The sequence below is a fragment of the Pseudomonas juntendi genome (assembly GCF_009932375.1).
Lineage (GTDB): Bacteria > Pseudomonadota > Gammaproteobacteria > Pseudomonadales > Pseudomonadaceae > Aquipseudomonas > Aquipseudomonas juntendi.
Genome location: NZ_BLJG01000063.1, coordinates 1 through 57,671, shown reverse-complemented (window position 1 = coordinate 57,671; position 57,671 = coordinate 1). Strand labels below are relative to the sequence as shown.

At 63.8% G+C, this 57,671-nt stretch carries 46 protein-coding genes and 1 pseudogene (1 of these 47 running past the window's edge); 12 read left to right on the top strand and 35 right to left on the bottom strand.

The window, feature by feature from the left end:
* Together GYA94_RS09375 and GYA94_RS09370 are read left to right on the top strand one after the other, a co-directional pair.
* Positions 1–449: the end of a S41 family peptidase gene (locus tag GYA94_RS09375; protein ID WP_009684994.1), read on the top strand. Its footprint begins 868 nt before the window's first position; only the last 449 of its 1,317 coding nucleotides appear in the window; its start codon lies off the left edge, out of view; its stop codon occupies positions 447–449.
* Between the two features lie 8 nt (positions 450–457).
* Positions 458–1,225, top strand: coding sequence for a divergent polysaccharide deacetylase family protein (locus GYA94_RS09370; protein ID WP_161892185.1), 768 nt, complete (start codon positions 458–460; stop codon positions 1,223–1,225).
* A 34-nt stretch (positions 1,226–1,259) separates the two neighbouring features.
* Here the strand turns inward: GYA94_RS09370 and GYA94_RS09365 are convergent, their stop codons facing one another.
* The 3 genes and pseudogenes from GYA94_RS09365 to GYA94_RS09360 form a co-directional block, all read right to left on the bottom strand.
* Entirely contained in the window at positions 1,260–5,810 is a 4,551-nt protein-coding gene (locus GYA94_RS09365; protein ID WP_255326914.1) for a dermonecrotic toxin domain-containing protein, read from the bottom strand.
* 226 nt (positions 5,811–6,036) lie between these two features.
* Positions 6,037–6,393, bottom strand: a complete 357-nt coding sequence (locus GYA94_RS28645) for a hypothetical protein (RefSeq protein ID WP_370593771.1) — start codon at positions 6,391–6,393, stop codon at positions 6,037–6,039.
* Positions 6,394–6,445: 52 nt separating this feature from the next.
* Positions 6,446–7,983, bottom strand: a pseudogene (locus tag GYA94_RS09360) (BCCT family transporter).
* A 533-nt stretch (positions 7,984–8,516) separates the two neighbouring features.
* On the opposite strand from GYA94_RS09360, the gene betI reads away from it, so the two are divergent.
* From betI to trxC, 7 genes are all read left to right on the top strand, one after another.
* A complete protein-coding gene (gene betI / locus GYA94_RS09355) occupies positions 8,517–9,173 on the top strand; it encodes a transcriptional regulator BetI (RefSeq protein WP_009684989.1) in 657 nt (218 codons plus the stop codon).
* 38 nt (positions 9,174–9,211) lie between these two features.
* On the top strand, positions 9,212–10,684 hold the full coding sequence (betB, locus tag GYA94_RS09350) for a betaine-aldehyde dehydrogenase (protein WP_009684988.1): 1,473 nt from the start codon (positions 9,212–9,214) through the stop codon (positions 10,682–10,684).
* A 157-nt stretch (positions 10,685–10,841) separates the two neighbouring features.
* The gene (gene betA / locus GYA94_RS09345) at positions 10,842–12,533 is read left to right on the top strand and encodes a choline dehydrogenase (protein WP_054912240.1); all 1,692 of its coding nucleotides are present in this window, start codon (positions 10,842–10,844) and stop codon (positions 12,531–12,533) included.
* 196 nt (positions 12,534–12,729) lie between these two features.
* Positions 12,730–14,472 (top strand): potassium/proton antiporter, encoded by a 1,743-nt coding sequence (locus GYA94_RS09340; RefSeq protein ID WP_054912241.1) that lies wholly within the window; start codon positions 12,730–12,732, stop codon positions 14,470–14,472.
* A gap of 35 nt (positions 14,473–14,507) precedes the next feature.
* Complete coding sequence (gene mscK, locus GYA94_RS09335; protein ID WP_110677603.1) at positions 14,508–17,816, top strand: mechanosensitive channel MscK; 3,309 nt, start codon at positions 14,508–14,510, stop codon at positions 17,814–17,816.
* 127 nt (positions 17,817–17,943) lie between these two features.
* Complete coding sequence (gene selO / locus GYA94_RS09330) at positions 17,944–19,404, top strand: protein adenylyltransferase SelO (protein WP_161892189.1); 1,461 nt, start codon at positions 17,944–17,946, stop codon at positions 19,402–19,404.
* A gap of 77 nt (positions 19,405–19,481) precedes the next feature.
* A complete protein-coding gene (trxC, locus tag GYA94_RS09325; protein ID WP_054904607.1) occupies positions 19,482–19,916 on the top strand; it encodes a thioredoxin TrxC in 435 nt (144 codons plus the stop codon).
* A 3-nt stretch (positions 19,917–19,919) separates the two neighbouring features.
* Here trxC and GYA94_RS09320 read toward each other — a convergent pair whose 3' ends face one another.
* Genes GYA94_RS09320 through GYA94_RS09305 form a run of 4 tightly spaced genes read right to left on the bottom strand, consistent with a single transcriptional unit; the run spans position 19,920 to position 22,129 of the window.
* Positions 19,920–20,276: a helix-turn-helix domain-containing protein gene (locus tag GYA94_RS09320; RefSeq protein WP_009684982.1), complete on the bottom strand. Its 357-nt coding sequence runs from the start codon at positions 20,274–20,276 to the stop codon at positions 19,920–19,922.
* Positions 20,266–20,358: a type II toxin-antitoxin system HigB family toxin gene (locus GYA94_RS09315; protein WP_232108561.1), complete on the bottom strand. Its 93-nt coding sequence runs from the start codon at positions 20,356–20,358 to the stop codon at positions 20,266–20,268. The genes GYA94_RS09320 and GYA94_RS09315 overlap by 11 nt, the downstream gene beginning before the upstream one ends.
* A 51-nt stretch (positions 20,359–20,409) precedes the next feature.
* The gene (locus GYA94_RS09310; protein ID WP_110677605.1) at positions 20,410–21,183 is read right to left on the bottom strand and encodes a ParA family protein; all 774 of its coding nucleotides are present in this window, start codon (positions 21,181–21,183) and stop codon (positions 20,410–20,412) included.
* Between the two features lie 16 nt (positions 21,184–21,199).
* Positions 21,200–22,129 carry a LysR family transcriptional regulator gene (locus GYA94_RS09305; protein ID WP_054912246.1) on the bottom strand — a complete coding sequence of 310 codons (930 nt, stop codon included), beginning with the start codon at positions 22,127–22,129 and terminating at the stop codon, positions 21,200–21,202.
* A gap of 107 nt (positions 22,130–22,236) precedes the next feature.
* Here GYA94_RS09305 and GYA94_RS09300 point away from each other — a divergent pair, with 107 nt between their 5' ends.
* A complete protein-coding gene (locus tag GYA94_RS09300) occupies positions 22,237–23,481 on the top strand; it encodes an MFS transporter (protein ID WP_029885849.1) in 1,245 nt (414 codons plus the stop codon).
* Positions 23,482–23,517: 36 nt separating this feature from the next.
* On the opposite strand, the gene GYA94_RS09295 is transcribed toward GYA94_RS09300, so the two are convergent.
* The 25 genes from GYA94_RS09295 to pilM form a co-directional block, all read right to left on the bottom strand.
* Positions 23,518–23,865, bottom strand: a complete 348-nt coding sequence (locus GYA94_RS09295) for a YgiW/YdeI family stress tolerance OB fold protein (RefSeq protein ID WP_047149598.1) — start codon at positions 23,863–23,865, stop codon at positions 23,518–23,520.
* A gap of 61 nt (positions 23,866–23,926) precedes the next feature.
* A complete protein-coding gene (locus tag GYA94_RS09290; RefSeq protein WP_161892183.1) occupies positions 23,927–24,406 on the bottom strand; it encodes a type II secretion system protein M in 480 nt (159 codons plus the stop codon).
* Positions 24,403–25,512 carry a type II secretion system protein GspL gene (gene gspL / locus GYA94_RS09285; protein WP_161892182.1) on the bottom strand — a complete coding sequence of 370 codons (1,110 nt, stop codon included), beginning with the start codon at positions 25,510–25,512 and terminating at the stop codon, positions 24,403–24,405. The genes GYA94_RS09290 and gspL overlap by 4 nt, the downstream gene beginning before the upstream one ends.
* Positions 25,505–26,362, bottom strand: a complete 858-nt coding sequence (locus tag GYA94_RS09280) for a type II secretion system minor pseudopilin (protein ID WP_110677616.1) — start codon at positions 26,360–26,362, stop codon at positions 25,505–25,507. Before GYA94_RS09280 ends, gspL begins: the two co-directional genes overlap by 8 nt.
* A complete protein-coding gene (gspJ, locus tag GYA94_RS09275; protein WP_161892181.1) occupies positions 26,359–26,937 on the bottom strand; it encodes a type II secretion system minor pseudopilin GspJ in 579 nt (192 codons plus the stop codon). Before gspJ ends, GYA94_RS09280 begins: the two co-directional genes overlap by 4 nt.
* A complete protein-coding gene (gene gspI / locus GYA94_RS09270) occupies positions 26,924–27,307 on the bottom strand; it encodes a type II secretion system minor pseudopilin GspI (protein ID WP_110677620.1) in 384 nt (127 codons plus the stop codon). The genes gspJ and gspI overlap by 14 nt, the downstream gene beginning before the upstream one ends.
* Entirely contained in the window at positions 27,285–27,749 is a 465-nt protein-coding gene (gspH, locus tag GYA94_RS09265) for a type II secretion system minor pseudopilin GspH (protein WP_054904614.1), read from the bottom strand. Before gspH ends, gspI begins: the two co-directional genes overlap by 23 nt.
* On the bottom strand, positions 27,746–28,192 hold the full coding sequence (gene gspG, locus GYA94_RS09260) for a type II secretion system major pseudopilin GspG (protein ID WP_161892180.1): 447 nt from the start codon (positions 28,190–28,192) through the stop codon (positions 27,746–27,748). Before gspG ends, gspH begins: the two co-directional genes overlap by 4 nt.
* Position 28,193: 1 nt before the next feature.
* Entirely contained in the window at positions 28,194–29,399 is a 1,206-nt protein-coding gene (gene gspF / locus GYA94_RS09255) for a type II secretion system inner membrane protein GspF (protein ID WP_110677622.1), read from the bottom strand.
* 1 nt (position 29,400) lies between these two features.
* Positions 29,401–30,864, bottom strand: a complete 1,464-nt coding sequence (gspE, locus tag GYA94_RS09250; RefSeq protein ID WP_161892179.1) for a type II secretion system ATPase GspE — start codon at positions 30,862–30,864, stop codon at positions 29,401–29,403.
* Entirely contained in the window at positions 30,861–32,702 is a 1,842-nt protein-coding gene (gspD, locus tag GYA94_RS09245; protein ID WP_110677627.1) for a type II secretion system secretin GspD, read from the bottom strand. Before gspD ends, gspE begins: the two co-directional genes overlap by 4 nt.
* Positions 32,699–33,193, bottom strand: a complete 495-nt coding sequence (locus GYA94_RS09240) for a type II secretion system protein N (protein ID WP_110677629.1) — start codon at positions 33,191–33,193, stop codon at positions 32,699–32,701. The genes gspD and GYA94_RS09240 overlap by 4 nt, the downstream gene beginning before the upstream one ends.
* Before the next feature lie 5 nt (positions 33,194–33,198).
* Positions 33,199–33,711, bottom strand: coding sequence for a cytochrome b (locus GYA94_RS09235; protein WP_029886142.1), 513 nt, complete (start codon positions 33,709–33,711; stop codon positions 33,199–33,201).
* Between the two features lie 51 nt (positions 33,712–33,762).
* Positions 33,763–35,226 carry an N-acetylglucosamine-binding protein GbpA gene (gene gbpA / locus GYA94_RS09230; RefSeq protein ID WP_255326913.1) on the bottom strand — a complete coding sequence of 488 codons (1,464 nt, stop codon included), beginning with the start codon at positions 35,224–35,226 and terminating at the stop codon, positions 33,763–33,765.
* Between the two features lie 197 nt (positions 35,227–35,423).
* Complete coding sequence (gene hemE, locus GYA94_RS09225; RefSeq protein WP_054904621.1) at positions 35,424–36,488, bottom strand: uroporphyrinogen decarboxylase; 1,065 nt, start codon at positions 36,486–36,488, stop codon at positions 35,424–35,426.
* Between the two features lie 194 nt (positions 36,489–36,682).
* Positions 36,683–38,101 (bottom strand): FAD-dependent oxidoreductase, encoded by a 1,419-nt coding sequence (locus GYA94_RS09220; RefSeq protein ID WP_009684959.1) that lies wholly within the window; start codon positions 38,099–38,101, stop codon positions 36,683–36,685.
* A 123-nt stretch (positions 38,102–38,224) separates the two neighbouring features.
* Positions 38,225–42,670 (bottom strand): glutamate synthase large subunit, encoded by a 4,446-nt coding sequence (gltB, locus tag GYA94_RS09215; protein WP_029886145.1) that lies wholly within the window; start codon positions 42,668–42,670, stop codon positions 38,225–38,227.
* A 26-nt stretch (positions 42,671–42,696) separates the two neighbouring features.
* Positions 42,697–42,915, bottom strand: coding sequence for a hypothetical protein (locus GYA94_RS09210; RefSeq protein WP_161892178.1), 219 nt, complete (start codon positions 42,913–42,915; stop codon positions 42,697–42,699).
* A gap of 129 nt (positions 42,916–43,044) precedes the next feature.
* Entirely contained in the window at positions 43,045–44,634 is a 1,590-nt protein-coding gene (locus GYA94_RS09205) for an SPOR domain-containing protein (RefSeq protein ID WP_054881140.1), read from the bottom strand.
* 15 nt (positions 44,635–44,649) lie between these two features.
* Positions 44,650–45,747, bottom strand: coding sequence for a 3-dehydroquinate synthase (aroB, locus tag GYA94_RS09200; protein WP_161892177.1), 1,098 nt, complete (start codon positions 45,745–45,747; stop codon positions 44,650–44,652).
* Positions 45,748–45,844: 97 nt separating this feature from the next.
* Positions 45,845–46,363, bottom strand: a complete 519-nt coding sequence (gene aroK / locus GYA94_RS09195) for a shikimate kinase AroK (protein WP_009684951.1) — start codon at positions 46,361–46,363, stop codon at positions 45,845–45,847.
* A 4-nt stretch (positions 46,364–46,367) separates the two neighbouring features.
* Positions 46,368–47,636: a type IV pilus secretin PilQ gene (locus GYA94_RS09190; protein ID WP_161892176.1), complete on the bottom strand. Its 1,269-nt coding sequence runs from the start codon at positions 47,634–47,636 to the stop codon at positions 46,368–46,370.
* Complete coding sequence (locus GYA94_RS09185; protein ID WP_161892187.1) at positions 47,560–48,558, bottom strand: pilus assembly protein PilP; 999 nt, start codon at positions 48,556–48,558, stop codon at positions 47,560–47,562. The genes GYA94_RS09190 and GYA94_RS09185 overlap by 77 nt, the downstream gene beginning before the upstream one ends.
* Positions 48,559–48,569: 11 nt before the next feature.
* Positions 48,570–49,106 (bottom strand): PilN domain-containing protein, encoded by a 537-nt coding sequence (locus GYA94_RS09180; RefSeq protein ID WP_054904626.1) that lies wholly within the window; start codon positions 49,104–49,106, stop codon positions 48,570–48,572.
* Positions 49,103–49,984, bottom strand: a complete 882-nt coding sequence (gene pilM / locus GYA94_RS09175; protein ID WP_110677639.1) for a type IV pilus biogenesis protein PilM — start codon at positions 49,982–49,984, stop codon at positions 49,103–49,105. The genes GYA94_RS09180 and pilM overlap by 4 nt, the downstream gene beginning before the upstream one ends.
* Before the next feature lie 178 nt (positions 49,985–50,162).
* Here pilM and GYA94_RS09170 point away from each other — a divergent pair, with 178 nt between their 5' ends.
* On the top strand, positions 50,163–52,616 hold the full coding sequence (locus GYA94_RS09170; protein WP_161892175.1) for a penicillin-binding protein 1A: 2,454 nt from the start codon (positions 50,163–50,165) through the stop codon (positions 52,614–52,616).
* Positions 52,617–52,780: 164 nt separating this feature from the next.
* On the opposite strand, the gene GYA94_RS09165 is transcribed toward GYA94_RS09170, so the two are convergent.
* The 3 genes from GYA94_RS09165 to rpmE all read right to left on the bottom strand — a co-directional run bounded on the left by GYA94_RS09165 (position 52,781) and on the right by rpmE (position 55,267).
* Positions 52,781–54,049 (bottom strand): malic enzyme-like NAD(P)-binding protein, encoded by a 1,269-nt coding sequence (locus GYA94_RS09165; RefSeq protein ID WP_009684943.1) that lies wholly within the window; start codon positions 54,047–54,049, stop codon positions 52,781–52,783.
* Between the two features lie 178 nt (positions 54,050–54,227).
* Positions 54,228–55,049, bottom strand: a complete 822-nt coding sequence (locus GYA94_RS09160; RefSeq protein ID WP_161892174.1) for a thermonuclease family protein — start codon at positions 55,047–55,049, stop codon at positions 54,228–54,230.
* A 2-nt stretch (positions 55,050–55,051) separates the two neighbouring features.
* A complete protein-coding gene (gene rpmE / locus GYA94_RS09155; RefSeq protein ID WP_009684941.1) occupies positions 55,052–55,267 on the bottom strand; it encodes a 50S ribosomal protein L31 in 216 nt (71 codons plus the stop codon).
* 167 nt (positions 55,268–55,434) lie between these two features.
* Here rpmE and GYA94_RS09150 point away from each other — a divergent pair, with 167 nt between their 5' ends.
* Entirely contained in the window at positions 55,435–57,654 is a 2,220-nt protein-coding gene (locus GYA94_RS09150) for a primosomal protein N' (protein WP_161892173.1), read from the top strand.
* The last annotated feature ends 17 nt before the right edge of the window (positions 57,655–57,671 follow it).

The window sequence follows — 57,671 nt, the reverse complement described above, 5'->3', positions numbered from 1 at the left end:
CCAGCGAAGGGGTGCCACTGGTGGTGCTGATCAACGGCGGCAGCGCCTCGGCTTCGGAAATTGTAGCGGGCGCACTGCAAGACCAGAAGCGCGCCGTGCTGATGGGCACCGACAGCTTCGGCAAAGGCTCGGTACAAACCGTGCTGCCATTGGCCAATGACCGCGCCCTGAAGCTGACCACCGCACTGTACTTCACCCCCAATGGCCGTTCGATCCAGGCCCAGGGTATCGTCCCCGACATCGAAGTACGTCAGGCCAAGCTCACTGCCGAGGTCGACACCGACAACTTCAAGGAAGCCGACCTGCAGGGCCACCTGGGCAACGGTAACGGCGGCGCCGACCGCCCGACCGGCAGCAGCAAGCGTAAGGAGCGTCCACAGGACGACGACTTCCAACTGAGCCAGGCACTGAGCCTGCTCAAAGGCCTCAACATCACCTCGGGCAAATGATCCAGCCCGTGCGGTACCTGCTATGCCTGGTGTTCTGCCTGTTGGCCGGGGTCGCGCAAGCGGCGCCGGCCGGCAAGGCCTACATGAGCATCATCATCGACGACCTTGGCCAGAGCCCCGAGCGGGACAGCCGCACCCTGGCCCTACCCGGCCCGGTGACCATGGCCATCATGCCCGACACCCCGCATGCAACCGACTTCGCCCGCCAAGCGCACAAGGCTGGCAAAACGGTGATCCTGCACATGCCAATGGACCCGGCCACCGGGCCCTATGCCTGGCACCCCGGCATCGCCGGCCAAGAGCTGGCCCGGCGCCTGGACAGCGCCTTGCTCAAGGTGCCTTACGCGGCCGGCATCAACAACCATATGGGCAGCCGCATGACGGCCCAGCGCGAACCCATGGCCTGGCTGATGGGCGAATTGCAGCGCCGTCACCTGTTCTTCGTCGACAGCCGCACCAGTGCCGCCACCGTCGCGGCTGCAGAAGCACAGGCGCAAGGCCTGGCGCATGTCTCGCGGGATGTGTTTCTCGATGACGTGCGCACCACCGAAGCCATTGCCGGGCAGTTGCAACAAGGCGTGGCCCTGGCGCACAAGCAAGGCTCGGCAGTGCTGATCGGCCACCCTTACCCGCAAACGCTGGAGGTGCTGGCCCGCGAACTGCCCCGCCTGAAAAGCCAGGGCATCACGCTGCTGGGTCTGCCACAGATGATTGCCGAGCGGAGCAACCAGGCCATGCCGGCACATGGCCGGCAGGGCCGCTACAGCAACCGATGAACCTGGGTTCGGCCAGAAGCAAGCCGCCCCGAACCTACTGTGCTGTTGGACGATCGAAAGGAATGATCCCCGTGGCTTGCTGTAGTGTCAGCTTGCCGCGGTAAAGCTGCTGCCCTGTATCCCTGGCAACCTGGCTGCTCAGGTAACGCTGGGCCCACACCTTCAGGTGCCCCGAAGTAAAATCCCGGGCGTAGGCAGCCTGCGACCGCAAATGGAAATGCACAGCCCAGAGTTTACGGTTGTTTGACAAGAGCTGGACCAGGTACTCATCGAAAGCGCTACCGTCCGCCATGACATGCCGCTTGAGGTATACGACCTTGATCGCCTTCAAATCGTGAAGAAAGCGCAGGGCTTCGGCAGTGGGGCGGCTGGTGTGGGTGTACAGGGTGGTAAGTTGCACCTCCTTCTCTGCACGCAGCGTATCCACTTCCTGTTCCAAGGTCCTGATCAGCGCATCGTCGCCACCGGCATCGCGCACTACGCTCACTGCCTCGGTCAGTTTGTTCAGCTGAAGATCGTATATCCTGGCCACCAGCGACCCGCTGATATCGATCTTGACATAGGCCTTGGCTGAGGCTCGATGGTCATTGCTCTTATTCAGTAGGGACTGCACCCAACTAGCGAGATCGGCTAGGGGGGCTTCGTCGGGTAACGATGGCTGCTGGACCTCGCGCCACTCGCCATCTACTTGTTCAAAGGTGGCCAATACCTTATCGCTGATCTTCTCACGCACCTCGAGCAAGGATTGCCCTTCGATAAGGTTGCCGATCATCAGTTGGCCCTGGGCATTACGCACCAACCGCTGCGGCACGAGGGACGCCGGATAAGGCCTACGCCCGGTCGGTAGAAGGGGGTGATCCTGCTCATCATACGCTATGCCCAGACGTACGTTCACATCGAGCTTGAGTTTGCTGATGTGCTCCCGATAGCGCTTGATCATGGCCGGTTCGATCAACGCCCCACCCTCTCGGCAAACGCGATCGCTGTTGACCAGTGCAGCACTGTATTCGTCCCAGGCTTCGTGGAGGATGACAACCCTGTCCTGCGCCGGCAGGTTGGAGAAGGCCAACTCGCCGTGGGCTTCGGCCGCGTTGCGCAGGCTTGAGCTGGCCAGGGCAGCTTTGTAGCCTGCAAGTACGTCTGGCCGGTCGCTTTCCAGGTGCAGCGCCAGCTCGGCCAGATTCACCACCTGGTGTAAACGCAGTTGGACTGTACTGACGCGGCGCTTGGCAATTATGTCTGCGACGGTGCGTTTGGCGTTGCCCCCCCAATCCTGTACCTCGAAATCTTCCGGCGTTTCGGTCAACAATTGATCCAGCTGCTCACTCCCGACCAACATGCGATCCTGCACGTCGATCACGACTTGCTGTTTGACGCGCAACTTCTCATACAAATCCGCGAATTCACGAACTGGCCGCCCATCCAGCGCGTTTTGCATCTCCACAAGTTCGGGGTAATTCGCAAGGCTCCAGAGCTCGGTGAAAATAATCTCGGCATCGTTGATAGCGCTGTTGCGAACAACTTTATCGTGCTCGGCAAGCACCCCGTCCCAGCCCCCCTTTTCCCGCTCACGGGCAAATTTGTCTTCTCGCATGGTCGCGTGCAGCGCCAGTATTTCAATATCGGCGCCGACCGCAGCTTCCAGCTCCTTCAGCATCAGGTTCATCTGTGTGAAGTGGTCCTGCTCGAACGTAATCTTGCGCTCATCGTAAAGCGCGAGCGTTGTGCGCAACTGCGACTTCCCCGCCTCGTCTTCGGCGGGCAACGCGGCCAGCCTTTCGGATGCGTTGGCCCGAAGTTCCCTGAGTTTCAGCAGTTTTTCGCGCAATTCCTGCGCAGCCCTGGCAAAAGGCCCGGCTTGCTCTCTGGCCTCCCGGGCGCGGTTGTCAAGGTGACTTATCTTTTGGTGCAAGTCGCGAAACCGAGCACCCAGCCTCTCTTGAGTAAATCTTGGCCCCATGCCACCCCGCAGACCAAGCGCCGTGTCCACACGCCACGCGCCGTCGACGAAACGCAGCCAGGGCCCCGCGGCTCCGCCACCATCGACCACCCGTACACCCTCTGGCAACCGCTCCACGCGGTAGGTATCACTGGCCAGGGCTACATAATGATCGCCGTCGATCAGGTACAAGCCCGTCGCCGTACCTTGGTTCAAGGGCTGCACGCCCGCAAGCGAGACCGGTGCACGCATGGCCCTGAGTGCTTCGCGCTGTTCGCGCGGCAACCAGTTGAAGCCACTCTGACCTCGCCATGAAAAATCGAGCCAGCGACTCGGCAGCGCTTGGACAGGCGCAGGCATTTCCTCGATAGGCGCGATTGCAATTTCGGCAAATGCGCCGCGCTGCGCCTCAGGCCCCTCGACCTCCGCCGCACCGGGCAATGCATAGGCGGGAAAGGCTTTGGCGGGTTGCCTGGCATGCAGCAACACCATGCCCAGGTTCAATATCAGGTCAACCGTTGCCGCCGACCGATCAAACTCATTGCCACGCTCCAAGGCCTCAATGTCTCGCTGCAACGCGTTGAGCAATTGCACCAACCAGGCCACCGAGGCCACAGGCCCCCGAAGCGCCAAGGTCACGACATCGAACAACAGCCATGCCCCCTCGCACAAGGTCTGCCAGCGGCTCTCGGCGTTGGACACAGACTGTTCATCAGCTAGCGTCAGCAGCAGGTCCCGATTGGCTGTATAAAGTTTCTCGTCAATGTTGCTACGCCAGAATTCGATCGCCAGCCTGGCAGGTTCCGGACGCTCAGGCAGCGCATAGGGGTCGATGCCGATGACACTGATGTGCGGTTCGCGGAAACCACCATGGTCGTAGACAGGCCTGGCGCTGGGCTGCATCCAGTCGAGAATACTCTCCTGCAAAATCTCCGATTCACGCACGTGTTCGAGCAAAGTCGAGAGGCTGGCATATTCACGCAGCGTGTCTTTGGCGAACAAGGGCCGGTACAGCAACACCAGCGAGGGCTCCGCGCAAAACAGAATGTACATGCAGCGTACCGGGTCCGTGACCCTGGACGCTGCGCTACGCCTGAACGCCAGCGGAAACAGGATCATGCGCGGCGCGTCGGGGTCGACGTGCCCCGCACAATAGTCGACCACGCATTGCAGGCCTGACTCTTTGATCTTGCCGTCCATCTTGGCAGTGAGTGCAGCGGCCAGCAGTGCTGCACGCCATTCCCGCCCCAGGCGCGTGACCCGGTCCGCGCGCTTGGCCGGATCGTCCAGTTGCGCCGCGACATAGGCAGGATAATGGCTACCGATATCCACTTTGGTCACGAGGGCTCTGGCGGCGTCGGCATCGAGCCATACCGGTGCCTCACCCCCGCCACGCAGGTAAATGCGCTCGATTGCCGCCCCCTTGAGCGACGCGAGGTTGCCAATGGCAAATTCGGTGAGCGTCTTGCTCCCGGCGAAGGCCAATGGCTCGCCGCCGCCGGTGCCTGTGCCCGCCCCACCAGGGATCCCACGGGCCAGGTAAAGGTCGAATACAAGATCGTCCGGCGAGTTGTCTGCCCCGTGATCCTCGCGGATCTGCCTGGTCAGCCGTTGACGGGCGTAATCGGTCAGCGATTGAACGCCATCCAGTGCTGAGACCCCACCCGAGTCGAGCTGGTAAAGCGCGAGCTGCAGCAAGGCAGCGCTGCAGGCAAAACTGTCCTGCGCACTGGCCATCAACCCAGGGGGAGGTTGCACTGCCGGGGTTTCATCCGGGTACCCCACGAACCACGAAGAAGGGTCGCCAAGCTGGTCAAAACGCTGCTCAAGGGCCGGAACATCCTGGATATCGGCATAACGCGCAAGCTCGACCCTGGCGAGCACCGTATCGAGCAGCAGCGAGACCTGCTGGGCAAACACATTGCCGGTGGCGGGATAGCGTTGCCAACTCATCCGTTCGAAGGCGTAGCGTTGCGCCAGTTCGTCACGCAAGGCCAGGCCAAACGCGTGCAACGACTCGAAACTGCGTACTATCCCCGAAGGTGCGCACCACAGGATGACCTCACGCTCATCCCACTCGGCGGCTATCAGCATCTGGCATTGCAGTTGATCGTATTCCATGGAGGCACTGGTCAGCCGGGCCTGCACGAAGTACACCGCGGGCTGCTCATCACCGCCGTGCAGCAGGCCGCGGATACAGGCCTGCTCCTGCGGGTCCAGTCCCTGCCAGGGCAAGCTGCGCAGTAGCGCGAGCTTGAGCAGCAACTGCAACCATTCGTCGCGACTCACCCCGGCGCTGCCCTTGCCTCGCCAGAACTCGAGCTGGGCCTCGCAGAAGTGTCGTGGCAAGTCCTCAACCAGCTGGTTCAGGGCAGCTGACAAGTCAGGCAATTGCCGGGTGTCGAACTCGCTCGACGAGCCGGCAAAACGATGGCTGCCGGTGAGCCCGAGGTTGTAATGGCGCCCATCCGCCAGTGGCGCCAGGCTCAACGCCTGGGGGTCGAGCAAGGCTTCCAGAACCCGGTCCACAAAGGGTGTGGTGGTCCAATACGCGGTAGCGGGGTCTGGGCTGTCCAGCATCAGTGGGTCAGCATTTGTCAGGGCTGGCGTGGTGTTGGCCAACCATGGCAGGTGCGGCAGCAGCACGCGCAGTAGCTGCGCACTGGCGACCTGGCGCAGGGTCGGCCGGCCGTCGAACTGCCCGGCCACGGCCTGGCGGAAATCGAAGGGGGGTATCTTGTAACTCGTCATGCTGGGTGCCTCCGCTGAAAAAAACGCAGGCTGCGGTATTCAGGTGCGATACCCGCGCTACATATTGCTCAAAAAAAAGGCCTTGCACGGTGGGCAAGGCCTTTTCTTCATCGCAGCAGCGTCAGCTGTACACTCGCCCCAGCAACTGGCGATGGCTTTCGAACTGGTCCAGCACGTCACGCACGATCTGCTCGGGCGCAAAGCCCATCAGGTCGTACTCCTGGCTGCCGTCGTGCAGGTACACCTCGGCACGGTAGAAGCGTTGACGGACTTCCGGCTCGCCTTCCACCGGCGCCTCGCTCGGTGCCGCCAGGTAGCCGTCCAGGCTCACTTCGTAGACGAACGGGTTACCCTCTTCCATCATCACCCGCAGGCCCATCATGTCGCGCGCCTGGCCAACACGGGACTCCACGTCGAAGCCCAGGGTCTGCAACTGGGCAGCAGCCTCTTTCAGGGCCGGGCTGACCTGCTTGTCCATGAAGCGCTGCACCACGGCCTGGGTCGGCTGCAGCTCCAGCTGGGTCAGCCGCTCACTGAACCCGCGTCGGCCACGGGCAGCCAGTTCGGCGCGCTCCTGCTCTACCGCCACGTCCTGTTTCATGGCCTTGTACAGGCCGAACATGAACAGCACCAGCACCACCGAGAACGGCAAGCCCGCCAGCACGACCATGGTTTGCATGGCCTCGAAATTACCGGCGAACAGCAAACCGATGGTCACCAGGGTGATCACCACCGACCAGAACACCACCATCCAGTGCGGGGCATCCTCGTCGACCTTGCCGCCTTTGCAGGACAGGTTGGCCATCATCACCGCACCGGAATCGGCCGGGGTCAGGAACAGCACGAAGCCGACGAACACCGCCACCCCGATCACGAGCTTGGCTGCCGGGAAGTATTCCAGCAGTTGGTAGATCGACATCGAGGGTTGTTCCAGCGCAGTCTTGCCCAACTCGACCGCGCCCTGGTTGATCACCAGGTCCAGCGCCGTGTTACCGAAGATCGACAACCAGGCCAAGGTGAAGCCCAGCGGGATCAGCAGCACACCCATGACCAGCTGGCGCACCGTGCGGCCTTTGGAAATACGGGCGATGAACATGCCTACGAACGGGCCCCAGGAGATCCACCAGGCCCAGTAGAACACGGTCCACAGGCCCAACCAGCGCTCGGACTTGCCAGCCTCGCCCTCATACACGTACAGGTCGAAGGTTTTCAGCACGATACCATTGAGGTAATCGCCTACGTTCTGCACGAAGCCGTTCAGCAGGTGCAGGGTTTCGCCGCCCAGCAGGACGAAGATCAGCAAGCCGCTGAACAGCATGATGTTCAGGTTGGACAGGCGGCGAATGCCGTTTTCCACACCCGAAACCGCCGCCACGGTAGCCACGCCAGCCATCACCAGGATCACCACCAGCAGGTTGGTCTTGCTGTGGTCCATGCCGAACAGGTACTCCAGCCCGGACGACACCTGCATGGCACCGATGCCCAGGTTGGTGACCAGGCCCAACAGGGTGACGAACATGCCGAAGATGTCCACGGCATTGCCGGCGGCACCCTTGACCCAACGTTCGCCGACCAGGGGGTACAACGCCGAGCGCAGCGCCAGCGGCTGGTTATGCCGGTAGGCGAAGTAGCCCACGGCCAGGCCGACCAGCGCATAGATCGCCCAGCCATGCAGGCCCCAGTGCAGGAAGGTCAGCTGCAGGCCCTGGCGCGCGGCTTCGAGGCTTGCCGGGGTGCCCTCCGGTGGGTTGAAGTAGTGGTCCAGGGGCTCGGAGGCGCCAAAGTACAGCAGCGAAATACCGATGCCCGAGGAGAACAGCATGCCGGCCCAGGCGCCATAGCTGAAGTCGGGCTGGTCGTCCTTGCCGCCGAGCTTGAGGCTGCCGTAATCGGAGAAGGCCAGGTAGACGACGAACAGCAAGTAACCGCAGATCACCAGCATGTAGTACCAGCCAAAGGTGCGCGTCAGCCACTTCTGGGCCACGCCCAGCACCTGGCCGGCAGTTTCGGGTACAGCGATCAGCAAGGCAGTCAGAACTAGGATCATCAGCGCCGAGGTGAAGAACACCACGCGGTTGACCCGTACCCTCTCGGCGGGGGGCTTGGTAAGTGAGGCAGAACTCATTGCACGAATGCTCCGGGCAGTGCGGCTGTGGAGGCTAATCATTCTTTCCCGAGCAATTGGTGGAATATCCCCACTGCATCAGGTGTTATAAAAGCACCCTGGAAACCGTGATCCCGAATCGATACGTTGCAAAAAACAGACAGGTGGTCTGCTGCAAATGCCACGCTTTACCCGCTGGGTGCGCGCATTCGTCACAGATCACCCCGCCCGCTCCAAGGGCCCGCCGCAGGGCCGGGGCCACGTGGCAGAATCTGCATTTCGCATCGCTGATGCCCGTCAACGCCTTGTATTACGGGGGTTACGCGATTTCCTGGGGTGTCAATTCGTGCCTGCTCGACGACCTGAAAGACTGTCAATGGCACAAATTGTCGCAGAGCTTATTCTTTATTGATTGAACGTTCAATCAAAACAAAATAGACTGGTCTTCGCCGAGTCAGCCGCCTGTCGCCTGCTCGCAGGCCTGAGGAGATAGCAAGATGCCCAAGGTCGGTATGCAACCCATCCGCCGCCAGCAGTTGATCGAAGCCACGTTGCAGGCTGTCGACCAGGTCGGCCTGGGGGACGCCAGCATTGCGCTGATTGCCCGTTTGGCCGGGGTGTCGAACGGCATCATCAGTCACTACTTTCGGGACAAGAACGGCCTGATAGCAGCGACGATGGGTTACATCATGAATATGCTCAACGAAGGCGTTCGAGCACGTCGCCAGGCCCTGACGGACGACAGCCCGCGCGCTCACCTGAAAGTGATCATCGAGGGCAACTTCGATGCCAGCCAGGTGAACGGCCCGGCGATGAAAACCTGGTTGGCCTTTTGGGCTTCCAGCATGCACCAGCCCGATTTGCACAGGTTGCAACGGATCAACGACCACCGTTTGTACTCCAACCTGTGTTGCCAGTTTCGCCGTGCCTTGCCGCTTTACCATGCGCGCAAGGCCGCCCGTGGCCTGGCAGCCCTGATCGACGGTCTGTGGCTGCGCGGTGCCTTGTCGGGTGATGCATTCGACACTGGCCAGGCAGTACGGATTGCTTACGAATACATGGATCTACAACTGGCTAAGCAGCACACCCTGGGCACCAACGACCCGGCTGCTGAACAAGCGCGCACGGCCCTTGCCCACCCGGCAGGAGCGTGACGCAAAGCCAAACCACACACTGCACTTGCGAGGACACTATGGCCCGTTTCGGAACGCAAAAACTCTACATTGATGGCGCTTACGTCGACGCTGGCAGCGATGCCACTTTCGAAGCCATCAACCCGGCTACCGGCGAAGTCCTTGCCCACGTGCAGCGTGCGACCGAGGCTGACGTCGAGAAAGCCGTCGAAAGCGCCGAGCGTGGCCAGAAAGTCTGGGCTGCGATGACCGCCATGCAGCGCTCGCGCATCCTGCGCCGCGCCGTCGACATCCTGCGTGAGCGCAACGACGAGCTGGCCATGCTGGAAACCCTGGACACCGGCAAGTCGTACTCGGAAACCCGCTACGTCGACATCGTCACCGGCGCCGATGTGCTGGAGTACTACGCAGGCCTGGTACCGGCCATCGAGGGCGAGCAGATCCCGCTGCGTGAGTCGTCCTTCGTCTACACCCGCCGCGAGCCGCTGGGCGTGACCGTAGGTATCGGTGCCTGGAACTACCCGATCCAGATCGCCCTGTGGAAATCCGCCCCGGCCCTGGCCGCTGGCAACGCGATGATCTTCAAGCCATCGGAAGTCACGTCGCTGACCACCCTCAAACTGGCCGAGATCTACACCGAAGCCGGCCTGCCCAATGGCGTGTTCAACGTGCTGACCGGCAGCGGCCGTGAAGTCGGTACCTGGCTGACCGAGCACCCCCGCATCGAAAAGGTCTCCTTCACCGGCGGCACCACCACCGGCAAGAAGGTCATGGCCAGCGCCTCGAGCTCGTCGCTCAAGGAGGTCACCATGGAACTGGGCGGCAAGTCGCCGCTGATCATCTGCGCCGATGCCGACCTGGACAAGGCCGCCGACATCGCCATGATGGCCAACTTCTACAGCTCGGGCCAGGTATGCACCAACGGTACCCGCGTGTTCATCCCGGCTGAAATGAAGGCTGCCTTCGAAGCCAAGATCGCCGAGCGCGTTGCGCGCATCCGCGTTGGCAACCCGGAAGACGAAAACACCAACTTCGGCCCGCTGGTCAGCTTCCAGCACATGGAAAGCGTGCTGGGCTACATCGCCAAGGGCAAAGAGGAAGGTGCCCGCCTGCTGTGCGGCGGCGAGCGTCTGACCACCGGTGAGTTCGCCAAAGGCGCCTTCGTGGCCCCGACCGTGTTCACCGACTGCAGCGACGACATGACCATCGTCAAGGAAGAGATCTTCGGCCCGGTGATGAGCATCCTCACCTATGAAACCGAGGAAGAAGTGATCCGCCGCGCCAACGACACCGACTACGGCCTGGCCGCCGGTGTCTGCACCAACGACATCACCCGCGCCCACCGCATCATCCACAAGCTCGAAGCCGGTATCTGCTGGATCAACGCCTGGGGTGAATCGCCGGCCGAGATGCCGGTCGGTGGCTACAAGCAGTCGGGCGTAGGCCGTGAAAACGGCGTCAGCTCGCTGGCCCAATACACCCGTATCAAGTCGGTTCAGGTCGAACTGGGCGGCTACAACTCGGTCTTCTGACCGACAGTTGCAAGCCGCAAGCTTCAAGCTGCAAGAAAGAGCCGGTCGGCGTCAGACCGCCGGCCCTTGCAGATACCATCCATTCGCAAGCTTCGCCCAGCTGCTTTTTCTTGCAGCTTGTAGCTAGAAGCTTGCCGCTGCATTTCGGAGAAATGCCATGGAATACGATTACATCATCGTCGGTGCCGGCTCCGCCGGTAACACACTGGCCACCCGCCTGACCGAAGATGCCGGCGTCACCGTACTGCTGCTGGAAGCCGGCGGCCCCGACTACCGCTTCGACTTCCGCACCCAGATGCCAGCAGCCCTGGCCTTCCCGCTGCAAGGCCGCCGCTACAACTGGGCCTACGAGACCGACCCGGAGCCGTTCATGGACGGCCGCCGCATGGAGTGTGGCCGCGGCAAGGGCCTGGGTGGTTCGTCGCTGATCAACGGCATGTGCTACATCCGCGGCAACGCCATGGACTTCGACGGCTGGGCAGAACTGCCAGGCCTGGAAGACTGGACCTACCTCGACTGCCTGCCGTACTTCCGCAAGGCCGAAACCCGCGACATCGGCCCTAACGACTACCACGGCGGTGACGGCCCGCTCAGCGTCGCCACGCCCAAAGCAGGCAACAACCCGCTGTTCAACGCAATGGTCGAAGCCGGTGTACAGGCCGGTTACCCGCGTACCGAAGACCTCAACGGCTACCAGCAGGAAGGCTTTGGCCCGATGGACCGTTCGGTGACCAAGAACGGCCGCCGCTCCAGCACCGCCCGTGGCTACCTGGACCAGGCCAAGAAACGCCCGAACCTGACCATCGTGACCCACGCCCTCAGCGACCGCGTGCTGTTCGAAGGCAAGCGCGCGGTTGGCGTCACCTACCTGGTGGGCGACAGCGAAGAGCGCGTAGAAGCCCGTGCCCGCAAGGAAGTGATCGTCAGCTCCGGCGCCATCGCTTCGCCGCAGCTGCTGCAGCGCTCCGGCGTTGGCCCGCGTGCCCTGCTGGAAAGCCTCGACATTCCGGTGGTGCACGACCTGCCGGGCGTGGGTGAAAACCTGCAGGACCACCTGGAGCTTTACCTGCAGTACGCCTGCACCCAGCCGGTGTCGCTGTACCCGTCGCTGCTGTGGTGGAACCAGCCGGCCATTGGTGCCGAGTGGCTGTTCAACGGCACCGGCATCGGCGCCAGCAACCAGTTCGAGGCTGGCGGTTTCATTCGCAGCCGCCCGGAATTCAAGTGGCCGAACATCCAGTACCACTTCCTGCCGGTGGCGATCAATTACAACGGTTCCAATGGCGTGAAGGAGCATGGCTTCCAGGCGCACATGGGTTCGATGCGCTCCCCGTCCCGCGGCCGCATCCAGGCCAAGTCGAAAGACCCGCGCCAGCACCCGAGCATCCTGTTCAACTACATGTCCTCCGAGCAGGACTGGCAGGAATTCCGTGACGGCATCCGCCTGACCCGCGAAATCATGGCCCAGCCGGCACTGGACCCGTACCGTGGCCGCGAAATCAGCCCCGGCGCGCATGTGCAAACCGATGAAGAGCTGGACAAGTTCATCCGCGAGCACGCCGAAACCGCCTTCCACCCGTCCTGCTCGTGCAAGATGGGCACCGACGACATGGCGGTGGTCGATGGCGAAGGCCGTGTGCACGGCATGCAGGGCCTGCGCGTAGTGGATGCGTCGATCATGCCGTTGATCATCACCGGCAACCTCAACGCCACCACGATCATGATCGCCGAGAAAATCTCGGACAAGATCCGTGGTCGCAAGCCGTTGCCACGCAGCACCGCCGAGTACTACGTGGCTGGTGATGCCCCGGTCAAAGGCAAGCCGATGCGTGAAGTGAAGCAGGCGTAAGCCTGCACCGGCCGCATCGCCGGCAAGCCGCCTGCCACAGGTTGAGCACCGGCAACATGACAAAAGGCACCCACCGCGGTGCCTTTTGCACATCTGCAGAAACGCTTTACATGCTGCCAATTCATCAGGTTAGAATCGATTGGCACGCGACTTGCCAGTCATTCCCCTTTCCAGCGTTATCCCGGAGTACCTGCCTTTGGATGCCAGCACCATCAACAGCCTGTTCCTGATCGGCGCATTACTGGTGGGCGCGAGTATTCTGGTCAGTTCGCTGTCGTCGCGCCTGGGCATCCCTATTCTGGTCATCATTCTCGCCGTGGGCATGGTCGCCGGTGTCGATGGTGGGGGCATAATCTTCAACAACTACCCGACCGCCTACCTGGTGGGCAACCTCGCCCTGGCGGTGATCCTGCTCGACGGCGGCCTGCGCACACGGGTGGCGAGCTTTCGCGTAGCGCTATGGCCGGCACTGTCGCTGGCCACGGTCGGGGTCATGATCACCACAGCCCTGACCGGCCTGGTTGCTGCCTGGCTGTTCAACCTGAGCCTGATCCAGGGCTTGCTGATCGGCGCCATCGTCGGCTCCACCGACGCCGCAGCGGTGTTTTCGCTGCTGGGCGGCAAGGGCCTGAACGAACGGGTCACCGCCACCCTGGAGATCGAGTCGGGCAGCAACGACCCGATGGCGGTCTTCCTGACAGTTACGCTGATCGACATGATTGCCAGCGGCCAGACCGGCCTGCACTGGAGCCTGCTCACCCACCTGCTGCGCGAGTTCGGCATCGGCGGGTTGCTGGGCCTGGGCGGCGGCTGGCTGATGCTGCAACTGGTCAACCGGATCAACCTGGCCGGTGGCCTCTACCCCATTCTGGTGGTGGCCGGTGGCCTGGTGGTGTTCTCGCTGACCAACGCCCTGCACGGCAGCGGCTTCCTGGCTGTGTACCTGTGTGGCCTGGTGCTGGGCAACAAGCCGATCCGCAGCCGCCATGGCATCCTGCACATGCTCGACGGCATGGCCTGGCTGGCGCAGATCGGCATGTTCCTGGTACTGGGGCTGCTGGTGACACCGCACGACCTGCTGCCCATTGCCCTGCCGGCACTGGGCCTGGCGTTGTGGATGATCCTGGTGGCGCGGCCTCTGTCGGTGGTGGCGGCATTGCTGCCGTTCAAGGCCTTCCACGGCCGCGAAAAAGGCTTCATCTCGTGGGTTGGCCTGCGCGGCGCGGTGCCGATCATTCTCGCGGTGTTCCCGCTGATGGCCGGCCTGCCGGACGCCCAGCTGTTCTTCAACCTGGCTTTCTTCATCGTGCTGGTGTCGCTGCTGGTGCAAGGCACCAGCCTGCCGTGGATGGCCAAGCTGCTGAAAGTGACGGTACCACCGGATCCGGCGCCCATCTCCCGCTCTGCGCTGGAGGTGCACATCACCAGCGAGTGGGAAATGTTCGTCTACCGCCTGGGCAAGGAGAAGTGGTGCATCGGCGCCGCCCTGCGCGAGCTGAAGATGCCGGAAGGCACACGCATCGCCGCCCTGTTCCGCGGCGAGCAGTTGCTGCACCCCTCTGGCAGCACCGTGCTGGAGGTCGACGACATGCTCTGCGTGATCGGCCACGAACACAACCTGCCGGCGCTGGGCAAACTGTTCAGCCAGGCGCCGCAGCGTGGCCTGGACCTGCGCTTCTTCGGCGACTTCGTTCTCGAGGGCGATGCCGAACTGGGTGCGGTGGCCGCACTGTATGGCCTGAAACTCGATGGCCTGGACGCGAAAATGCCGCTGGCGCAGTTCATCCGACAGAAGGTCGGAGGCGCTCCAGTAGTAGGTGACCAGGTGGAATGGCACGGCACGATCTGGACCGTGGCGACCATGGTCGGGAACAAGATCCAGAAAGTGGGCGTCAGATTCCCCGAAGGAACGCGACCCGGACCAGGATTGTTCCTCTAAACTTCGTTTCTGCCGGATCCACAAGTAGTCTGCCTATGTCCCTGCGCGCATACCTTCGCACAGCCCTGCTCGGGCTGTGCCTGTCCCTTTCCTTCGCGGCCACCGCGGCAGAGCCGCCAACGGCTGCCAGCATTCAGAACAGCCTCGACAAGATTGCCGAGCGCAAGCTGCCCGAGGCCGACCAGAAGGCCTTGCAGCAGGTTCTGGAACAGACCCTGAGCCTGCTGGCCAGCAAGGACGACAACGAGAAGAAGCTGGCCGCCCTCAAGCAGCAACTCAGTGCCGCACCCAAGGAAACCGACGACAGCCAGAAAGAGCTGGCCCGGCTCAAGCAAACCAAGGTTCAGCCGGTTGCCCAGCGCTATGCCAACCTCAACGTGCAGCAGCTCGAACAAATGCTCAGCGAGCGCAACACCCAGCAGGGCGAGCTGCAGAAGTCGCTGTCCGACGCCAACAGCCTGATCATCAACTCGCAGACCCGCCCCGAACGTGCCCAGGCCGAAATCAGCAGCAACCAGACCCGCGCCCAGCAGATCAACACCATCCTCAAGACCGGCAAGGACGGTGGCAAGTCGATCAACGCCGACCAGCGCAACCAGCTGAACGCAGAACTGGCTTCGCTCAACGCGCTGACCCTGCTGCGCCGCCAGGAACTGGCCGGCAACAGCGTGCTGCAGGACCTTGGCAACGCCCGCCATGACCTGCTGATCGAGCGTGCCGCGCGCCTTGAGCAGGAAATCCAGGACCTGCAGACGCTGATCAACGACAAGCGCCTGGCCCAGTCCCAGGAAACGGTCACCCAGCAATCGATCGAGGCGCAGAAGGCGGGCGGCAGCAGCCTGCTGGCCACCGAAAGCGCAGCTAACCTGAAGCTGTCCGACTACCTGCTCAAAAGCACCGACCGCCTCAATGAGCTGACCCAGCAGAACCTGCGCACCAAGCAGCAACTGGACAGCCTGACCCAAGCCGACCAGGCGCTGGACGAGCAGATCAACGTGCTCAAGGGCAGCCTGCTGCTGTCCAAGATCCTCTACAAACAGAAACAGACCCTGCCACACCTGAAACTCGACCGTGACCTGGCCGACCAGATCGCCGACACCCGCCTGTACCAGTTCGAGGTCAGCCAGCAGCGCGAGGTGATGAGCAGCCCGGTGACCTATGTCGACAAGCTGCTGGCAGCCCAACCGCAGGAACAGGTAACCCCGCAGTTGCGCAAGGCCCTGCTGGAGCTGGCGATCACCCGCAGCGACCTGCTGGAGCGGCTGAACCGCGAGCTTTCGGCGCTGCTCAACGAATCGATCACCCTGCAGCTCAACCAGAAACAATTGCTGGGCACTGCCCAGAGCCTGCGCACCACCCTCGACGAACAGATGTTCTGGATCCCCAGCAACAAGCCCCTGGACTGGGACTGGCTGCGCACCGTGCCGCAACGGCTGGCCGACCAGGTCGCCAACCTGCCGTGGGCCTCCAGCCTGAGCGAGCTGACCGACGGCCTCAGCCACCGGCCGCTGCTGTTCCTGCCGCTGTTGCTGGTGATCGGCGCGCTGTTATGGCGGCGCAAGTACCTGTACCAACGGCTGGGCAAGGTGCACCAGGACATTGGCCATTTCCGCCGCGACAGCCAGTGGCATACGCCACAGGCGATTCTTATCAATATCCTGCTGGCGATGCCGGTCAGCCTTGTCCTGGCGTTGTGCAGCTATGCCCTGCAAATCGACGCCCGCGGGCAGAACGCCAACCTCGGCGCGGCCCTGTGGCAACTGGCCCAGGCGTGGCTGGTGTTCTATACCGCCTACCGCATCCTTGCACCCGGCGGCGTGGCGGAAGTGCATTTCCGCTGGTACAAACCCCAGGTCGAGTTCCTGCGGGGCTGGGTACGCCGCCTGGGCACCGTGGTGCTGGCCCTGGTCGGGGTAGTGGCGGTGGCCGAGCACCAGCCGTCGGCGCTGGCCGACGATGTACTGGGTATTGGCGTGGTGCTGGCCTGCTATGCGCTGATGGCCTGGCTGCTCAGCCGCCTGCTGCTCAGCAGCCCGGCGCACCGTGACACTTCGCTGTTCCGCAAGGCGGTCGGCGTGGCGTTCACTGCGCTGCCTATCGCCCTGTTCGTCGCGGTGTGCTTCGGCTACTACTACACCGCCCTGAAACTCACCGACCGGCTGATCTACACCCTCTACCTGCTGCTGTTCTGGCTGGTGATCGAGGCCGCCTTCGTGCGCGGCCTGTCGGTTGCGGCCCGCCGCCTGGCCTACCAACGGGCACTGAGCAAGCGCGCGGCGGCCAAGGAAGGGCTGGACGGCGAAGTGGTGGTCGAAGAGCCGACCCTGGACATCGAGCAGGTCAACCAGCAATCGCTGCGCCTGATCCGCCTGGCCCTGCTGGGCGGTTTCATCGCTGGCCTGTACTGGGTATGGGCCGACCTGCTCTCGGTGTTCGCCTACCTCAACAACTTCGTGCTGTACGAATACACCAGCGGCACCGGCGCCGCTGCCAGCATGGTGCCCATCAGCCTGGGCGACCTGTTGGGGGCACTGGTGATCGTCGGTATCACCTTCGCCCTGGCCGGCAACCTGCCAGGCCTGCTGGAGGTGCTGGTGCTGTCACGCCTGAACCTTGCCCAGGGCAGCGCCTACGCCACCACCACCCTGTTGTCGTACACCATCGTCGGCGTGGGTATCGTCAGCACCCTGTCGACCCTGGGGGTCAGCTGGGACAAGCTGCAATGGCTGGTGGCGGCGCTGTCGGTGGGCCTGGGCTTCGGCATGCAGGAAATCTTCGCCAACTTCATCTCCGGCATCATGATCCTGTTCGAGCGCCCGGTACGCATCGGCGACACCATCACCATCGGCAACCTGTCGGGCACGGTGAGCAAGATCCGCATCCGCGCCACCACCATCACCGACTTCGACCGCAAGGACATCATCGTCCCCAACAAGACCTTCATCACCGGCCAACTGATCAACTGGTCGCTGACCGACACGGTCACCCGGGTCACGCTGAAGCTGGGCATCGACTATGGCTCCGACCTCGACCTGGTGCGCGAGCTGCTGCTCAAGGGCGCGCATGAAAACCCACGGGTGCTCAAGGACCCGGAACCGATCGTGTACTTCCTCAACTTCGGCGAAAGCTCGCTGGACCACGAACTGCGCATGCACGTGCGCGACCTGGGTGACCGCAACCCGACGCTGGATGAACTCAACCGCTTCATCAGCCGCGAGTTCAAGGCGCACGACATCAAGATCTCGGTACGCCAGGTCGAGGTGTTCCTGATGGACGCAGCCGGCGGCAAGCAGCAGCTGATACCGATGGAGCAGCCCAAACCCGATGGCACCCAACCTGTGTGAGTGGACGCCATAGGGCATGAACGCCCAGAATGCCTGCGAGGGCTTGGCCCTCGATCGCCGGCAAGCCAGCCCCCACAGCTGGGCCCCGCAAAGCGGCCCCAATGGCACCGACTTCCAGGAGCAGCCCGTGAAAGCCCTCGACCAACTCACTTTCGACAACCGCTTCGCCCGCCTGGGCGATGCGTTTTCTACCCAGGTGCTGCCCGAGCCCATCGCCGAGCCCCGCCTGGTGGTGGCGAGCGAGTCGGCCATGGCGCTGCTGAACCTCGACCCGGCCCAGGCCGAACTGCCTCTGTTCGCCGAACTGTTCAGCGGCCACAAGCTGTGGGACCAGGCCGACCCAAGGGCGATGGTGTACTCCGGCCACCAATTCGGCTCGTACAACCCGCGCCTGGGCGATGGCCGCGGCCTGTTGCTGGCCGAGGTCCTGAACGACGCCAATCAGCACTGGGACCTGCACCTCAAGGGGGCCGGCCAGACGCCGTACTCGCGCATGGGCGACGGCCGCGCCGTGCTGCGCTCATCGATCCGCGAGTTCCTCGCCTCCGAAGCCCTGCACGCCCTGCACATTCCCACTAGCCGCGCGCTGTGCGTCATCGGCTCGAGCACCCCGGTATGGCGCGAAACACGTGAAAGCGCGGCCATGCTCACCCGCGTGGCGCAGAGCCACGTACGCTTCGGTCATTTCGAGTATTTCTACTACACCAAGCAGCCTGAGCAGCAACGGGTGCTGCTCGACCACGTCTTGCAACAGCACTACGCCGAGTGCGGCACCGCCGAGCAGCCTTACCTGGCGATGTTCCGCACCATCGTCGAGCGCAACGCCGACCTGATCGCCCGCTGGCAGGCCTATGGCTTCTGCCACGGGGTCATGAATACCGACAACATGTCGATCCTCGGCATTACCTTCGACTTCGGCCCGTATGCCTTCCTCGACGACTTCGACGCCAATTTCATCTGCAACCACTCCGACGACCGTGGTCGTTACAGCTACGCCAACCAGGTGCCCATCGCCCACTGGAACCTCAGCGCGCTGGCCCAGGCGCTGACCACGGTGGTCGAGGTGGAGCCGTTGAAGCAGGCGTTGAGCCTGTTCCTGCCACTGTACCAGGCCCGTTACCTGGACCTGATGCGCAGGCGGCTGGGCCTGACCACAGCCGAGGATGACGACATGGCGCTGGTCGAGCGCCTGCTGCAGTGCATGCAGCGCGGTGGTGTGGACTACAACCTGTTCTTCCGCCGGCTGGGCGAGCAACCGGTGGCCGAAGCGTTGAAGGTGGTACGCAATGACTTCATCGACCTGGCCGGCTTCGATGCCTGGGGCGCCGAATACCTGGCCCGCTGCGAGCGTGAAGCCGGTAATGCCCAGGGGCGCCGCGAACGCATGCATGCAGTGAACCCGTTGTACGTGCTGCGCAACTACCTGGCGCAGAAAGCCATCGAGGCAGCTGAAGCGGGGGATTACAGTGAAGTGCGGCGGCTGCACCAGGTGCTGAGCAACCCCTTCGAGGAGCAACCCGGGATGCAGGCCTACGCCGAGCGCCCACCGGAATGGGGCAAGCACCTGGAAATCAGCTGCTCTTCCTGATTGGCGCTTCCCCCTGTGGGAGCGGCCTTGTGTCGCGATGGGCTGCAAAGCAGCCCCAAAAATCTCGAGGAACCAACATGTCCGAACCACTGGTCATCCCCTGCCCCCACTGCAACGGCCTCAACCGCTTGCCTGCCGAGCGCCTGGGCGACGCGCCGAAATGCGGCCGCTGCAAACAGCAGGTCCTGCTGAGCGCCCCTTTCGAACTCACCGAAGCCAGCTACGCCAGCCAAATCAAAGGCGACCTACCGCTGTTGGTGGATGTCTGGGCCGACTGGTGCGGCCCGTGCAAATCGTTCGCCCCCACCTTCGAACAAGCCGCCCGCCAACTGGCCGGCCGCTGCCGCCTGGCCAAGCTCGACAGCGAAGCCAACCGCAACCTGGCCGGGCAACTGGGCATCCGCTCGATCCCCAGCCTGCTGCTGTTCAAGAACGGCCGCGAAGTCAGCCGCCAGGCCGGGGCGTTTCCACTCCAGGCGTTGTTGGAGTGGGTGCGCAGCCAGGGGGTTTAGTTTTCAAGCGCTTGCCAGCAGCGACTCATAGGGAATGCGAAGGCCATCATGCAGGCGCTTGATCATGGAAAGGCTCAGCCCGCGCTTCCCGCTCAGTACTTCCGAAACTCGCCCGCTTGGACCGATGTACGGTTCAAGATCTCTTGGCGTGAGCCCCTGCTGATCCATACAAAACTTGATAGCCTCGATGGGATTGGCGGGGTGAATGGGATAGTGCCTGTTCTCGTACACTTCGATCAGTGTCACAAGCACTTCCATTTCATCAGCCTCAGGCGTGCCCGCTTCAGACTGAAAAATGGCTTCGAGGCGCTGGAATGCTGCTCGAAGATCGTCCTCGTTACGAATCGGCTTAATATTCACAGATTGTCTCCACATCAATCTCGTCATAGCGCTTGTGCGTACCGACGAACTTCACCCAGGCGATACCGGCGCGGTATTGCATCTCAACCACACGCCGGTACTTGTTACCCCACTAAGGAGGCGGGCTAGATACCTACTCGCTGCGCTCCAGCAAATCATGCAACTCGACAAACTGCTGCGTCAGCTTGTGCCTGGGCTCCAGGTGAATCAGCGGCAGGCTGGCGTGGTGCGATTCACGCATCTTCACCGAGCTGCCAAGGTACACCGGCAGCACCGGCAGCCCTTCGGCCAGCAGTTCGTCGAGCATCTGCTGCGGCAGGCTGGCACGCGACTGGAACTGGTTGACCACGATGCCTTCGACTACGAGGTCTTCGTTATGGTCTTCCTTGAGGTCTTCAATTTCGGCCAGCAGGCCATACAGGGCCTGGCGCGAAAAGCTGTCGCAGTCGAAGGGAATCAGCACACGGTCAGCCGCGATCAGCGCCGAAACTGCATAAAAATTAAGCGCCGGCGGGGTGTCGATGTAGATCCGCTCGTAATCCTCGTCTAGCTCATCGAGCAGCTTACGCAGCTTGTTGATCTTGTGCTTGGCCTCGAGCTTGGGCTGCAGGTCGGCCAGTTCAGGCGTTGCAGTCACCACATGCAGGTTGTCGAACGGGGTTTCATAGATATCCACCCTGTTCTTCTTGCTGAATGGCCCGCTGGACAGGCTCTGCTTGAAGAAATCGGCGATACCCATGGGGATATCCTCACCCGTCAGCCCGGTGAGGTACTGTGTCGAGTTGGCCTGGGCATCCAGGTCGATCAGCAGGGTCCGGTAGCCTTCATTGGCACTGACCGCCGCCAGGTTGCAGGCGATGCTCGACTTGCCCACGCCACCTTTCTGATTGAACACCACGCGCCGCATGGTTGACCTCCGTGTTTCAACGAATGCCCGAGTATGTGGCGGTGTCGCCGCCATGGCCAGTGCCATTCGCCTGAAGCAGCTGCGCAAACGCCTTGGCCATGGCCGACCCGCCGCCTTCGCGCTGCACCAGCCACACCGCGGTCATCGCCCCCTCGTCGAGCAAGGTGCGGTACACCACCCCTTCGATACGCATGCGCTGGAACGAGGCCGGCAGCACCGACACCCCCAACCCCGCCGACACCAGGCCGATGATGGTCATCGCCTCCCCTGCCTCCTGGGCAAAATGCGGGCTGAACCCGGCCTGCCGCGCCAGGCTCAGCAACTGCGCATGCAAGCCGCTGCCATAGCTGCGCGGGAAGAACACGAACGGCTCATGGGCCAGCGCCGCCATGTGCACGCCTTGCCCGCTGGCTTCGGCCAGCGGGTGTGAGGCATTGATCACCGCCACCAGTGGCTCGCGGAACAGCTCGGTGGCCAGCAACCCTTCCGGCAGCGGCATTGGCCGCATCAGGCCGACTTCGATGGACTCATCGAACACCCCTTCGGCAACATCGCGGCTGCTCATTTCCTTGAGGTTCAGGTGCACTGCGGGGAAGCGCTGGCGAAAGGCATGAATGGCCTTGGGGATCTTCGATGTGAACGGGGCCGAGGAGGTAAAGCCGATCTTCATCTCGCCCAATTCACCCAGTTGTGCACGCCGCGCCACATCCGCGGCCTTCTCCACCTGCGCCAGCACCTGACGCGCCTCGCCCAGGAACAGCCGGCCTGCCTCGCTCAGCTCGACCCGGCGGTTGGTGCGCTCGAACAAGCGCGCCCCCAGCTCCTGTTCCAGCGCCTGGATCTGCTGGCTCAGCGGCGGTTGCGAAATGCCCAGTTGCTGGGCGGCGCGGCCGAAGTGCAGCTCTTCTGCCACGGCAATGAAATAACGCAGATGGCGCAGTTCCATGGTTCGCTCCAAACAAGTCGCACAACGTCTTAAATAGGTCGAACAATATATTGGATCTAATCATTAGCCAGCTATATGCTTTTTTCATTGCACCAGAGGTACCCGCCGTGAAAACTGCTGTAGCCGCGCAGCCCATCGAACTCGAACCTGCCACCTTGACCGACATGTGGATCGAAAAAGGCACCCCCGCCTTCATGAAGACCGTGCTGGCCCTGTTCAGCGGCGGCTTCGCCACCTTCGCCCTGCTGTATTGCGTACAGCCGATGATGCCGTTGCTGTCTAAAGAATTCGCCATCAACGCCGCACAAAGCAGCCTGGTGCTGTCGGTGTCGACCGCGATGCTGGCGTTCGGCCTGCTTGTCACCGGCCCGATCTCGGACCGCATCGGCCGTAAGCCGGTGATGGTGTTCGCCCTGGTGTGCGCCGCGCTCTCCACCCTGGCCAGCGCGGTGATGCCGAGCTGGGAACTGGTGCTGGCCACCCGCGCGCTGGTCGGCCTGTCGCTGAGCGGCCTGGCAGCAGTGGCCATGACCTACCTGAGCGAAGAGATCCACCCCCAGCACATTGGCCTGGCCATGGGTTTGTACATCGGCGGCAACGCCATTGGCGGCATGAGCGGGCGGCTGATCACTGGCGTGTTGATCGACTTCGTCAGCTGGCACACAGCCATGCTGACCATCGGCGGCCTGGCCCTGGGCGCCGCCCTGGTGTTCTGGAAGGTGCTGCCGGAGTCACGCAATTTCCGCCCGCAAACGATGAGCCCGCGCAGCCTGCTGGACGGGTTCGTCATGCATTTCAAGGATGCCGGCCTGCCCTGGCTGTTCCTGGAGGCCTTCCTGCTGATGGGTGCCTTCGTCACCCTGTTCAACTACATCGGCTACCGCCTGCTGGCCGAGCCCTACCACATGAACCAGGCACTGGTCGGCTTGCTGTCGGTGGTGTACCTGTCCGGCATCTACAGCTCGGCGCAGGTCGGCGCCTTGGCGGACAAGCTGGGCCGACGCAAGGTGTTCTGGGCCAGCATCGTGGTCATGGCGTGTGGTTTGCTGATGACCCTGGCCAGCCCACTGGCCATGGTGATCGTGGGCATGCTGGTGTTCACCTTCGGCTTCTTTGGCGCCCACTCGGTGGCCAGTAGCTGGATCGGCCGGCGGGCGCTGAAAGCCAAGGGGCAGGCGTCGTCGCTGTACCTGTTCAGCTATTACGCCGGCTCGAGCGTGGCCGGTACGGCGGGCGGGGTGTTCTGGCACCAATGGGGCTGGAATGGCATCGGCCTGTTCATAGGCAGCTTGCTGGCAGTGGCGTTGCTGGTGGCGCTACACCTGAGCAAGTTGCCACCGAAGTCGGGGTGAGGCATTCGCGGGCACGCCCGCGAACTGGCCCGGGAATCAGTTGATGATTTCGACGATATCCACATCCACTTCACGGCTCATCAGGTGTTTCTCCACCTCACCGGTCAGCTTGACCTTGGTCTTGTCGTTGAATGGCGTCGGTGGCAGGTCTTCATCATCGATTTCCACGGTGATGGTGCCGGTGTTGTCCTTGAATTCGTATTTATCGTCGTTGTTGATCTTCTTGGTGACGAAGCCCTGCAGCACCACCGGCGTGTCATCGGCGGCATCGTTCGCAGCGGCCACGGTGGTTACTGCTTGCGCACCCGGGCCAGTATAGCCGGCAGCCAGGGCAGCAGTGCTGAACAGCGGGGCGAGGATCAGGGCAAGGTAACGGGTTTTCATGGAGGCAGGTCCTGTTTCGGTTTGGATGGGAACAGCCTACCGAAGCTGGCTGAATCCAATCTTAATCGCCCCAGGCTTCGTCCAGTTCCAGCGCCAGCTGCACCTGCAACTGCTCGCCAGTCACCTGTAGCTGCACACTGCGCAGCTGTGCGCCGTCACGTTCCAGCGTGTGCAGCCAGCTCAGCACTGCCGTGGGCTGGCCTTCGAGGCTGACGTCGAGCTGAGTGGCCCGAGCCTGCAGCCCGACAACGCGCAAACCGGCGGCCAAGGCACGCTCATTGAGCGCGGCGGGCGTCAGTGCCCGTACCGCTTCGCGCCCCCCGACCGGCGCTGACGCCACCTGCTGCAACTGCCCGGCCAGCTCCAGCGCCTGCCCATGGGCAAGCTCGGCCTGCAGCAAGCGCTGCTTGCCAGGCACCCAGGCCAGTTGCCAGAGCACCAGCATGGCCACAGCCCATAGCGTGACCCTGAGCAGTGCCCGGCGAGTGGCAGGTAGCGTTTGCCATTGGCGCACAAGGGCCTGCTCAAACCTGCGCTTCATCGAGTCCCGCTCCAGGTCAGGGTTGCCCGCACCCCTTGGGCGGTCTGCCGGGCCTGGTCCATCAGCACGGCAGGGGCCAGCAGGCGCAAGCGCTCAAGGTCATCGAACCCTAGGGCCAGCACATCCATACGCCACCCTTGCGCAGGGCTGAACGCAGCCCGCTCGAGGGTGATGTTCCCGGTTTCCACCAGCGGCTGCGCGACGGCCGCCAGGCCTTCCATGCGGGTGGTCGCACGAGGGCCGGCCTGCAACGCCCTGACGCGCACCGCCAGGTCACCGGTGACGGGCTGCCCGGGCGCCCACCGCTGGAATGCCTGAACGTTTTCGGCATGCTGTTGAGCCACGCGCTGCAACAGCCCCTCGACACGCCAATGATCGGCCACGCACAGCATGGCGAAGCCCAGCAGCACTGCGCCCGCCAACGCCGACCAGGGTAACGCCAGGCGCTGACGGCGGAATGGCCCCTGGCGCAGGTCCAGCGCCTTGGCTCGCCCTTGCAGCAAGGTCTGGAAGGCATTGTCGACCCTGTGGTTGACCAGCGGTTGCCCGCCATCGGCAGCGGCGGCCTGCCAGGCCATCGGCGGCAATTGCCGCGCCACGATTTCGGCTGCCTGGGGCGTGGCGACCAGCCACGGCCCACCTCCGCCGCCCACCAGCCAGCGCCCATCAAGCCACAGTGCACTGGGCTGCTCGCCACCCAGCAGGTCGGCGTCGACATGGACCGCGGCCGGGTCGATACCCAGGGTTTGCAACAAGGCCAAGACATTGCGCAGCACCTGACGCTCTATCACCAGCGCACGGCGGTGCCCTTGCATATCCGCTGCGGCAAAAACCAGGTGCACCGATTCCAGCGCCGCTGCCAACTGCTCTTCGGCGGCGTAGGCCAATGCTTCAGGCTTCGGCCGCTTGCCTGGCACGGGGCCGATTTCGCAACTGCCGAGCATTTCCATCGGCAAGACAAGGATCACAGGGCCGGCCAGGGTCGCCCCGAGCGCGTCCAGACGCGTCTTGCGCACGCTGCGATCGGCTGCTCGCAGCCACACCGGCCACTGCGCATCGGCCGCCGCAACGCCCGCGGGCAATAGGTACAGCCAGGTTTCACTCATCTGCTCTTCGCTCCCGCATTGCAGTAAACACACGCCGCACCACACGAACCTGGTGCGTGTTCAAGTCGATCTCCAGGTCGCTGTACAGGTACATGCGCCTCCCTGCCTGCTGTGCCTGCACCTCAAGGCGAAACCAGCGGCTGGTCACGGCAAGCCCGCGCCTGTTCACGCCCACGCCTTCCAATTGCGCAGAGGCCAGAAAACGCTCCACCGTCGGGTAGCCCGCCTCGGGGCGTTGCCGTACCAGGTCGGCGGCCACCGCTGGCGACAACTCCGCCAGTGCTGCCAACAGGCGTGCCGGGGCCGTGTTGATGTTGAGCCGCGCCTCCTTGGGCAACACCACTACCCAAGGCTGCAAACGCGCCATCACCTCGGCAGTGACGCCCGGCAGGGCCCGCAACTGGGTAGGGTCCAGCAGCGGCTGGCCCGCCAGCGCCTCCAAGGCCGGCGGCGCCACCTGCAGTGCATGGCACAGGCGCTGCCAACGCTCGAGCAGCAAGGGGTCGGGGGTTTTACCTGCGGTCAGGGCGCCGAGGTTGAAGCGCCCTGCGAGGTCCTCCAGCTGTAGTTGCACCCGGCCTTCGCCCAAGGTCAACACACGGGGTTGGCCCCAGCCCTGCCGCCCGTGGGTCACCTGCAGGATCTCCCCTACCTCACCCCGCAGGCTCGCAAGCGCCTGTTGTTCGCCGGCTTGCGCCAGGCGCAACAGGCGCGTGGCATCGAGCTGCTGGGCAACACCGCCAAGCAGCAGGCGATGGCTGTGCAACATGCCGGCTACCAATAACGTCAGCAGCGCCATCACCAGCAGCACGGTAATCAACGCCAGCCCCTTCTGCCGTTGCCGCTTCACTGGCTGGCCCCGCCAAGCGGCAGTACCCGCCGAATCTGCGCCAAGCGCCGGGTGGACAGGGTCACCTCCAGCGCCTGCGGTGGCAGGGCCCGGCGCTGGGCCATTGGCCAATGCGCCTGCCAGCCGCTACCGGGTACATGCAGGCGCCACTGCAGTTCGCCCACACCTTCGAGCAAACGCTGCGGGCGCGGCTGGCCCTGCCCCTGGGTGCGCCGCTGGCGCCACAGCACGCCGTCGGCGAGCCAGTATTCGACCACCCTCAGTTCGCTGCGCTTGAGCGCCTGATGGTCGGGTTCGCGGGTCAGCCATTGGGCCCGGTCGCCGTTCAGCAGGATGCCGTAACCGCCCTTGCCCAGGCTCGCCGGCAGATACCCTTGCAAGGCATCGCGCTGGATCAGGCTCATGGCCCTGCCCAGCGCATGCAACTGCTCGGCCTGGGCCTGGCGCGCACGCTCGGCCCGCATGACCACATCCAGCACACGCGCACTGCCCACCGCCAACAAGGCAAAGAGGGCCATGGCCAGCAGCAGTTCGATCAAGGTGAAACCGCGCTGGCGGGGCCTAGCGTGAAGCATCGCTGCCCCCCTGCCACCCGGTGGCCTGGTGCAACACCTGGCGATCGGCCGCAAGGCCCACGCGCACCTGAACCTCCAGCAGGCCAGCCCCGCCCAGCCGTCGGCGGCTTTCCTGCAGCAGCCAGCGACGCTGGCCGAACATCACCTCCACACTGCGCTGGCCGGGCGCCAGGGCCGGTTGCAGGCGCATTTCCAGCAGGTGGTTGTCGGCGACCCAGCTGGCAAAAAGACGGTCCTGCAACCCCTGCGACTGCACCAGTATGCGCTGGCTGGCCGTGCTCACCGCCACGGCCAGCACCGCGAAGATCGCCAGCGCGACCAACACCTCGAGCAGGGTGAAGCCGCGTTCAGGGCTGGAACTGCGGGGCATTGAGGCCATCGCTCGACAGGGAGACCAGGCGCACGGTGTCGGCCTCGAAATACAGGGAAAACGGCGTGTGCTCGTCATTGCCGTACATCACCAGTTGCGGCGCCTTGCCAGGCACGGCGGGTGGCACTGGCAGCCCATCGATCTGCAGGCGCAGGTCCAGGCCAATATCGCGCTGCTGGCCCGCGGGCTCCCAGCTGTCACCGCGGGCCTTCAGCAGCTGATAGCCTTGCGGGTCGATTCGGATACCCAGCGCCACGCCCTCCAGCACAGCCTGTTGCCGTGCGTGTTGCACCAGTTGCAGGAACAGGTTGGCCTCCTGGCTGGCCAGGCGCTGCGGGTCGCGCCCGATACCGAGCCCCGCCATGCCCATGACGATGCTCAGCAGCAGCAGGACCAGCAACAGTTCCAGCAGTGTGAAGCCTTGCGCGCGGGGCCGTTTCATTCAGACCAGTTACCGATATCGGCATCCATCTGTTCGCCGCCCGGCTGCCCGTCGGCACCCAGCGAGTAAAGGTCATAGCCCTGGTTCGAACGGCTGCCCGGGTTCACGTACTGGTAAGGCGAGCCCCAAGGGTCGGTAGGCGTACGCTTCAGATAGCCCTGGGTACTCCAGTTGCGCGGCAATGGCGCCACGCTGGGGCGTGTGACCAAGGCGTCCAGGCCCTGCGCGGACGTTGGATAACGGCCGTTGTCCAGCCGATAGATTTCCAGCGCGGTGGCGATTGACTGCAGGTCGGTGCGGGCTGCGGTCAGCTTGGCATGGTCGGGACGGCTCATCACGTTGGGCAGCACCAGCGCGCCAAGCACGCCCAGGATGATGACCACCACCATGATTTCGATGAGTGTGAAGCCACGTTGCGCGTGGCGTGTAGAACGAAGGGACATGTCAGTTGACCAGTTGGTTGAGGTTGAGGATCGGCAGCAGGATGGCCAGCACGATGAACAGCACGATGCCCCCCATCACCAGCAGCATCAGGGGTTCGCAGAGGCTCACCAGCAGCGCGATACGCCCTGCCAGTTGCCTGGCCTGGAGGTCTGCGGCACGTTCAAGCATGGTGTCCAGTTCACCGGCGCGTTCGCCGCTGGCGATCATGTGCAGCATGAGCGGTGGCAGGGTGTCGCTGCGTGTCAGGCAACTGGCCAAGGCGCTGCCCTCGGCCAGCTCGCGGGCGGCCTGCAGCAGACGCTCGCGCAGGGTGAGGTTGCCGATCACCGCCGCAGCGATGTTCATCGCTTCTACCAAGGCCACGCCGCTGCGCCCCAGGATCGCCAGGGTGCTGATGAACCGCGCCGCCTCGCTGGCCCGCGCGAATTCGCCATAACCTGGCAGGCGCAGTGCCAAGGCATGCCACCGGCTACGCCATGGCGGTTGTTGCAGGGCCCACGCGCCCAGAGCAATGCCGGCCAGCAGCAGCGTGAGCGCTGCCAGGCCGTACTGGTTGGCGGCATCGCTCAGGGCAATCAGCACTTGCGTGGCCAACGGCAGGCGCGCCTGGTCGCGGGAGAATGCCTGCACCACATCAGGCACGACATAGCCCAGCAGAAACCCCACCACCAGCAACGAGACGGCCAGCAGAATCACCGGGTAGACCATGGCCAGCTGCACTTTCTGCCGCAAGGCTTGCTCGTCCTCGCCATGCGCGGCCAAACGTTCGAGCACGTCCGCCAAGCGCCCGGAGCGCTCCGCTGCGGCCACGGTGGCCCGGTAGATGACCGGGAACGCCCGCGGGTAATGGGCCAGTGCCTGGGCCAGGGCATGGCCTTCGGCAACCCGCTCTGCCACGCCGCGCAACACCTGCCGCTCCTGGCGCCGGGTGCCTTGCTCGGCAACCGCCTGCAAGGCTTCGGTCAACGGCAGCCCGGCCTGCAGCAGGGTCGCCAGCTGGCGGGTCAGCAGCGAGCGCCGGGCCAGGCTCAAACCGCTGCGGTTCAGCACGCCCGCCAGCAGTGACCGCGGCACGGGGCGCAGTTTCAGCACCTGCCAGCCTTGCTCGCGCAAGGTTTGCCGAGCCTGACGCGCCCCTGGGGCTTCCAGCGTACCGCGCTGGCGGGCGCCCTTGGCATCCTGGGCCTGATAGCGAAACAGCGGCATGTCAGTCCTGCCCGGTCACGCGCAGCAGCTCTGCCACGCTGGTCTGCCCTTGGCAGACACGCTGAACACCGTGCTGGAACAGGCTCGGCGTGTCCTGGCGAATCAGTTCATGCATGGCAGCCTGGGATGCCTGGGTGTGGATCGCCTGAGCCAGTGCGGGCTTGACCACCACCATCTCGTGCAAGGCCAGGCGCCCACTGTAGCCCGCCTGGCATTCACTGCAGCCCTGCGCCTGGTAAAGCTGCGCGGGCAGCCCGGCAGGGTTGCCCAAGGCGCTGGCCATGGCCTGGTCCACCTCGCAGGCCACCTTGCAGTGCGGGCAGAGCCGGCGTACCAGGCGCTGGGCCATCACCCCGGCCAGCGACGAAGCCAGCAGACAGGTATCGATGCCCATGTCGGCAAGCCGCGTGATTGCCCCCAGCGCGCTGTTGGTGTGCAGGGTGGAAAGTACCAGGTGGCCCGTCAGCGACGCCTGCACCGCGATGTTGGCGGTTTCCTTGTCGCGGATTTCGCCCACCATGACCACGTCCGGGTCCTGACGCAGAATGGCGCGCAGGCCACGGGCGAAGGTCATGTCGACCTTGGGGTTGACCTGGGTTTGCCCGATGCCGGCCAGGTGGTACTCGATCGGGTCCTCCACGGTGAGGATATTGCGCGACTCCTGGTTCAGGTACGCAAGCGCGGTGTACAAGGTGGTGGTCTTGCCCGAGCCGGTTGGGCCGGTGACCAGGAAAATGCCGTGTGGCTTTTCCAGCATGCTCATGAAGCCAGCACGCACAGCCGCCGGCATCTGCATGTGGTCGATGTCCAGGCGCACGGCCTGCTTGTCCAGCAACCGCAGCACCACCCGCTCGCCATGGGTGGCAGGCAGGGTCGAAACGCGCACGTCGACTTCATGGCCAGCCAGGCGCAGGCTGATGCGACCGTCCTGGGGCACGCGCTTCTCGGCGATGTCCAGGCGCGCCATGACCTTGATACGCGAAACCAGCAGGGCAGACAGTTCCCGCGGGGGCGACAGCACTTCGCGCATGACGCCGTCGATGCGCATGCGCACGCGCAGCTGATGCTCGAAGGTTTCCAGGTGGATATCCGAGGCCCGCGAGCGCACCGCTTCGCTGAACAGGGCATTGAGCAGGCGGATGATCGGCGCATCGTCTTGCTGCTCGAGCAGGTCGCTGGTTTGCGGGAAGGCCTCGGCCAGCCGTGGCAGGTCGATTTCCTGGTCCAGGCTCTGAACGATCGATTGCGCGGCATCCTCACCCAGGCCGTAGCAACTGGCCAGGCGCTCGGCGAAGTCGGCTTCGCTCACCTGGCGCAGCGGCCAGGTATTGCCCAGCAAGCGGCAGGCTTCGGCCAGGGCGGCCAGGGACGCGCCTTCTCGCATCATCAGCACCGGCTCGGGCGCCTGGCGGTCGAGCAGGATCCCGTGACGCCGGGCAAAGCCGAATGGCAGCTCAGGGCTCATGGCTGTGGCACTTGCGCGCTTGGCAAGCGACGCGGCTCGAACAGGCGCTGGGCATCAGCCGGCAAGGGCGAATCATCGGCGGCGCGCACCCCGTCGTAGGCCCTGCGCCCAACCTCGACCCGCTCCGCCTGGCTACGCAGAATGGTCGGGCGCAGGAAGACCATCAGGTTGGTTTTCTCCTGAATGTCGCTGCGCCAGCGGAACAGACCGCCAAGCCACGGAATGCGGCTGAGCAACGGTACCCCACGCTCGACCTTGCGCATGCTGTCCTTGATCAGGCCGCCAATCACGATGATCTCGCCGTCGGAGGCCAGGATGGTGCTCTTGAGCGTACGCTTGTTGGTGACCAGGTCGTTCTCGGCCGTGCTCGGCGCGATTTCGGAGCTTTCCTGCTCGACCTCCAGGCGCAGGCTTTGCCCCTCATTGATGTGCGGGCGCACCTTCAGGCTGATACCGATATCCTTGCGTTCGACTGTGGTGAACGGGTTCTCCGAACCACTGCCGGGGGTAACGTAGGAGCCGGTCTTGAAGGCGACGTTCTGCCCCACCAGGATATGCGCCTCCTGGTTGTCCAGGGTCAACAGGCTTGGCGTGGACAACAGGTTGCTGCGGCTGCTGCTGGCCAAGGCCGATATCAGCGCGGCAAAACGGTCCGTGCCAATGGCCAGGGCAGCACCACCCGGCAGCTTGGCCTCCTTGCCCAGCAGGTCGGCCAGCCCGGTGCCACTTTCGCTGAACGTGACCCCGCCGTTGAGCCCGCCGGTGCCCACGCCCCACTGCACACCCAACGCTTCATCGATGCTGCCGCTGACTTCGACGATTGCCGCATGGATGAGGACCTGCGCCCGTGGCTGGTCCAATTGCTGGATGATCTGCTCGACGCTGCCCAGTGTCTGCGGCTCGCCCAGCAGCACCAGCGCATTCTGGTCGGCATCGGCCTTGACCACGGCGTCGCCAGTGAGGTTGGCGCCCAAGTCACGGGTGCCCGGCGCGCCATCCAGGCGCTTGCCCACCTCACCCAGCACGTCGGCAAGCTGCTCGGCGTTACTGTGCTGCAAGCGCACCACACGCCAGTTCTGCGCGGTGGCGGGTGCCGCCACATCCAGCGAACGGGTCAGTTGTGCCAGGCGCTGCCTGGACTTGGCCGGGCCGAGGATCAGCAGGCGGCTACCGTTGGCGTCGGCCACCACCTGCACACCGCTGTCCGGCCCCCCGGCGGCCGCTTCGACCACGGCGAACACGGCCTCGGTCTGGGCGTTATGCAGGGTCACCAGCTCATAGTCGTGCCGCTGGCCGCTGTCCAGCTGCAAGACCAGGCTCTCCAAGCGTTCAAGGTTGGCTGCAGAGTCGGTCACCACCAAGGCGTTGGCCGAGCTGGAGGGGCCAATGTAGCCGCTGCTGGACACCAACGGCCGCAACAGGCCGGCCAGGTCGGCAGCGACGCTGCCCGACAAGGTAAAGACGCGCGTGGTGAACGCGGCCGGTATGGCCTCCACCTGTTGGTTGGCCCAGGCCTTGGCTTCGCTCGCCGGCAGCACCAGCAAACGGTCGCCATCATTCACGGCGGCAAAGCCCTGGGCGTTGAGCACCGAGTAGAACAGCCGGCGTATGCCTTCGCGGTCCAGGGCTTCGTTGGAAAGCACGGTGATGCGCCCCTGCACGCGGGGGTCGAGGATGATGGTCTGGTCGAGGATTTCCCCCACCTCACGCACCACCTCGCGTACGTCGGCATCGCTCATCGCCAGTTGCCAGGTGGGCATTTCAGCCAGCGCCAGGGAACAGCACAGGGTCAAACAGGCGCCGAACGAGGCGCCTTGCAAATATCGCTTGAAAGTCATTGCACCTCCCGCAACAGGCGGGATGAAGGATCAGAAACCGGGCGCGGGCGAGGGGCCGCCCCCATGGGCAGAAAAACGCTGGGGCCAGGGATAGCCAACGCCACGACTTCCTCGCGGCCGTCGACCCACAGCACGATGGAGCGCACATCGATACGGCGCAGCACACCGTGGCCCGCAATCCGCTCACCCACCCGGTAGACAGCCTCGCCCCCAGCGCTTTTCACCAACGCCCGCGCCCCGCCCTGGCTGGATACGAAGCAGGCCTTGAGCGTGATGTCCGCCCGGCTAGACCGCTGGCGCTCAGGCTGAAAGCCGAATGCCAAGGCCAGGGCGGTCGTCGAGAACGGTTGCTCCGGGGCGGCTGCCGTGACCAGCGCCGAGGCCGGCAGCAGCGGGGGCGCAGTTAATGGATACAGCCGTTCCCGCGCTATCAGCCCGGCAAGCGTTACCAGCACCAGCGCCAGCCAGATCACATGCGATGAGCGCTTCATCCGAATCAGGGCAGCATGCGCCGCAGTACACGGCGCCCGGCCAGCTCATGCAGCACCACGGCGCCAATGTGCACCGACACGCCTAGGGCCAGCAGCAGGCACGCGCAGATGTGGACCTTGAACCACAGGCCGTGCCAGAACGGTTCGCTCAACAGCGGCGCGAGGGTGAACCAGCCGAACACGTCGATGGGCCGGTCCATCATCAATACGCCGGACAGCAGCACGATCGCGGTGGTCCAGTACAAACCTTCATGGACAAGATGGGCGATCCGCTCGCCCCTGGCTGCACCCTCCAGGCTGCCGGGTTTGAACAGGGTCCGCCGCAGCAGCCAGCGCAGCAGGAATATCGGGATGAACAGGGTGGTCATGGCCACGTTGACGAACGCAACCAAGTGAAACGTGGTCGGGGTGACATTCAGGTGCGCCACGTAGAAGCCGCTGAGCAGTACCCAAATGATGACCAAGGCAGAGACCCAGTGCAGGAGGATCTGCTGCCAGGCATATTTTCGTGCTTGCATAAACAGTACTCGAAGGGCCTGGCCCCCCGTCGAGGGGCCAGGTGTGCTGCATTACTTCTCGATCCAGGCCATGTTCCAGTGAGAGCCGGTACCTGGCTCGAACTGGGCGGCATTGGCGGAGTACTGCACGCAGTAACCCGAGTTCGGGAAGGGCTGGCACTCGTAGACCTTGCCATTCTTGGGCTGCAGTACCTTGGTGCCGGCCTGGTAGCTGGACAGCGACTCCGGGAAGACAAAGTCGTACGACCCGTCACCCGATGCCTTGAGCTGGACCGTGCGCTCATCCTGCAGCAGCTCGCGCTCGCGCTTGTCCACGCCGACGACCTTGAGGGTGTGCTCACCTGGCACGCTGGCGACGTTCAAGGCGAACGGCGCGCTGCCGTTGACCAGTTGCCGTGCGTAGGCGACCTGCTTGTTGCTGGCGTCGAACAGCCGCGCCGATACAGTCAAGGCCTTGTTGGTCATGACGGTAAAGTCCACGCTACCCTGGCCATCAGCGATGGTGTACTCAGGTTTGACATCATGCAGGTGCAGGGTGGCGGGCTCACCGGCAGCGGCCTTGAAGTCGAGGATGTAGTTGGTCAGGCCACTTTCGGCTTTGGCGAAGATGCTGTTGGAGCCCTGGACAGGCTCGATGTTGCCGTCGGCGTCCATTTGCCCGGCACGGACCAGCGTCTGGGTTTCGTTGATCTGCCTGGCGAGCTTGTAAGCCCAGTTGGCAGCGATACCTTCTTCGGCGTTGTCGATGGTGACGCTCACATGGTGCGACGGACGCTCGCCATTGGCATCGAATGCGCGGGCCGTCACCTGGTCGCCCACTTCAAGGTCTCGGCTGGCGCTGATCTCGGCCAGGCGCGGCCATTCGGGCGCAGGCCCGCCGTCAAGTTGAATATCGACGTCAGCCACGCTATGGAAGGCCTTGTCGGTATCCCCCACTTTCCAGACACCCAGAATCACGTGCTGGCCTGCACGATCGGCTGGCAAGGTGCAGCTATGCTTGGGGTTGGTGCCAGTGCCGCTGGCAGGCACCTGGTTGTTGCCATCGACTACACAGAACGGCGCGTCGTCGAACGAGGCGCGGCTCAGTGCGGTATTGGGGTTCCAGTCGGCTTTGGTGATGAAGTATTCCCACGTGGTTACCGGGTGCGGCGCCTGGTAATGCCAGTCGAACTGAATGTTCCGGTCAACGATGGGGGTCAGATGCCAGCGGTTGGCCGACTGCTCGTCGAGGGCACCGAAATCGCCACGGACACCACCGCTGGCAATTTTCCCGTCAACAGGGCCGGCCGCCGGGAATCGCCCAATGGCCTCACCGACCGACCACGGTTCGTACTGAGCGCCGCCACAGTTGCTGTTCAGATTCTTGTGGTTGGCATGGCACAGCGCTGCACGTGAAGGCGGGTCAGCCAGATGTCCGTGTGCCTGGGCAACCTGAACCTGCAAACCTGCACCTGCGATAGCCATCCACACACCGGTGGCAACAACGCTTCTGCGCAGGGTTTTTCTTGTATTCATCACGAACTCCGAAGGTTGAATGCAAAAGGGCACATTCACGCGCGGCGAATGTGCCCTCTGCTCAAGGGAGGTCGGACATTAGAAGAAACATCTGTGCCTATATGTAGGAATACGGCTGAACGTTCGGCACATTTTCGGAAATGCACGGCAGCGGCAGGCACGGGCTCCCCAAACCCTGGTTCGGGGAGCCTGGAAACTCAAACGTGGTATTGCGCCGACAGCTCGTGCACCGCGTTGATGAACACGCCTGCGTGCTCCGGGTCGACTTCCGGGGTGATGCCGTGGCCCAGGTTGAACACGTGGCCGTTGCCGTGGCCGTAGCTGGCCAGGATGCGCGCCACTTCCTGGCGGATGGCCTCTGGCTTGGCGTACAGCACGGTCGGGTCCATGTTGCCCTGCAAGGCCACCTTGTCGCCCACACGGCGACGGGCGTCGCCAATGTCACAGGTCCAGTCCAGGCCCAGGGCATCGGCACCGGCCTCGGCGATGCTTTCAAGCCACAGGCCACCGTTCTTGGTGAACAGGATGACCGGCACCTTGCGCCCTTCATGCTCGCGGATCAGGCCGCTGACGATCTTGCGCATGTAGGCGAGGGAGAACTCCTGGTAGGCCGCCGCTGACAGGTTGCCGCCCCAGGTGTCGAAGATCTGCACGGCCTGGGCACCGGCAAGGATCTGCCCGTTGAGGTAGCTGGTCACCGACTGGGCCAGCTTGTCCAGCAGCAGGTGCAGCGCTTGCGGGTTGTCATAGGCCATGGCCTTGGTCTTGCGGAAGTCCTTCGACGACCCGCCTTCGACCATGTAGGTGGCCAGGGTCCAGGGGCTACCGGAAAAACCGATGAGCGGAACGCGGCCGTTGAGTTCGCGGCGGATGGTGCTGACTGCATCCATCACGTAGCCCAGGTCTTTTTGCGGGTCGGGAACCGGCAGGGCTTCGATATCGGCCGGGGTACTGACGACCTTCCTGAAACGCGGGCCTTCGCCGGTTTCGAAGTACAGGCCCAGGCCCATGGCATCGGGGATGGTAAGGATGTCGGAGAACAGGATCGCCGCGTCCAGCGGATAGCGGTCCAGCGGCTGCAAGGTAACCTCGCAGGCGAACTGCGGGTTCATGCACAGGCTCATGAAATCGCCTGCCTTGGCACGGCTGGCGCGGTACTCCGGCAGGTAGCGCCCGGCCTGGCGCATCATCCACACCGGGGTGACGTCTACGGGTTGCTTGAGCAGTGCACGCAGGAAACGATCGTTCTTCAGGGCAGTCATGTCGGCATCCGGAAAAATAGTGCGGGCATTTTCTCAGACGCCAGCGCAAAAGGCACGGCCATGGCCATGCGTTTTGTCTATTGGATGCCACAGATCAAGCGTTTTTGTATACAAAAGCTTCGCGGGCACGCCCGCTCCCACAGGTTCTGCGCTGAACCCTGTGGGAGCGGGCGTGCCCGCGAACAGGTCGAGAATCAGACTTCCAGGTAGTCCAGGATACCCTCAGCAGCAGTGCGCCCTTCGAAGATCGCCGTCACCACCAGGTCCGAACCGCGCACCATGTCGCCACCGGCAAACACTTTCGGGTTGCTGGTCTGGTGCTTGAACTTGCCCTTCTCCGGCGCCACCACACGGCCCTGGCTGTCCAGCTGGATGTCATGCTGCTCGAACCACGGCGCCGGGCTTGGGCGGAAGCCAAAGGCGATCACCACGGCATCGGCCGGCAGGATTTCCTCGGAACCCGGAATCGGCTCGGGGCTGCGACGGCCACGGGCATCCGGCTCGCCCAGGCGGGTTTCGACCACCTTCACACCCTCGACCTTGTCCTCGCCGACAATGGCGATGGGTTGGCGGTTATAGAGGAACTTCACGCCTTCTTCCTTGGCGTTCTTCACCTCTTTGCGCGAACCCGGCATGTTGGCTTCGTCACGGCGATAGGCGCAGGTCACTGCCTTGGCACCCTGGCGGATCGAGGTACGGTTGCAGTCCATGGCAGTGTCGCCACCGCCCAGCACCACAACCTTCTTGCCCTGCATGTCGATGAAGTCTTCAGGCGACTTCTCGAAGCCCAGGTTGCGGTTGACGTTGGCAATCAGGAAGTCCAGCGCGTCATGCACGCCCGGCAGGTCCTCACCCGGGAAGCCACCCTTCATGTAGGTGTAGGTACCCATACCCATGAACACTGCGTCGTACTCGGCGAGCAGTTGTTCCATGGTCACGTCCTTGCCCACCTCGGTATTGAGGCGGAACTCGATACCCATACCGGTGAACACTTCGCGGCGGTTGCTGAGCACGCTCTTTTCCAGCTTGAACTCGGGAATACCGAAGGTCAGCAGGCCACCGATTTCCGGGTTCTTGTCGAATACCACCGGGGTAACCCCGGCGCGCACCAGCACGTCGGCGCAGCCCAGGCCAGCAGGGCCTGCGCCAATGATGGCGACGCGCTTGCCGGTGGGCTTGACCTTGGACATGTCCGGGCGCCAGCCCATGGCAAAGGCGGTATCGGTGATGTACTTCTCCACCGAACCGATGGTCACCGCGCCAAAGCCGTCGTTCAGGGTGCAGGCACCCTCGCACAGGCGGTCTTGCGGGCACACCCGGCCGCACACTTCGGGCAGGGTGTTGGTCTGGTGCGACAGCTCCGCCGCCGCCAGGATGTTGCCTTCGGAAACCAGCTTCAACCAGTTGGGGATGAAGTTGTGCACCGGGCACTTCCACTCGCAGTACGGGTTACCGCAGCCCAGGCAACGGTGTGCCTGCTCCACGGACTGCTGCGGCTTGAACGGCTCGTAGATTTCCACGAACTCTTTCTTGCGCTGGCGCAGCAGCTTTTTCTTCGGGTCCTTGCGGCCCACTTCGATGAACTGGAAGTCGTTGTTCAGACGTTCAGCCATTTTTCAAAACCTCTTTACAGCAGCTGCAAGCTACACGCTGCAAACTGCAAGACGATCACTTAAGCCGGGCAAACCTCGTGCTGCTTCTGCGTGCAGCTTGAGGCTTGCCACTTGCAGCTGTTGTTACTGCGGGTTGGCGCGAGTGCTGGACAGCAGTTGCTTCAGGTTGGCTGCCTTGGGCTTGACCAGCCAGAAGCGCCGCACGTAGTCGTCCAAGTTCTCCGAGAGCTCACGCCCCCACTCGCTGCCGGTCTCCTCCACATACTCGGCAAGGACCCGCGCCAGATGGCTGCGGTAAGCTTCCATGGCTTCCCCACTGATACGCTGGATTTCCACCAGCTCGTGGTTGAGCTTGTCGACGAAGCTGTTGTCCATGTCGAGCACGTAGGCGAAGCCGCCAGTCATGCCAGAACCGAAGTTGTAACCGGTGTTGCCCAGCACGCAGACAAAGCCGCCGGTCATGTATTCACAGCAGTGATCGCCGGTACCCTCGACAACAGCGTGGGCGCCGGAGTTACGGACAGCGAAGCGCTCGCCGGCAGTACCGGCGGCAAACAGTTTGCCGCCAGTGGCACCGTACAGGCAGGTGTTGCCGAGGATGGCGCTGTCCTGGGTGGCGAACGGGCTGCCAGCAGGCGGCACGATGGTGAGCTTGCCACCGGTCATGCCCTTGCCGACGTAGTCGTTGGCGTCGCCTTCCAGGTGCAGGTTCAGGCCACCGGCGTTCCACACACCGAAGCTCTGGCCCGCGGTCCCTTTGAAGCGGAACGTGATCGGCGCCGCGGCCATGCCCTGGTTGCCGTGCAGGCGGGCGATCTCGCCCGATACACGCGCACCGATGGAACGGTCGCAGTTGCAGATGTCGAGGCTGAACTCGCCACCGGCCTGGTCACGAATGGCCGGCATGGCCATTTCCACCATCTTCTCGGCCAGGTGGCCTTCGTCGAACGGCGGGTTCCTGTCGACTTCGCAGAACTGTGGCTTGTCTGCCGGAATGTGCGAGCTGCCCAGCAGCGGCGACAGGTCCAGGTACCGCTGACGCTCGGTGTCGCCTGGCAGCACGTCGAGCAGGTCGGTACGGCCGATCAGTTCGCCGAGGCTGCGCACGCCCAGCTTGGCCAGCCACTCACGGGTTTCTTCGGCGACGAAGGTGAAGAAATTGATCACCATGTCGACGGTGCCGATGTAGTGGTCCTTGCGCAGCTTGTCATTCTGCGTGGCTACGCCGGTCGCGCAGTTGTTCAGGTGGCAGATGCGCAGGTACTTGCAGCCCAAGGCGATCATGGGCGCGGTGCCAAAGCCGAAGCTTTCGGCGCCGAGGATGGCAGCCTTGATCACGTCCAGGCCGGTTTTCAGGCCACCGTCGGTCTGTACCCGCACCTTGCCGCGCAGGTCGTTGCCGCGCAGGGTCTGGTGGGTTTCGGCCAGGCCCAGTTCCCACGGGGCGCCGGCGTACTTGATCGAGGTCAGCGGCGACGCACCGGTACCACCGTCATAGCCGGAAATGGTGATCAGGTCGGCATAAGCCTTGGCCACACCGGCGGCAATGGTGCCCACGCCAGCCTCTGCCACCAGCTTGACCGACACCAGGGCCTGCGGGTTGACCTGCTTGAGGTCGTAGATCAGCTGGGCCAGGTCTTCGATCGAGTAAATGTCGTGGTGCGGTGGCGGCGAGATCAGGGTCACGCCGGGTACCGCATAGCGCAGCTTGGCGATCAGGCCATTGACCTTGCCGCCTGGCAGCTGGCCGCCCTCGCCGGGCTTGGCGCCCTGGGCCACCTTGATCTGCAGCACTTCGGCGTTCACCAGGTATTCCGGGGTCACACCAAAGCGGCCGGTGGCCACCTGCTTGATCTTCGAGCTGCGGATGGTGCCGTAGCGCGACGGGTCTTCGCCACCCTCACCGGAGTTGGAGCGCGCGCCGAGGCGGTTCATCGCCTCGGCCAAGGCTTCGTGCGCTTCCGGCGACAGGGCGCCAAGGGAAATACCGGCGGAGTCGAAGCGCTTGAGGATGGCCTCCAGCGGCTCGACCTGTTCCAGCGCCAACGGCTGGTCGGCCACCTTGACCTTCAGCAGGTCGCGGATCATCGACACCGGGCGCTGGTCGACCAGCGTGGTGTATTCCTTGAACTTGGCGTAGTCACCCTGCTGCACTGCAGCCTGCAGCGTGTTGACCACGTCCGGGTTGTAGGCGTGGTACTCGCCACCGTGCACGAACTTCAGCAGGCCGCCTTGCTGGATCGGCTTGCGCGCGCTCCAGGCTTCGGCTGCCAGCAGCTTCTGGTCGCTTTCCAGGTCTTCGAAGCGTGCACCCTTGATGCGGCTGGACACCCCCTTGAAGCTCAGGCCGACCACTTCTTCGGACAGGCCGATGGCTTCGAACAGCTGCGCACCCCGGTACGAGGCGATGGTGGAGATACCCATCTTCGACAGGATCTTCAGCAAGCCCTTGGAAATGCCTTTGCGGTAGTACTTGAACACCTCGTCCAGGTCGCCCAGCACTTCACCGGTACGAATCAGGTCGGCGAGCACTTCGTAGGACAGGTACGGGTAGACGGCCGAGGCACCGAAGCCCAGCAGCACGGCGAAGTGATGCGGGTCGCGGGCTGTGGCGGTTTCCACCAGGATGTTGCTGTCGCAACGCAGGCCCTGCTCGGTCAGGCGGTGGTGTACGGCACCCACGGCCAGCGAAGCGTGCACAGGCAGCTTGCCCGGGGCAATGTAGCGGTCGCTCAGCACCAGCTGGGTCTTGCCCGCGCGCACGGCTTCTTCAGCCTGGTCGGCAATGTTGCGGATCGCCGCTTCCAGGCCGACGCTCTGCTCATAGTTGAGGTCGATCAGCTGACGCTCGAAGCCTTCACGCTCCAGGTTCATCAGCGAACGCCACTTGGCCGGGGAAATGACTGGCGAGCTGAGGATCACCCGCGAGGCGTGCTCCGGGGACTCCTGGAAAATGTTGCGCTCAGCGCCGAGGCAGATTTCCAGCGACATCACGATCGCTTCGCGCAGCGGGTCGATCGGTGGGTTGGTCACCTGGGCGAACTGTTGGCGGAAGAAGTCGTATGGCGAACGCACACGTTGCGACAGCACAGCCATCGGCGTGTCGTCACCCATCGAGCCAACGGCCTCCTGGCCCTGCTCACCCAACGGGCGCAGTACCTGGTCACGCTCTTCGAAGGTGACCTGGAACATTTTCATGTATTGCTTGAGCTGGTCAGCGTCGTAGCTGGCCACGCCCTGGTCGTCGGTCAGCGTCGCCTGGATACGCGTGGCGTGCTGACGCAGCCAACGCTTGTACGGGTGGCGCGACTTCAGGCGGTCGTCGATGGCATCGGTATCGAGGATCTGCCCGGTTTCGGTGTCCACGGCAAGGATCTGGCCCGGGCCCACGCGGCCCTTGGCCAATACTTCCTCAGGCTGGTAGCCCCACACGCCGATTTCAGAGGCGATGGTGATGTAGCCATTGGTGGTGGTCACCCAGCGCGCCGGGCGCAGGCCGTTACGGTCGAGCAGGCACACCGCGTGGCGGCCTTCGGTCATGACGATACCGGCCGGACCGTCCCACGGCTCCATGTGCATGGAGTTGTATTCGTAGAACGCGCGCAGGTCGGCGTCCATGGTCTCGACGTTCTGCCAGGCTGGTGGTACCAGCATGCGCACGCCGCGGAACAGGTCGATACCGCCGGTGACCATCAGCTCCAGCATGTTGTCCATGCTCGAGGAGTCCGAACCGACGCGGTTGACCAGCGGGCCAAGCTCTGCGAGGTCGGGGATCAGGTCGTTGGCGAACTTGGTGCGACGGGCCATGGCCCAGTTGCGGTTACCGGTAATGGTGTTGATCTCGCCGTTGTGGGCGAGGAAGCGGAACGGCTGCGCCAGCGGCCACTTCGGCAGGGTGTTGGTCGAGAAGCGCTGGTGGAACACGCAGATCGCCGTTTGCAGGCGCTCGTCACCCAGGTCCGGGTAAAACGCCGCGAGATCGCGCGGCATCATCAGGCCTTTGTAGATGATGGTCTTGTGCGAGAAGCTGCAGATGTAGTGGTCGGCGTCATCGGCGTTGGCAACCGACGAACGGCGCCGGGCGCTGAACAGCTTGATGGCGAATTCCTGGTCGCTCAGGCCCTCACCGCCGATGAACACCTGCTCGATCTGCGGCAGGCGCTCCATGGCCAGGCGGCCGAGAACGCTGGTGTCGATCGGCACCTTGCGCCAGCCAACCAGCTTCAGCCCGGCAGCGATGATCTCGCGATCCATGTTGGCACGTGCAGCTTCGGCTTTGACCGGGTCCTGGTTGAAGAACACCATGCCAACGGCGTACTGCTTGGGCAACTCGACGGCAAAATGCTCCTGGGCCATGGCACGCAGGAACTGATCGGGCTTCTGAATCAGCAGACCGCAACCGTCACCGGTCTTGCCGTCGGCGTTGATGCCACCGCGGTGGGTCATGCAAGTCAGTGCCTGCATGGCGGTTTGCAGAAGGTGGTGGCTCGCCTCGCCCGTCATATGGGCGATCAGGCCAAAACCACAGTTGTCCTTGAATTCTTCGGGATGGTACAGACCTGTTTTCATAGACACATTCTCACCAGGTTCACCTCTCAACGGAGGCAAATCTCTTTTTTTAACAACCACTTACCATCCACGCCGATCAAACGCCAGCTTTTTTGCGGTGGCCATGGAAAACCATTGTTGCACAGCGACAGCGATGCCCACAAATTTTCATGTCTCACCATTGAAAATTTATGTCGCCATTTTGAATGTTTTTGCGTCATGCACCGTGATAGGCGCTTGACTTGAGTCTGAAGCGTTTCAGCCATGACTGCAACTCGGGGCTTGTGGCCGGCAGTCTGGGACAGAAAAGCCTGCCGCGCTCGGGCGCAGCAGGCTAGTCGAAAGCTAGAATTCGCTTAGCAACAGGGCAGCGGGGTGGTGCCGCCCGGCAGGTATCAGCGGGCCGAGGCCAGCTCTTGTTGGACGCTGGCGACGGTACGTGGCCAAGGTTTACCAGCCTGGACCTTCGCTGGCAAGTTCTTGATTGCGGCAACCGCAGCATCGCGGCTGGCGAAACTGCCGTAAGTGACCACATACAGCGGCTTGCCTTGCAGGTCTTTCTTGAAGTAGCGATAGTCGCCACCCTGGGCTTTCACGTACGCCTGCGCCGAGGCCTCGGAGCTGGTGCCGAGGATCTGCACCACGTAATTGCCCGGTTTCTGCCCGGCGTACCAGCTGCTGTTGCCAGTGCCGCCAGCGGCTGGTTTTTCAGCAGGCTTGGCGGCCGGCTTGGCCACGGCGACCTGGGTCGGTGCCGGGGCCGGCTTGGCCGTCGCAACCGGCTTGGCAGGCTGGGTTGCGACCGGTTTTTGCGCAGGCGCAACCTGCTGCACGGGTTGCGCAGGCGTCGGCGCGGGGCCCGCCGCTACGCCTTGCGGCGGGGCGATGGTGGTCACGGTCGGCGGCGGGTTGCCAGGCTGCAGGGCGGTATCGCCAGCCGGGCTGCCTTCTTCCCCCTCACCCATGCCTGCGGCCTGGGCCAGCGGCTCGCGCATCACCGGCTGCGACTGGCCCCCCAGTGGCAGCGGCACCGGCTGGGACGAGCCAGAGAACTCGATGTTGGCGCCCTGCTTGCCGTCGCCAAGCGGTAACTGAGCCTGGGCAGCCGGTGCGTCGGCCGGCGCTTTTTCGCCCTTCTTGGGCATCAACACGGCAGCTGCAACGGCAACCACGACCACGGCAGACAGCGCGAGCACATGTTTTTTTGGCATCTTGAACCCCATGGATGGTCGCTTGGCCGTCGTCCGGCTGGCGATCATGGCTTCGATCAAAGTGTCACGGGCGACCTGGTTGATGTTGCCAGGCCAGCCGTCGGAGTTTTCATGGATATCGACAATCTGTTCACGGCTGAACACCTCGATGCCCCGGCCTGCGCCTTCCAGGCGCTGCTCCAGGTATTCGCGGGTTTCCTCTTCACTGTAGGGGGCCAGCTCGATGATGTGGAAGCGTTCTTCCTCGACATTGAGCTCGTCCAACCCTGCAATCAGCGAGGGCTCACCAAACAGGAACACGTGCGGGCGCCCTTCCGGCACCCCCGCCGCCAACTCCAGCAACGCTTGGAGTGCCGACTCGTCGAGTTGTTCCGCATCGTCCACCAGCAAGTACACTTCCTGCCCGGTGAGTGCCAGTTGCACCACCTTGGACAGGATCGCCTGCATCTCCGGCTGGGCCACGTCCAGGTTCTGCGCGACCTGGCCCAATACACTGGCAGCATCGCTGGCACCACGGGCGGACACCACGACGCTCTGCACCGCCTGCTTGTTGGTACTGGCCACCAGCGCCTGGCGCAGCAGGGTCTTGCCGCTACCCTGCGGGCCGGTAACGACCAGCATCAGTTGGCTGTAGCGAGCCAGGTGGTGCAGCTGGCCGAGCACAGGCTTGCGCTGGGCAGGGAAAAACTTGAAGCCGGGCACCCGCGGTGCGAACGGATCGTGGCTCAACTGGTAATGGTCGAGAAAGGCCTCATCGGCATGCAAACTGGTCATTGCGCTGTCACAACCTCAAAGCTGGGCCACGATCGCGCGGTAATCCGCCGACAGCGTGGCCTGTAGAATCTCTTTCGGATAGTCGTCGGTGACCACGGCCTCGCCCATCTGGCGCAGCAGCACCAGACGCAGACGCCCGTCGAGCACCTTCTTGTCGACCGCCATGTGCTCCATGAAATGCGCCGGGGTCATTTCCTGTGGTGGCACCACCGGCAAACCTGCGTCCTGCAACAGGCGGATTCCGCGATCGCGCTCGGCCTGGTCGAGCCAGCCAAGGCGCATGGACATTTCCAGGGCCATGACCGTGCCCGCCGCCACGGCTTCGCCGTGCAGCCACACGCCATAGCCCATGTGGGTTTCGATGGCATGCCCGAAGGTATGCCCCAAGTTCAGCGTGGCCCGCACGCCAGACTCGCGTTCGTCGGCGCCCACCACTGCGGCCTTGGCCGCACACGAGCGGCGAATGGCTTCGGTCAGGGCTGCCGAGTCGAGGGTACGCAGGGCCTGCATATTGTCTTCGAGCCAGGCGAGGAAGGGCATGTCACAGATCAGCCCGTACTTGATCACTTCGGCCAGGCCTGCCGAAAGCTCGCGCGCCGGCAAGGTCTTCAGGCTGGTGGTATCGATCAGCACCGCGTTGGGCTGGTAGAAGGCGCCGACCATGTTCTTGCCCAGCGGGTGGTTGATGCCGGTCTTGCCGCCTACCGAGGAGTCGACCTGGGACAACAGGGTGGTCGGCACCTGGATGAAGTCCACGCCCCGCTGATAGCAGGCAGCGGCAAAGCCGGCCATGTCACCCACCACCCCGCCGCCCAGGGCGACCACGGTGGTACGGCGGTCATGCCGCGCCGTCAGCAGGCCATCGAAGATCAGTTGCAGGGTTTCCCAGTTCTTGTGGGCTTCGCCATCGGGCAGTACCACTGGCAGCACCGAGTAGGCCCCCAGGGTCTTGGCCAGGCGGTCGAGATACAGCGGCGCGACGGTCTCGTTGGAGACGATGGCAACCTGCCGGCCGGCAATGTGCGGCGCGAGCAGCTCGGGCTGGTCCAGCAGGCCTTCGCCAATGTAGATCGGGTAGCTACGCTCGCCCAGGTCGACCTTCAGTGTCTGCATGTATCCCCACAATGTTCTTGGGCGCGGTGCCGTTCTGGCGACCTGCGCGGTAACGTTGAACCTCGCCTCGGCGCTGGTGGCCGAGAATAGTCCCGGGTTAACGGGGCGGCAACTGCTGCAAGCGCTCGAGGATGTCGATCACCACCATGCGTGGTGGCCGCTCGTCGGTTTCTACGACCAGGTCGGCGATCTCGCGGTAGAGCGGGTCGCGGGTTTCCAGCAGGTTCCGCAAGGTGGCCTCGGGGTTGGCGGTGCGCAGCAGCGGGCGATTGCGGTCGCGCGCCGTGCGGCCGACCTGCTGTTCGACCGAGGCGTGCAGGTAGATTACCCGGCCGCCCTGGTGCAGCGCCTGGCGGTTGGCTTCGCGCATGACGGCACCGCCACCGGTGGCCAGGACCACGCCGTCGAGGCCACACAGCTCGGCAATCATCGCTTGCTCGCGATCACGGAAACCCGGCTCGCCTTCCTTGTCGAAAATCCACGGGATGTTGGCGCCGCAACGCAGTTCGATTTCCTTGTCGGAATCCTTGAACAGCAGGCGCAGCTCTTTGGCCAATAGGCGGCCGATGGTGCTTTTACCAGCACCCATGGGCCCCACAAGTATCAAATTTCGCACAGAATCAACGACTCACAGCAATCGCCTGGTCACTCATGATACGCGGAGTCAGGAAGACCAGCAGCTCGGATTTTTTCTCTTGTAATGCATCGCGTCGAAACAGCCGCCCAACATACGGCAGATCACCCAAAAATGGCACCTTGTCGACCACATTGTTTTGCGAGGTCGAGTACACGCCGCCAATCACGATCGTTTCGCCGTCGGCCACGCGAACCTTGGCATTCACCTCGTTCTTGCGGATCGGCGGTACGTTGTTCAAGGCATTGACGTAATCCGGTTCGTCCTTGGTCACCCTGACAGCCATGATTACCTTGTTGTCCGGGGTAATTTGCGGGGTCACCTCCAACGACAGCGAGGCCTCGCGGAACGAAACCGAGGTGGCGCCGCTCTTGGTGGTTTCCTGGTAGGGCACCTCGGTGCCCTTGAGGATCCTGGCCGTTTCCTTGTCGGCCGTGACCACCTTGGGTTGCGAAATGATCTCGCCATTGCCGCTTTTTTCCATGGCGCTGAGTTCGAGGTCCAGCAGCACATCCCCGCGCAGCAGGCCAAGGCCGATGCTGCTGCCAGCCCGCTCGACACCCAGGTCGACGAACAGCGACTTGCCCGGCAGCGGGTTGTCGCCATACAAAGGGCTACCCCAGCGCACCCCAAGGGCTTTCTCGTAATCGACGTTGGCCTCGACGATGCGCGCCTCGATCGCCACCTGACGCACCGGCACATCCAGCTGCGCCACCAGTTGCCGCAGTTCATCGAGGCGTTCGGCCGGCAGGTAGGCCACCAGGGTATTGGTGCGCTCATCGACACTCAGGCTGCCCCAACTGGCGAGCAGGCTTTCGTCGGCCAGGCTGGTCTTGAGCAGTTCCGCAAGTTCGGCAGCCTTGGCATGGTGAACAGGCAACAGCTCCCGGCGCATGGGCTGCAACTGCGCCTCCAGCACCTGCCCCGCACGCGCTTCGGCAGTTTGCGCAGCCAGCGTGGCCGCCGGCGCCACCAGCAACACATTGCCCTCCTGGCGCCGGGCGAGGCTTTTGCTGCGCAAGACCAGGTCCAGCGCCTGATCCCACGGCACATCCTGCAAGCGCAGGGTGACATTGCCCTGCACCTCGTCGCTGGCGACCAGGTTGACGCCGGCATAGTCGGCGAGTACCTGCAAAACCGAGCGAATCTCGACATCCTGAAAGTGCAGCGACAGCGGCTCACCCTGGTAAGGCGTCGCGGTCGCCAGAGGCATGGGCAGCAGGGCCGCCAGCAGGTAGATCATCCTCGTTCTCATTCTGATCCGGGGCCTCCTTGCCCAGGCGTTTTGCGAGGGTGATGAACGCCGTGCGTTCATGCCACACCCCCGCCATGAACAACCGTTCGCGCACTTCGACCTGGCGCGGGCCGATGTGCATCACTATCCCTTGATCACGCCCTACCCGGTCCCCAAGGCGGACGCGGTAGAGCCTGCCGGCCGCCCGCAGCAGCGCTTGATGTTCCTGCCCACGCGTCAGGCTGCCGACCATTTCCAACTGGGCCAGGGGCGCGCGGGTCAAACCACCCGACAGGTGCGTTGCCAACGCGGCGAACGGATCCATGGCCGGTGCCCGCGTTGCCGGCCTGGCAGGCAGCCGCGCAAGCATGGCGACTGCCACCCCGGCAACCGGCGCGTGATAGGCATCGACCCGCAGTTGCAAACGCAGCAGGCCTGGTTCGCCACCGCCGGCTGCCAGGCGCATGCTGCGACCGTGCATGACACGCACCTGCCCCAACCACTCGTCCAGCCAGCCCCGCAAGGCTGGGTAGCTGCCCACCACCTGCAACTCCAGTGGCACTACGCTGAAGCCCTGCCGCTGCTGCTGCTCGTGCACATCGAGGCGCTCGACGAGCAGGCCGTGCTCGCGCCCCGAAACCGACAGACGGTCTAGCAGGTCGCTCATGCTTTCGCCGGCAGCCAGCTGCCATTGTGCCTTTTGCAAGCGCTGCCCATCGCTCGCCAGCTGTGCCCGCACCCCCTGCAACTCGGCAATCTGCGCCTGCGTGGCAGCCTGCTGCCGGCTCAGCTCGGCGTGCTTGCCCTCTTCTTCACCCTGCTGCTGCAACATGCCCGGCAGGCGAATCGCGCAGCCCAGGCTGAACAGCAGCACCGCCAGTGCCACAGGTGCCAGCCGCCGGAAGCGGCTGGAGCGCTCGGCTGCGCCAAGCCATGCGAGCAGTTGCACCTTGGTCACGACCAGAACGCCGCCACGCGCGCAGCCAGCAAGAATTCATCGCCGCCTGGCTGGCTCTTGATGTGTTTGAGCTCCAGGTCCAGCAGCACGCCGGAACGCTCCAGGTCGCGCATGAACTGGGCCAGTACGGCGCCGGAGGTGGCGAGCCCGCTCAACTCCATGCGGCCGTTTTCCAGGCTGAGGCCCAGCAGCTGCATGCCCAATGGCAGTGCCCTTTCGAGGTCGGCGAATACGCCAGGCAGAACCCCCTGCTGAGCCTGCAGGCCCTCCAGCACCGCCAGGCGGCCGAGCAGTGCGGCATGCTGGGCACGCACATCAGCCAGTGGCTGAGCCTCCAGGCCCAGGGTTTCCAGGGCTGCCTGGCGCTGGGTGTTGGCCAACGCTTGTTGCTGGCCGCGCTGGCGTGCCTGTTGGTCGACCAGCGTCACGGCGCACAATGCCAGCAATGCGCCAGCCACCAGATGGCTGCGAAACCGGCGCATGGCCGCCTGGCGCTGGCGTTCGCGCCACGGCAGAAGGTTCAGCCGCATCATGGTCGCGCCCCTGCAAGGGCCAGGGCACTCGCCAGCAGCATCGGCCCATCGACCTGGGCAAGCCCGGCCAGCGCAGGCAGTTCTTGGCACGGCAGCGCCAGGCTTTGGCCCAGGGCCTGCAGCCAGCCCGGCTGCAGCGGTGAGCAGTTGCTGACCCACAACCTGGCAGGTAAAAGCCCTTCGGCGAGCAGCGCAGGCAGCCGCTCGGGCAGTTGCGCGGCCATATCCCCGTCAGCTGCCCTCAGCTCCCGACGCTGCAGCGCCCCGCCAGGCGCCCAGGCATGAACAGTCGCCCGGTGGGGTTCGATACGCAGCAACGCCGCCCCAGCCTGCTCACCCGCAGGCAGCATGCGGCGCAGGGCAATGCTGTCGACCTCGACCGCCTCCAGTTGCAGCCCCGCCTGCTGCACCAGCGCTTCAAGGGGTGCCAGTGCACTCTGCCGACACGCTGCAACCAGCACCTCGCTGCAGGCTGGCTGAACACCTGAAGCCCCCAGGACCTGGAAGTCCAGGGCCAGGTCTTCCAGCGGGAACGGAAACAACCGTTCGGCATCCGCCAGCAACTGCGCCTCCAGTTGCTCCTCACCGGGCCCCACTGGCAGGTGACACAACTTGCAGATGACCTGGCTGGCGGGCAGCGCCAGAGCCAGCCGCCGCTCGCCGAGGCCGCTGCGCCGATGAGCGCGCTGCAATGCCGCCGAGACCTGCTCGGGCGCTGCTGCCCAGTCATTGCCTGCCCCGAGCTGCAGCGGCTCATGGGCCCAACCCAGCACCCGCCAGCCGCGTTTGCGCTGTTGCAGTTGCACCAGATGAATGGCGTGAGCGGTAATTTCCACCCCTACCAGTGAACCGGCATCCTTGCCGAAGCGTCCAAGCATTGCGAATTCCTTGCTGTATATCGCGCCCCCGCGGCAACACTGGGCCGGGGCCACCCGTCAGGGCGACGGGCTGCCTGGCCGGTGGCCCGGAAAGGCGAAAAAATGCGTATAATGCCCAGCGTTTTTTGGTCCGCCGGACCTGCGTGCAATCCACTTCCAACCTGGACACCGAAAAGCCTTGATACGTCTGCTGAAGTTCTTCTGGTGGTCTTCCGTCGCAGTCATTTGCGCGCTCGTACTCGGTGTGAGCGGTGCGTTTCTGTATCTTAGTCCCAACCTGCCCTCGGTCGATTCGCTCAGAAGCATCCAGTTGCAGATCCCCCTCAAGGTGTACAGCAGCGATGGCAAGCTGATTGCCGAATTTGGCGAAATGCGCCGTTCGCCGATCCGTTTCGCAGACATTCCCCCACAGTTCATTCAGGCATTGCTGTCAGCCGAGGACGACAATTTCCTCAACCACTACGGCGTGGACCCCAGCAGCCTGATGCGCGCGGCCACCCAGCTGGTGAAAACCGGGCACATTCAGACCGGCGGCAGCACCATCACCATGCAGGTGGCCAAGAACTTCTTCCTGACCAGCGAGCGCAGCTTCTCGCGCAAGACCAACGAAATTCTGTTGGCCCTGCAGATCGAGCGGGAGCTGACCAAGGACGAGATTCTTGAGCTGTACGTGAACAAGATCTACCTCGGCAACCGCGCCTACGGTATCGACGCCGCGGCCCAGGTCTACTACGGCAAGTCGATCCGTGACGTGAGCCTGGCACAGATGGCGATGATCGCCGGCCTGCCCAAGGCGCCCTCGCGCTTCAACCCCCTGGCCAACCCGGTGCGCGCCAAAGAGCGCCGCGACTGGATCCTGGGCCGCATGTACAAGCTGGGCAAGATTGACCAGGCCAGCTACCGGGCCGCCCTGGATGAGCCACTCAACGCCAGCTACCACGTGCCAACGCCCGAGGTGAATGCACCGTACGTCGCGGAAATGGCTCGCGCGGAAATGGTTGGCCGCTACGGCAGCGACGCTTACACCGAAGGCTTCCGCGTTACCACCACCGTGCCCAGTGACATGCAGGAAATGGCCAACAAGGCCATCCTCAATGGCCTGTCCGATTATGACGAGCGCCACGGCTACCGCGGCCCTGAAGCCCGCTTCCCGGGGCGCACCGAGGCTGCCTGGCGCCAGGAACTGGGCAAGCAACGCACCTTGGGCGGGCTGGAGCCCGGCATCGTGACCCGGGTCGAAAAAACCGGCCTTGCGGTGCTGACCCGTGACGGCCAGCAGGTGCATGTGGCCTGGGACACCATGAAATGGGCGCGCCCGTTCATCAACAGCAACGCCCAGGGCCGCACCCCGCAGTCGCCCGCCGATGTCGCCCAGGTCGGTGACCTGGTGCGCCTGCAACGCCTGGACGATGGCACCTTCAAGTTCAGCCAAGTGCCGGGGGCACAGAGTGCACTGGTCACCCTCGACCCTAACAGCGGCGCCATCCGCGCCTTGGTCGGCGGTTTCTCGTTCGAGCAGAGCAACTACAACCGGGCGATGCAGGCCAAACGCCAACCGGGCTCAAGCTTCAAGCCGTTCATCTACAGTGCTGCACTGGACAGTGGCTATACCGCCGCCAGCCTGGTCAACGACGCGCCGATCGTATTCGTCGACGAATCGGTCGATAAGGTGTGGCGACCGAAGAACGATACCAACACGTTCCTCGGCCCGATCCGCATGCGCGAAGCGCTGTACAAGTCGCGCAACCTGGTTTCGATCCGCTTGCTGCAGGCCATGGGCGTGGACCGCACCATCGACTACATCGCCAAGTTCGGCTTCAACAAGCAGGACCTGCCGCGCAACCTGTCGCTGGCCCTGGGTACCGCCACCCTGACGCCGATGGAAATCGCTACAGGCTGGAGCACCTTTGCCAACGGTGGCTACAAGATTGCCCCCTACCTGATCGACCGTATCGAGAGCCGCAGTGGCGAAACGCTGTTCACCGCCAACCCGGCTCGCGTACCCCAAGGTACTGAAGACCAGGCCGGCCTGGCCGCCCCCGAGCAGCCGATCAGCACCGCCAGCATGCCCGGCGAGGCACCGGCGGCCCCCGGCCAAACCCCTGCGGCAGCGCAGCCACCAGCGGTTGCCGAGCGCATCATCGACGGGCGTACCACCTATATTCTCACCAGCATGCTGCAGGACGTGATCAAGCGCGGCACCGGCCGCCGGGCGCTGGCTTTGGGCCGTACCGACCTGGCAGGCAAGACCGGTACCACCAACGAGTCCAAGGACGCCTGGTTCTCTGGCTACAACGCCGACTACGTGACCACCGTGTGGGTTGGCTTCGACCAGCCGGAAACCCTGGGCCACCGGGAGTACGGCGGCACGGCGGCGCTGCCGATCTGGATGAGCTTCATGGGTGCGGCACTCAAGGACAAGCCTGCACATGCGCCGGCCGAGCCAGAAGGCATTCTCAGCCTGCGCGTAGACCCCGTCAGCGGCCGGGCAGCTTCGCCGGGCACACCCAATGCCTACTTCGAGCTGTTCAAGGCCGAGGATTCGCCGCCATCGGTGGACGAACTGGGCAATGGGGCCGTGCCGGGCAGCCCATTGCCAGCGGATGAAGCGACGCCGATGGATCTGTTCTGAGGCAGGGCGCCCGATCCGGGGCAGGTGCACGGCGGCGTTCGACCCTACGGGCGCCGACACTGTCGGCCCCTGCCCCTCACCTCCCGGCCCCGACGCATTCCCACCGCGCATAAAAAAGCCCCGGCTCGCAGGAGCCGGGGCTTTTTACACCGCTACAACAGCAATCAGCCGTTGAACACGTCATCCACGCTCTTGAGCGGGTAGTGCTTTGGATACGGCAGGGTAGCAACGCCGGACTCGATGGCAGCCTTGGCCACGGCGTCGGAAACGACGGTGATCAGGCGGGCATCCAGGGGCTTCGGAATGATGTACTCACGGCCGAACTCCAGCGCTTGCACGCCGTAGGCATCGCACACTTCCTTGGGTACCGGCAGCTTGGCCAGGTCTTTCAGGGCGATGGCCGCAGCGATTTTCATTTCTTCGTTGATGCGCTTGGCGCGTACGTCCAGGGCACCACGGAAGATGAACGGGAAGCCCAGTACGTTGTTGACCTGGTTCGGGTAGTCCGAACGGCCGGTGGCCATGATCACGTCGCTGCGGGTGGCGTGAGCCAGCGCTGGCGAAATTTCCGGATCAGGGTTGGAGCAGGCGAACACGATCGGGTTGGCCGCCATCGACTTCAGGCCTTCCGCGCTCAGCAGGTTCGGGCCGGACAGGCCAACGAACACGTCGGCACCCTCCAGGGCGTCGGCCAGGGTGCGCTTGTCGGTCGCGTGGGCGAACTGGGCCTTGTACTGGTTCAGGTCGTCACGGCCAGCGTGGATCACGCCGCTGCGGTCGATCATGTAGATGTTCTCGACCTTGGCACCCATGCTCACCAGCAACTTCATGCAGGAGATGGCAGCTGCACCGGCACCCAGGCACACGATCTTGGCTTCTTCGAGCTTCTTGCCGGCGATTTCCAGGGCGTTGATCATGCCGGCCGCAGTAACGATGGCGGTACCGTGCTGGTCATCGTGGAACACCGGAATGTCGCACTGTTCGATCAGCGTGCGTTCGATCTCGAAGCACTCTGGCGCCTTGATATCTTCGAGGTTGATGCCACCGAAGGTGATCGAGATGCGGCGAACGGTGTCGATGAATGCTTGCGGGCTTTCCGATTCGACTTCGATGTCGAATACGTCGATACCTGCGAAACGCTTGAACAGAACGCCCTTGCCTTCCATGACCGGCTTGGAAGCCAGTGGGCCGAGGTCACCCAGACCGAGGATGGCAGTGCCATCGGAAATCACCGCAACCAGGTTGCCTTTGCCGGTGTATTTGTATGCCAGCTCTGGATCCCGGCCAATTTCACGCACCGGCTCGGCAACACCTGGGCTGTAGGCCAGGGCGAGATCACGGGCAGTGGCAGTTGGCTTGGAAAGTTCGACGCTCAGTTTCCCCGGGCGAGGTTGAGCGTGATATTCGAGAGCGGCAGTTTTCAGGTCTGACATGGTGGGCATTCCGCTATTTACTGTTCTGACGGACCGCCGAGGATACGCAAAGAGCCGGGTAGTCACAAGACTGGTCGGTCACTTGTGTCAAGGCCTTTAGCCTACGACTTTCCGCTAAAACCCACGGGGGCATACGGCTAACAGTGTGTACAATCCAATAGCGAACTGTCTACATCTTTTAGCCAGAAGTACGCGCCAGCATGCTCGGGTCGGTCAGTGGCAATACCCAGCGCCGCTGCCCCGGCTTGAGGCCGCCCTTGCGGGAACGGTCCACCACCCAGCCACGCACCTCGACCTGGCGCCCTTTGAGGTTAGCGAAGAAACTGGCCGGGAAGTTGCGCTGCAGACGAGCGGAGACCTGCACCACCACGGCACGGTCAAGGTTCAACCAGACACCACCACGGTTGCGTTCGACGCTCATGATTCGGCCACTGAGCACAGCAAAACCAGGCTGCCGGATGGCGTCTGCCGGCACCACGGGCGACTGCCGCCAAAGGCCGGCGCCGGCCTGGCGTGCGGCCTGCTCGGCGCGTTGCTGGCAGCCACTGAGGCGCACATTGGGGGCGACGGCCACCCGGTAGCCCAAGCCTTCACTGAGCAATTGTGCTTCGAGATTGTCGCCATTACGGCCATAAATGTGCGCCAGTGTGCGCCCATACTTGTCTTTGGCTTGCACACCGGGAACCAGCCCTACACGCCCGTCACTGGCCTTGACCAACGCCTGCAGGCGCCGCTTGGCAGCTTCGGCATAGGGCTCGCTGCTACGCCCGTTGCGACCGATCTCCGGGGTGTTGATGCCGATCAGCCGCACACTGCGGCCATCCACCAGACGCACGGTGTCGCCGTCGACCACCTGTCGCACCCGAACCTGCTCGGGTTTGCCCGGCAGCGGGCAGAAGGCCAGGGCGGGCAAATGCCAGATCGCACCCACAAAAAAGGCGCCCACGAGGGGCGCCTTTTTCAGCAACAATGCGAAGCCCGAAGGACTCGCCGTGCGCATGATTACTTCTTGGTACCGAACATACCGAAGCGGTCGGCGAACTTCTGTACGCGGCCACCGGTGTCCAGGACTTTCTGCTTACCGGTGTAGAACGGGTGGCACAGGTTGCAAACGTCGATCGACAGGGTGCTGCCCAGGGTCGAACGGGTTTCGAACTTGTTACCGCAGCTGCAGGTGACTGCAACAGCTTCGTAGTTCGGGTGGATACCTTCTTTCATGGTCACTTCCTCGAGCTGCGTGCCGCCACCCAACACCAATTGTTGAATACCGCACGTAATTAGGCGGCGAATAATACCAGAGCACACCGTCAGTGCAAGATGTCGCTTGCACCGACCGTCGTCTGCTAGGCTCGCCAGTTCTTGTAATGCCCTCCGAGACTTTCTGCGTGTCCGACGTCATCCTGCGCCTTGCCCTGCCCTCGCCGTTGCGGCGCCTGTTCGACTACAAGGCGCCAACGAGCATGGCGCGCCAGGCCCTGGCCCCGGGCATGCGTATTCGCGTGCCCTTTGGCCGCCGCGAAATGATCGGCGTACTGGTCGAAGTGTGCGCGCAGAGCGAGGTGCCCGCCGACAAGCTGAAGCCGGCCAGCGCCTTGCTCGACCCGGTCTCCCCGATTCCGCCTTCGCTGTTCAAGCTGTGCCTGTGGACCGCGCAGTACTACCAGCACAGCCTGGGTGACACCTTGAGCTGGGCCTTGCCGACGCTACTGCGCCAGGGTGAGCCCGCAGAAATGCGCCAGGAGCGCTTCTGGCACATTGCCCCCGACGCCCGCCTGGACGACCCGCGCATCGCCCGGGCACCGCGCCAGCGCGATGCCCTCAAGACCCTGGCGCAGCACCCGCACGGGGTGGCGCACAGCCTGCTGGCCAAGCTCAACCTGAACAAGGACAGCCTCGACCTGCTGCTGGCCAAGGAACTGGTGCAGATCGAAGTCCGCCGCCAGAAGCCGGGCTTGCGCCACGAACACTGGCTGGCACAGCCGGAGCTGCCGCTCAATGACGAGCAACGCGATGCCTTCGAGGCGGTGTGCGAGGGGTTCGGCGGTTTTGCGGCCTTCCTGCTGGCCGGCGTGACCGGCAGCGGCAAGACCGAGGTCTACCTGCAGCTGATCCGCGAAACCCTCGAGGCCGGCAAGCAGGCGCTGGTACTGATCCCGGAGATCAACCTCGGCCCGCAAACCCTGGCGCGCTTCGAGCAACGCTTCAACGCCCGGATTGCCTTGCTGCATTCGGCGGTGAACGACCGCGACCGCCTGGACGCCTGGCTGGCGGCACGCGATGGCGAAGCCGACATTATCATCGGCACCCGTTCAGCGCTGTTCACGCCCATGAAAAACCCTGGCCTGATCATCATCGACGAAGAACACGACGGTTCTTATAAACAGCAGGAGGGCCTGCGCTACCATGCCCGCGACCTGGCGCTGGTGCGGGCGCACCAGGAGAACATTCCGATCCTGCTCGGCTCTGCCACGCCCTCGCTGGAAACCTTGCACAACGCCCTCACCGGCCGCTACCGCCTGTTGCGCATGAATCAGCGCGCGGGCGGCGCACGCCCACCGCGCATGCTGCGCCTGGATGTCAAAAGCCTGCCGCTGGACAGTGGCATCAGCGGCCCGCTGCAGCAGGCCATCCGCCTGACACTGGAAGTCGGCCAGCAGGTGCTGGTGTTCCTCAACCGCCGCGGCTTCGCCCCGACGCTGCTGTGCCACGATTGCGGCTGGCTGTCGGAATGCCCGCGCTGCGACGCGCGCATGACCGTGCACCAGCGCTCCGGGGTGTTGCGCTGCCACCACTGCGGCTATGACGAACGCCTGCCACACCAGTGCCCGCAGTGCGACCACGTCGACCTGCGCCCGGTCGGTGCGGGCACCGAACGCGCCGAAGAACGCCTGAAAGTGCTGTTCCCGGACTACCCGATTCTGCGTGTGGACCGCGACAGCACGGCGCGCAAGGACGCCATGCACCAGCTGTTCAGTACCATCCAGAAAGGCCAGCCGAGCATTCTTGTCGGTACCCAGATGCTTGCCAAAGGGCACCATTTCCCGCGGGTAACCCTGGTGGCCATCCTCGACGCCGACGGGGGGCTTTTCTCGGGCGACTTCCGCGCCAGCGAGCGCATGGCGCAACTGATCGTGCAGGTCGCCGGGCGCGCCGGGCGTGCCGAGGAACCGGGCAAGGTCATCATCCAGACCCACCTGGCCGATCACCCGTTGCTGGTGCAACTGACCGAACAAGGCTACTTCGCCTTTGCCGAACAGGCCCTGGACGAACGCCGTGCCGCCGGGCTGCCGCCCTACTCGCACCTGGCCTTGCTGCGCGCAGAAGCGCACAAGCCGGGGCAGGCTGAAGGTTTTCTGGACGAGGCCTGCGCCGCCGCCGAGCGCCTGGTCGCCGAACAGCGGCTGCCAGGCATCGAGCTGCTAGGCCCGGTTCCGGCCCCCATGGAGCGCCGCGCCGGGCGTTTCCGCGCGCAGTTGTTGATACAGGCCAACACCCGGGCGCCTTTGCATCGACTGATCAGTGCCTGGTTGCTAGTGTTGGAGCAGATGCCGAGCGGGCGCCAGGTCCGCTGGTCGCTGGATGTCGACCCGGTCGACCTTTATTGAGCTGCAAGCTGCAAGCT

Excerpts from the sequence above, each read along its gene's own strand:
- betB (WP_009684988.1), top strand. The coding sequence starts at position 9,212 with ATGGCCCGTTTCGGAACGCAAAAACTCTACATTGATGGCGCTTACGTC.
- gspJ (WP_161892181.1), bottom strand. The coding sequence starts at position 26,937 with ATGCTTCACGCTAGGCCCCGCCAGCGCGGTTTCACCTTGATCGAACTG.
- trxC (WP_054904607.1), top strand. The coding sequence starts at position 19,482 with ATGTCCGAACCACTGGTCATCCCCTGCCCCCACTGCAACGGCCTCAAC.
- GYA94_RS09235 (WP_029886142.1), bottom strand. The coding sequence starts at position 33,711 with ATGCAAGCACGAAAATATGCCTGGCAGCAGATCCTCCTGCACTGGGTC.
- gltB (WP_029886145.1), bottom strand. The coding sequence starts at position 42,670 with ATGAAAACAGGTCTGTACCATCCCGAAGAATTCAAGGACAACTGTGGT.
- GYA94_RS09310 (WP_110677605.1), bottom strand. The coding sequence starts at position 21,183 with ATGCGGCGCGTGGTGTTCAATCAGAAAGGTGGCGTGGGCAAGTCGAGC.
- gspI (WP_110677620.1), bottom strand. The coding sequence starts at position 27,307 with ATGCCCCGCAGTTCCAGCCCTGAACGCGGCTTCACCCTGCTCGAGGTG.
- mscK (WP_110677603.1), top strand. The coding sequence starts at position 14,508 with ATGTCCCTGCGCGCATACCTTCGCACAGCCCTGCTCGGGCTGTGCCTG.
- gbpA (WP_255326913.1), bottom strand. The coding sequence starts at position 35,226 with ATGAATACAAGAAAAACCCTGCGCAGAAGCGTTGTTGCCACCGGTGTG.
- GYA94_RS09305 (WP_054912246.1), bottom strand. The coding sequence starts at position 22,129 with ATGGAACTGCGCCATCTGCGTTATTTCATTGCCGTGGCAGAAGAGCTG.
- GYA94_RS09190 (WP_161892176.1), bottom strand. The coding sequence starts at position 47,636 with ATGAGAACGAGGATGATCTACCTGCTGGCGGCCCTGCTGCCCATGCCT.
- GYA94_RS28645 (WP_370593771.1), bottom strand. The coding sequence starts at position 6,393 with ATGGACAAGCAGGTCAGCCCGGCCCTGAAAGAGGCTGCTGCCCAGTTG.
- gspF (WP_110677622.1), bottom strand. The coding sequence starts at position 29,399 with ATGCCGCTGTTTCGCTATCAGGCCCAGGATGCCAAGGGCGCCCGCCAG.
- betA (WP_054912240.1), top strand. The coding sequence starts at position 10,842 with ATGGAATACGATTACATCATCGTCGGTGCCGGCTCCGCCGGTAACACA.
- GYA94_RS09240 (WP_110677629.1), bottom strand. The coding sequence starts at position 33,193 with ATGAAGCGCTCATCGCATGTGATCTGGCTGGCGCTGGTGCTGGTAACG.
- GYA94_RS09160 (WP_161892174.1), bottom strand. The coding sequence starts at position 55,049 with ATGCGCACGGCGAGTCCTTCGGGCTTCGCATTGTTGCTGAAAAAGGCG.
- pilM (WP_110677639.1), bottom strand. The coding sequence starts at position 49,984 with ATGCTTGGACGCTTCGGCAAGGATGCCGGTTCACTGGTAGGGGTGGAA.
- GYA94_RS09210 (WP_161892178.1), bottom strand. The coding sequence starts at position 42,915 with ATGGCTGAAACGCTTCAGACTCAAGTCAAGCGCCTATCACGGTGCATG.
- GYA94_RS09315 (WP_232108561.1), bottom strand. The coding sequence starts at position 20,358 with ATGCAATACCGCGCCGGTATCGCCTGGGTGAAGTTCGTCGGTACGCAC.
- gspL (WP_161892182.1), bottom strand. The coding sequence starts at position 25,512 with ATGAGTGAAACCTGGCTGTACCTATTGCCCGCGGGCGTTGCGGCGGCC.
- GYA94_RS09295 (WP_047149598.1), bottom strand. The coding sequence starts at position 23,865 with ATGAAAACCCGTTACCTTGCCCTGATCCTCGCCCCGCTGTTCAGCACT.
- GYA94_RS09290 (WP_161892183.1), bottom strand. The coding sequence starts at position 24,406 with ATGAAGCGCAGGTTTGAGCAGGCCCTTGTGCGCCAATGGCAAACGCTA.
- GYA94_RS09220 (WP_009684959.1), bottom strand. The coding sequence starts at position 38,101 with ATGGCTGAACGTCTGAACAACGACTTCCAGTTCATCGAAGTGGGCCGC.
- gspE (WP_161892179.1), bottom strand. The coding sequence starts at position 30,864 with ATGAGCCCTGAGCTGCCATTCGGCTTTGCCCGGCGTCACGGGATCCTG.
- aroB (WP_161892177.1), bottom strand. The coding sequence starts at position 45,747 with ATGCAGACACTGAAGGTCGACCTGGGCGAGCGTAGCTACCCGATCTAC.
- GYA94_RS09180 (WP_054904626.1), bottom strand. The coding sequence starts at position 49,106 with ATGATGCGGCTGAACCTTCTGCCGTGGCGCGAACGCCAGCGCCAGGCG.
- gspG (WP_161892180.1), bottom strand. The coding sequence starts at position 28,192 with ATGTCCCTTCGTTCTACACGCCACGCGCAACGTGGCTTCACACTCATC.
- GYA94_RS09205 (WP_054881140.1), bottom strand. The coding sequence starts at position 44,634 with ATGACCAGTTTGCATGCCGATGAGGCCTTTCTCGACCATTACCAGTTG.
- hemE (WP_054904621.1), bottom strand. The coding sequence starts at position 36,488 with ATGACTGCCCTGAAGAACGATCGTTTCCTGCGTGCACTGCTCAAGCAA.
- gspH (WP_054904614.1), bottom strand. The coding sequence starts at position 27,749 with ATGAAACGGCCCCGCGCGCAAGGCTTCACACTGCTGGAACTGTTGCTG.
- betI (WP_009684989.1), top strand. The coding sequence starts at position 8,517 with ATGCCCAAGGTCGGTATGCAACCCATCCGCCGCCAGCAGTTGATCGAA.
- gspD (WP_110677627.1), bottom strand. The coding sequence starts at position 32,702 with ATGACTTTCAAGCGATATTTGCAAGGCGCCTCGTTCGGCGCCTGTTTG.
- GYA94_RS09165 (WP_009684943.1), bottom strand. The coding sequence starts at position 54,049 with ATGTCAGACCTGAAAACTGCCGCTCTCGAATATCACGCTCAACCTCGC.
- rpmE (WP_009684941.1), bottom strand. The coding sequence starts at position 55,267 with ATGAAAGAAGGTATCCACCCGAACTACGAAGCTGTTGCAGTCACCTGC.